The organism is Vibrio sp. 10N.261.46.A3, assembly GCF_041472995.1.
GTDB classification, from domain to species: Bacteria; Pseudomonadota; Gammaproteobacteria; order Enterobacterales; family Vibrionaceae; genus Vibrio; species Vibrio coralliirubri.
Genome location: NZ_JBFRRH010000101.1, coordinates 1 through 55,207 on the forward strand (window position 1 = coordinate 1; position 55,207 = coordinate 55,207).

Genomic DNA, 55,207 nt, shown 5'->3' on the forward strand with positions numbered 1-55,207 from the left:
CAATGATCACGGGTATAGATCGTGCTTGGTCTTATCAGGCAAGCAAACATTACATGCCGCAATGTGGAACGATGGGCAGTAAAGATAAAGAAACCTTTGAGACGCGTTTAGCGAATCTTCAAAAATCCTTCCAAAAGGCTGAGAATAAATTGGGTGACAGCGACTTCTTTAAAGGCGATTACATATCTAACGTCGACATCGCTTGGCTACCACTGTTGCACCGAGCGTCAGTAATCAAAGAGGGCTCAGGCTTTGATATGCTTGAAGGCTTCCCGAAAGTACAGAAGTGGCAAGCGGCGCTGATTGAATCTGGCTTGACCGATAAAACCGTTCCTGCGGACTTTATTGAGAAGTTCAGCGGTTTCTATTTAACGAATAACTACTTGGCTAGTCTTGCTGACGCTCGTTAATAACATGAATTAAATTGAAATATATTTTAATAGCAGACCGTTCTAAATAAGCACTCTCCAAAAATAAAACTCATTCTTCTCTTTATATCTTTTATTGGATAAATTGAGAAACAGGGTGAGTTTTTATATTTAGGCATGAAGATTCAGGTTGTTTTTGAGAGCGAATGAAAATTTAATTAGCTCGATAACAATCTGATTGTAATAAGTTTAATGTTGATGATGCTCCTGTTTACTATCAGGTTTATTCGTATTTTAGTGCTCGTTACGCCTCAGGAAATACAACTGTCTCATAAATAAGACTTGATTAAATATCTATGATTGTTCGTTTGATGACCTAAAAATCTTGTGGTACTTTCTCATTCGCTCCGTAAATGAACAGTGTTTTATTATTCATTTGGAGTTGCTTATTTAATTTATTTTAAACAGTAACGCAACAGGTGAAATAGTGTCGGAAACTATTGGCTGTTGGTCAACGTTGCTGTAGGACAGACAAAAAAAGGGTATTTTCATGCTTAAATCATCATTTCTATTGGGCCTAGTTGGCTTAGTTTCACTTCCTACACTTGCTGCTGGTATCGAGGGTGGCCCATACATTGGCGCAGGCCTTGGTGTGTATCAAGACTCAGACACTGACGGCGCAGGCAGTTTAGATGCTGAAAGCATGGGGTATAGCCTTTACGGTGGCTACCAGTTTAACCGTATTGTAGGTATCGAACTTGGTTACACAGATTATGCTGACTATGAATCATTTGGAACTAAGGTGTTTTCACCAACATCGCTTTCTGTTTCGGCAAACCTAGGCTACACCTTCGATAACTCAATTCGTCCCTTTGTACTAGCGGGCTTAAGCTATGTAGATTTGGACTCAAACAACGCTAGCTCTTTTGATGATGATTCTGGTGCCGGCTTTCATTTCGGTATTGGTGTTGAATACACGCCAGTAGAAAACCTAACCTTACGTTTGATCTCACAAGCAGACGCAGTAAACATCGAATTCTTCGATAGAGCGACGGGTAATCGATTAGAAAGCCGTGATGTAGCGTTTAGCACAGTAACACTGGGTGCTTCGTACAATTTCTAATGGCTTCTGTTAAATAGCTTAAAGCTAAAGCTATGGACACCTAAAACCGCTCTAACGTTGAGCGGTTTTTTTATGTCCAAAATAACGATTGGTCACGCTATGGGCGGAGTTGCTCCAAAGCCTGAAATTAGTTGGTTTTCACAAGCTTATAAAAGGGAATTATCTCGACTATTTTGGTAGATTAAAGGTATTACAGACTTCCAGTGAGCAGCAATGAAGATTCTTCACACGTCCGATTGGCACCTTGGCCAAAACTTCTACAATAAAAGCCGTAAGAATGAACATGAACGGTTTTTACAATGGTTACTTGAGCAAGTTACAGAGCACGACATCGACGCGATCATTGTTGCTGGCGACATTTTCGATACCAGTACACCGCCGAGTTACGCTCGTGAGATGTATAACAAGTTTGTGGTCGATTCGAACAAGATCGGTTGCCAATTGGTGTTATTAGGTGGAAATCACGATTCAGTCTCTGTGCTTAAAGAGACACAACAGTTGCTCAAATACATGGGTGCAGACGTGATTCCAAACACCAATGAAGATCATGCGACTCAGGTTGTCGAACTAAAAGGCAAGAACGGCGATGTAGAAGCGCTGGTTTGTGCCATTCCTTTTATTCGTCCTCGCGATGTGTTGATGAGCCAAGCCGGTGTCACCGGCGTTGAGCGCCAAAAACAACTCGGCGATGCAATCAAACAGCATTATCAAAGTGTTTATGATGCGGCGGTTGCTAAGCGCGCGACGTTTGCAAACAGCGAGCACATGCCGATCATCGCTACCGGCCACTTAACTGCGATGGGTGTTCAACAATCGGATTCGGTACGTGATATCTATGTCGGCAACCTTGATGGTTTTGCCGCTGATGGCTTCCCAGACGCAGACTATATTGCACTTGGTCATATCCACCGCCCACAAGTGGTGGCAAAGCGTGAATACATTCGTTATTCAGGCTCTCCAATCCCACTAAGCTTTGATGAACTTAAATCTCAGAAACAAGTGTGTGTTGTTGAATTTGTAGAAGGTGAGCGCACCATTTCTCAACTGCCTGTTCCCACATTCCAACCTCTAGCTGAAATCAAAGGCGACTTGAGCGAGATCGAATCTCAGCTGAATCAATACATAGGTTTAGATAGCGAACAAAGCGTGTGGTTATCGATAGAAGTGCAAGCGCAAGATTACTTGTCGGATCTACAAGAGCGCATGCGTTCATTAACTGACGGTTTGAATGTGGAAGTACTTCAACTGCGCCGAGCAAGAGAGCGTCGTAATCAAGCATTAGAGCAAGAGTCGGCAGAAACCTTATCTGAACTGAGCCCGATGGACGTGTTTACGAAGCGTATTGCCTTAGAAGAGTTTGAAACGGATTCTGAAAAAGCGCGTTTAGAGCGAATGACGGTGAAGTTTAAACAAGTGATGGTTGAAGTGTCCGAGAGCGCTCAAGCGCCAAACAAAGTAGAAGAGTAACCAGTATGAAGATTTTAAGCCTAGAATTTGAAAACCTGAACTCTTTGAAAGGGCGTTGGAAGCTCGATTTTACTCAATCACCATTTGCGGAAAATGGCCTGTTCGCGATTACTGGCCCAACAGGGGCGGGTAAAACCACCATTCTTGACGCGATTTGTTTGGCACTGTTCCACCGCACACCGCGTTTAAAGAGCATCGCTAAAGGCAACAACGAATTAATGACGCGTGGTACGGGTGAGTGTTTCGCTGAACTGGAATTTGAAGTGCAGGGCAAAACGTACCGTTCTAACTTCCATCAAAAGCGAGCGCGTGGAAAACACGATGGCGCATTACAAACACCAACGTGCGAATTTGCGGATGCGGACACCGACAAAGTCTTAGAAACCATGCTGACCAAGAAAACCAAGTTGGTGGAGCAGGTAACAGGTCTAGATTTTTCACGCTTCACTAAATCTATCATGTTGTCTCAGGGGGAGTTTGCGGCGTTCTTAAATGCCAATGCTAACGACCGTGCAGAGCTACTTGAAGAGCTGACGGGAACCGAAGTCTATAGCCTGATTTCAGAGCGTATCTACGATCATTTCAAGTCGAGTGAAGAGTCGCTTAATCACCTTAAAGCGAAAGCAGAAGGGGTGAGCTTACTGTCTGAAGAGCAAATCCAAGCGCTGACCGCAGAGCGTGAAACGTTAGAAGTCGAGCAGAAGCGTTTAGCCGAGCAGTTAAAAGAGTGGCAAGCGCATCTAAGCTGGTGGAAAGACGTCACTAAAGCTGAGCAAACTATCGCGACCAGTGAGCACGATCTGAAAACCGCTCAAGATGAACTAGACCGTAACCAACCGTCACTAGAGCGCTTGGCAAACAGTGAGCCGGCTGAAAAGCTGCGCCCAATGCACAAAGATTTAATGCGTTGCGAACAAGAGGTGGACACTACTCAAGCTCACCTAGATAACAGCACCAAGTTACTTGCCGTTCGTGATGCAGAGAAGCAAGACGCGCAAACTAAACTGACTCAAAGCAGTGCGATTGTCGAACAGGTAAAAAGTGAGCAACAAGATCAAGAGAAGATCATCGATCTTGTCCGTCCGCTCGATAACCAAATTGCCGTACTCAAAGATAAGCAAACTGCGGCCGTTAATGCAGCGAATACGCTAAACGAGCAACATACGCAGCAGCGCAATCAACAGATTGTTTTAGTCCAAAAAACAGATGCACTGAAGCAACAAGATCAACTCAGCACTGAGTACCTAAATACGCATCAAACTGACCAACATCTGGAAAAATACCTAGGTCAATGGCAAGCAAAGGTCGAGCAAGTTCGTACTCTAGAGCGTCAGCATTCAGAACAGTTGAACTCAGCGAAGCAAGCTTTGTCTGCGGTTGATGCTCAGCAAACGATCATCAAATCTGCGCAAGAAGCTAAAGCAACGCAAGATAAAACTTTAGCTGAGTTGGTTTTGGTAGAGAGTAGTGCAAAGCAACAGTGGGAAGCATTGCAAGGCAACACCAGCGAGCAAGTATTGAATGCGCAAAAAGATCTGTTGGAGTTTTGGAATCGCAATACCCACTCATTACTCGAGATCAATCGTGGTTTCCTAAATGCCCAGCAACAGCTGCACGCAAAAACTCAAACGCATCAAACCAACACTCAGTTGGTCGACAAGCTTTCGAAAGAGCGTGAAGTGCTGGTTGAGAGATATAAAGAGAAAGAGACTTCACTTGAGCGATTAACGCGTTTGATTGATCAAGAAGGCGAATTGGCGAAATACCGTGCAGCTCTAGAATCTGGATCTGAATGCCCACTATGTGGTTCAACAGACCATTCGATTGAACAGTCGCAAGACATTGCAAATTTGGTTGTTCAAAAAGATAGGGAAAACCTAGAGCTAACGGCTATCAAAAAAGAAGGCCAAGAGCATCGTCAGCAGTTAGATTCTCTTGCCCCTATGATTGCGGCGCTTAACGATGACATTCAACGTGCGCGAGCGGATATTCAGCAGGCTCAAATGAATTGGCAAGGCGTTGTCGGCAAGCTTCAACAGAACTTATCGGATTTCGTTGACACGGCTCCTGAACTGGCGCTGCTAACGATTAACGATTTAGGCAATGAACCTGCCGTCGCGACCTTTGCACAGCAGTGTGAACTTCTACTAAGTCTGAACGCGCAGCAACTCAAAGCGTTGGCTGATGCTAAAGCGCATTATGCCGAAGCTGAGAAACAACGCCTGTCTGTAAGTGTTATGGCTGACAAGGCGCAATCTAATCTCGAGTTAGCCGAGCAACGCTTAGCGGATCTGAATAAGCAAAACCAAGTCGCAAACGAGCAAGTGACTCAGATAACTCAAGCGAAAGAGCACCAATGGAGTGCTTTGAAAGAGAGCATTGTTCAAACGGCTATCGAAGCGCCTGAATTAGAACATATCGATGATTGGTTTACTGAGAAATCACAAGCATCAAGCATGTGGCAGCAAACTAAACAGCAACAGGCCGATATTGAGAAGCAACTGATCACTCAAAATGCCGAATTGAAAACCTTAGATGACAAGCTAAGCAGTGTTGAGAAAGAGCTTGCGACACTGACGCAACAGAGTGAGTCTTTAGTGTCAGAACTGACTCGTGTAACGGCTGAAAGAACAGAGTTATTTGGTGACAAAGACATTCAAGCCACCAGCAATGCGATGAAGCACAAAGTTACTGAAGCGGTAAGTGCATTTGATGTTGCGCAGTTAGTGCTTAACCGCAGCGAACTTGAACATCGAACCGAGCAAACCAAACACATTAGCTTCTCTGAAGAGTTGACCAGCAAGCAGTCAAGTTACACACAAGCGTCGAATGCTTGGTCAGAAGCGCTGAAAACTAGCCCGTTCGAAGATGAGGCTAATTTTGAAGCGGCGTTGTTGGATGAAGAGGTTAGAACTCAACTTCAAAGCCTCAAGAAGTCTTTAGACGAAGCGATTGTCAGTGCACAAGCAAAGTTGAACACCGCTAAAGCGGCGCAAGTGGATCTACAAAATCACGAAAATGCGAAAGCATGGCAAGAGCAAGACCAGCAGCAAGTTGAAGAAGCGACGACTGAGTGTCAAAACGCACAACAAAGCCATGCGACAAAGATCGGTGCGATTTCTGCCAATCTTGAAACGGATAGCCAGAACCGCAGCAATCAGCAAGATCTGTTCAAGCAAATCGACGAGCAACAAGTCGACTTTGATGATATTTCACGTCTGAATTCACTTATTGGTTCTAAGAACGGCGACAAGTTCCGTAAGTTTGCTCAAGGTCTAACACTGGAAAACTTGGTGTATTTGGCGAACAAGCAGCTACAACGTTTGCATGGTCGTTACGAGCTAAAACGTAAAGCCGATGATGGATTAGAACTGCAAGTGCTCGACACATGGCAGGGCGATGTGATGCGTGATACCAAGACGTTATCAGGTGGCGAAAGCTTCTTGGTGAGCTTGGCGTTGGCATTAGCGCTTTCTGATCTTGTGAGCTACAAAACCAGTATTGATTCTCTGTTCTTAGATGAAGGTTTCGGTACGCTGGATAGTGACACATTGGACATTGCACTTAACGCTCTCGATAACTTGAATGCATCAGGCAAGATGATTGGCGTGATTAGCCACGTTGAAGCTCTGAAAGAGCGAGTACCCGTTCAGCTTAAAGTGACAAAACACTCTGGCTTAGGTGTGAGTGAGATGGAGAAACAGTACAAGGTTGTCGCTTAGGTTCTAGCTATATTCCATCAGTGCAGAAATAGAAACAGAGCTAGATGAAGCAGATCCCCGACTCAGTCGTTCCTCCTTCTCGAGGATGAAGGAGTCGGGAGTTGTCATTTATCACTTCGCCATCACTCCTTAAAGTTTGGAACGATTAAAAAGCAGCCGCCATTCCCTAAAGTGAGGTACGAACGTAATAGGGAATCTAGATTTGTTCGCATTACCTTCGTCATTCCCTAAAGTGAGGCACGAGCGTAATAGGGAATCTCTAGTAAACGAACGAAGTGGACTCATCAAGAAGGAAACGGCCATGCACAAGAAGCCACATTTACCGACTAAGACATGTCCCGTTTGCCACAAGCCTTTCGCATGGCGTAAAAAGTGGCAGCGCTGTTGGGATGACGTGATCTACTGTTCTGAACGTTGTCGCCGTAATAAATCTGAGTCTTCATACTCTTGAACAGATCAGCTCATTCCTCATGACCTAAAGCCCTTAACTCTAATATTTCCTTCCTTTGTCATCATTTTGATGATCCTTTAATCGTTTCGTCATTCATTTCTCAAGTTAATATTTCTATCTGTAAGATAAGTGATGTATAAAGGCGGCATGAAGATACCTAAAAGAATACAGCCTTTAGTTGACGATGGTTTAGTCGACGAGGTGACAAGCCAACTCATGAGTGGCAAAGAAGCATCGGTGTACATTGTGCGCTGCGGAGATACGATCCGTTGTGCCAAGGTATATAAGGAAATAAGCCAACGCAGCTTCAAAAAAGCGACCGCGTATCGCGAAGGCCGAAAAGTCCGAAATAGCCGCCGTGCTCGAGCGATGGAAAAAGGCTCTGGCTTTGGTCGTGAACAACAAGAAAAGGTTTGGCAAAGTGCTGAAGTGGATGCCTTATATAAACTGGCAGAAGCGGGCGTACGTGTGCCTGTCCCTTACGGTTGCTTTGATGGCGTATTGCTTATGGAACTGGTCACTGACGATGATGGTTACGTTGCACCACGTTTGAACGATGTCGTGATGTCAGCAGAGCAAGCGATCGAAGACCACGCTGTGATGATGACCTACGTAGTTAAAATGCTGTGTGTTGGTTTGATCCATGGTGACTTGTCTGAGTTCAACGTATTGGTGGATGAGTACGGCCCAGTAATTATCGATCTACCGCAAGCGGTTGACGCTTCGGCGAACAACAACGCTGAGTGGATGCTGGCTCGTGACATCAATAACATCCGTGACTACTACGCTCAGTTTGCCCCTGAATTGGCGAAAACCGAGTATGCCAAGGAAATGTGGGCGCTGTACGAGAAAGGCGACTTGAAGCCAGACAGCAAGCTAACGGGTGAGTTTACGGAAACGGACGACTTGGCTGATATCGAAGCCATCATGCAAGAGATAGACGCTGCGCGAATTGAAGAGCAACACCGACGCGAGCGAGCGAAAGAAGAGAAAGAAGGTGTCGACGATACCAAGTTCAATTGGGCTGAGTAATCGTGATGATCAGTTTTGATCTTTAGCTAGATATCGACCATACGCCCTAAAAGACTCAGGCGTTCTTTCAAAAAACAACCCAATGGAGCCTCAACTCTGTTGGGTTTTCTTTTTTAGCACTAATGAAAGATGGCCACTGGTATTAACTACCAATTTAACTGCTCGCCATCGTAAGCATAGAAGTGCCCACTTTTGTCCGGTGTGGCAGTGCGAATGATATCGACCAACTGATGGGCGACATAGCTCGACTCAAACAACTTACCTTCAGGGACATTGGTCTGAAAAGGTTTCGATAGAGCCGTGTCTGTTGTGCCCGGATGCAGTGCTAACACAGTGCCTTTCTTAATGGTGCGTTGCCATTCTATCGACATGGTTTTGATGAACATGTTGAGGGCTGCTTTCGATGAACGATAGCTATACCAACCGCCTAATCGGTTGTCTGAAATACTGCCTACCTTTGCGGATACCACAGCAAATTTTGGATTGTCACTCGTTCTAAGAATTGGCGTGAAGTGCTTTGCCAATAACAAGCTGGGTAGGGTATTCACAGAGATGTTTTTCAGAAAAAACTCAGGGTCGATGGACGACAGGTTCTTTTCCGGCCCAAGGTCTGGAGTGTGGAGCATACCTACGCAGTTGATCAACCAATCAAGTTGGTCAAACTCACAACTCAAGCGCTTAATATCAGCTTCGTCGGTGGCGTCGACTTTGTGCCAGCTCAAGCGATTGTTTTCTAGTTCCGGCTGTTGAGAGTGGTAAGTCGCGTCTACATGCACATCAAGAAAATCAAACCGAGAGAGCTCAGATAATAGGTGTTTAACCACAGCGAAACCAATACCGCCGCTCCCACCGACCACCAATATGTGTAATCTGAGTTGCTCCACCATTATAAGTTCTCCAAGTTTGTGATTCGTTGTTCAGCGGTATCGAGAATCGCTTGTTGTGATTGTTCGTCCATGTTGTCCCAAGAGCGATATAACATGCCCATACGTGGGATGCGGTTTAACGCATCGCGGTGTTGGTTCATAAAGCGCCAATACAAGCTATTGAAAGGGCAAGATTGCTCGCCGCTGCGTTCTTTTATCTTGTAGTGACAACCTTTGCAGTAGTCGCTCATGCGGTTGATATAGGAACCGCTGGCAGAGTATGGTTTGGTTCCGACGATCCCGCCATCCGCAAACAGTGCCATACCTCGCGTATTTGGCATTTCAACCCACTCAATCGCGTCGACGTAAATACTGAGGTACCAACTGTCGACTTGGTCAGGGTCTATGCCTGTGATTAAACAGAAGTTGCCAGTGATCATTAACCTTTGGATATGGTGCGCGTAAGCAAACTCAAGAGACTGGTCAATCGCATGCTTCATGCAGTTCATCTTGGTTTGTCCGTCCCAAAAGTAATGGGGCAGGTTATTGTTTGCTGAGTAATGGTTTTTGCTGGCGTAAGCAGGCATGTTTGCCCAATAGACAGCGCGTATGTACTCTCGCCACCCCAGTATTTGGCGTACAAACCCTTCGACCTGTGCAATGTCAATGCTTGGTTTATTTGAAGAACTGTCTCGATGACTGGATGCTTGGTAGGCCGACAGCGCTGCATCAATCACTTCTTTAGGGCTCAGCAGTTTGCTGTTCAGAGAGAACGAAATGCGGCTATGATACAAGCTCCATTTAGAGTCGTGCTCTGTAGTCATCGCATCTTGAAACTGCCCAAATAACGGTAAGCAGACTTGGCAGAAATGAGCGAGCAAAGACAAACTTTGTGCTCGGTTCACCGGCCATAATAACTGGCTACCGACTTGACCAATGGTTTGCACTTGGTGGCGTTCGATACGCTGCAAAATGTCGGTTATGTCATTGGTAAACATCAGAGGCTGAGGCAGGTTTTCGATGTCTTGTTTCTTGAGTTTCTTTCGATTGTTCGCGTCGTAATTCCATTTGCCACCAACGGGCTTTCCGTCTTCTAGCAAAATGTCGAAACGCTTTCTCATTCGGCGATAGAAGTGCTCCATCATGATGTGTTTGTCTTTCGGGAACTGTTGTTCGATCTCTTCAAATGGAAAGAGGAAGTGCTCCGTATCACAACAACCTTTGGTTACATTGGTCAGCTTGAGCTTGTTCATCTGCTCTAAGAGGCGATATTCATCTGGCCTTTGATATTCAAACTTCTCTGCGCCGAATTCGTGTACATAGTGCTTTAGAAGTGTATCTAGGTTTTCAAATTGCGTGGTATCGTCCAAGGTGAGGTGAAGTACCTGATGACCTTGTTCTTTGAGTTCGTCAGCGAAGTAACCCATCGCACAGAAAAACGCGGCCACTTTTTGAATGTGAGAGGCAACATAATCTGTTTCTTGTTTGAGCTCAGCAATGATGTAAATAACGTCATCGTCAACTTGTTGAAACCATGAATGCTCAATGTTTAATTGGTCACCTAATATAAGTCGTACCGTTTTAAAGTTCATAATGCGTCCTGGTTTGTGAGGCTTGTTGTGACAGCGTTACCACCTGTCCATTGATTGATGAAGGCATGGTCTGGGTCGTACATTTCAGTCTGCTTAGTTAAATCAAAATGGCGTGATTTAGGTTGTGATTGGTTTTTCGTCTGGTTGTTGCGGGCGGGTTGATTGAGAGCCCCAGCGATATACGCCCAATTTCCCCAGTTAGATGCTACGTCATAGTCGACAAGCTGGCTTTCGAAATAGGCTGCACCGTGTCGCCAGTCGACGCCCAACTCGTAAATCAAACAGCTTGCGGCTAACTGCCTTCCACGATTGGACATGTAGCCAGTCGCATTAAGTTGGCGCATACATGCATCGACAATCGGGTAGTTGGTGTTACCGCTCTTCCACTTGGAAAACTTAAGGTTTGCCGATGGAGTGATATTTTCTGCTGTAACGGGATTTGTGGATGAGCCCGAAAATAGCGATGACTTCAACGACATGCACTTCCAATAAAAATACTCTCGCCATAACAGCTCGAAATAGATCCAGTAGGTTGAATCATTGGAACCATGATGCGACTCAAATCGCGTGAGGTGTCTGCAGATTGTTTTTGGTGAGACACAACCTGATGCGAGCCACGGTGAAAACTTGGTCGAGTTCTCGACGCCATCCAACGCATTCCGAGTCTGTTTATAGCGGCTCGCGTAATCGCGTGAGAAGTAGTGGTCGAGATGTACTAACCCCAATGTTTCACCGCCTTTGAAGCTCAGCTCGCTCGTCAAATCGTTCGTCATAAAAAGGGAGGCTTTTGAGTGACAGTGTGACGTTTCTGTTAGGTCTGGTGCTGGTGGTAACTTCGTTATGGTCAAACTTTGTGTATCGACAGACAAGTATTCGATGAGTTTTCTGAACTTGGTAAACGAGCGGGGTAACTTGTCTAACGTAAAAGGGAAGTCATCGAGCTCAAACAAAGTTGAGTTATGAGATTGAATCGCAGTTAAGTTCGGGCAGTCAGCCAACGTTGATTGCACTAGCTGTTGCTCGTCGTAGCCACAATGAACATTTGCAAACAAGTGAGTGACGTTTAGAGCAGAGATAATCTCGTTGAGCGAATCTTTGACGTTATCGCTTTTATCGTGGTCTTGTTTAAGGACGATGAGTGTTTGATCTAGGCCGCTCAGGTTAATCTTAAGATCGCTTATCGATTGTGAAATGAAAGCTGTGCGGTGAGCGCCATATTGTTGTTCTTGGGCGAACTGTGAAGAGTAGTGCGACAGAATCGGTTCAACGACGACACATACGAGCTCATCGACGATTTGGCTTGCTTGGTAAAGTAGCGCATTGTCGTTGATTCTTAAGTCGTTTGTAAAAAGATACAGGCCAATCTTTTTCATTACTTTCACTCGGCGATTTGTTAATTATTAGACGCTTACGAGTTGATAGGCTGACAAGATCACAAATGATTACTCTAAGTGGGAAATAGGAGATTTCGGTCAGGATGAGTGTGTTGAAGAGGATATCAAGCCAACCAATAATACCGATAGAGGTTGGCAATGCCGGTTATTTTTGAGTGTCGAACTGGAGCTTCTATTCCATAGGAACAACGAGAATATCGATAGGGGAAGTATCGATGATCTGTTTAGAATGGGAGATGAGCTTATGCCAAAAATCATGGTGATGGCCGCACAGCAATAGGTCAACGCCGTTTGCTTCGATGGCATTTTTGAGCTTATCGTTCAAATCACCCGTTCCCACGAAAATGTGCTTGATTGGGTGTTTGGCGTAGGCTTCAAACTCTTTCAAATGCTTAACGGCATCTTCATTGATGGGTAAATCACCGTCATTTCCCTGAATATCAACGAGCTCTGGATAAATTTCTCCATGCGTACCATCGATATAAACAAATGAAATGCCAGCCTCCAGTTTATCAGCGAAGAAGGTCGCTCTATCAATGAGAATCTTGGTGTCGTCAGACAGTTCAAGTGCGACCAGAATATGTCGGTAATCCATAATTAAAGCCTCTTGTTGTGAGTTATGTAACAAGCATAGTTTCTGTTGGCGCAAATGATATCGAAGAGATCTCATATTGCGTAAAATCATCATTCAATGTTCTTCTAAGCACTATCGTATTTATATCGCTTTGATTGATAAGAAATTTACAAAAGGTTGATATAGTGGTTGAAGCGCTAGCTTATGCTGTTAGATAGGCTTGATAGTTCAATGCGCCAATAACGAAGAGGCATCAATGACAGCACTACTAACCATTCCCACTCGAACATTAGGTTTCGACTACGATATTGAGATCCGAGACTGGTCTCAAAAGCTTGTCGGCTTTCATGTGTTTGAAGATTGTAGACGACCGCTTGATGGGGGCATTGGGCTGAGCCTCAACCTTGTTGAACAGTTTGACGTGAATGGTCGTTGGTTAGACTCATTGCCTGCGCGTTATCGTGAAATCACCGACGACTTTCCAGAATACCAATACCAGATGCTGTGGCTAGCAGCGAATACCTATGAAGCCGCGCAATTGCTTGAATTAAGGCCTGTTATTTTGGCTTTGATCTGCATGAAGCACAGCGTCGACAATCAGAAAGCATTGGCACTGAGTCGCTTAGGGCAGAAGAAGATCCTTGCTAAGTTGGGTTTAGACAGCAGCAAGGCGACGCTCAAATTCATCGACAAGCTAGAGCTTCATTACAATGTTGGTGATGAACTCGACCACATTGTTCGCATTCTCGAACCGCTGCAAAGACGAGTTCTTAAATTCAAACATTACTCAAAAGTTGGATACACAGCCCTGCGTTTGGACCAAGTTCATCCATTTTTAACCGGCAGTCGATTAGGGATTGCAATGGTGGAAGAGGGCAGACTTAATGCACCGTCGAAGATGGCGATGTTCCAAGATGCGATATTGCTAGGACAAGATTTGGAGATGGATGATCCACTGCGCGCGATTACCAGTCAGAACTCTTTCGCGATGTTTGAACAACTTCATGACCGCTGGACGGAACAGCGCCAATTACGTCGCTTGGAGGGTAATCGCCCAATGGATAAAGACATCCCTTATCCCGTTCCTTTGCTCGGTAATGACAACATTCATCCACTTACTGATTATTACGATCTTGAACACGAAGGCATAGAGCAGAAGCACTGCATTGGTGTGTATCACAACCGAATCATGAGCGATCGGTATGTGGTGTTCCGCATGCTTAAACCTCAGCGTTTAACCATAGGTTTACGTCGTGTCCCGAGCAAAGCATTTCCGTTTGAGATTGACCAAATCTGCGGAAAACGAAATGCACCGCCGTCGGAATCCGCTCGCCAAGTGATTCACGACTGGTTAGAAGCGAGTAAGCAGAAGTATCCTAAGCAATAACCATGAAGTAGAAGGAATACAGGATGTTTCAACAAGGCGATCTTTGCCCGCATTGTGGTTTGATGATTGTGATGCCTACGGATCTACAAGGTGAATGCCTAGGATGCGGCGAAGAAATTAATCAAGATCCAGCAGACGATTACGACGAAGAAGAGTAGCTTTACCTACACTTAGATTAAACAAGGCTAGGATAGCCGAATTACACCCTTTCAAAGGACGGACAAATGCAGAAAGTAATCTTTAGAAATTGCGATGAAAGCTCATCTTATTGGCGTGAGTTAGAGGGCTTATTTCAAAGCGAATGGTCTGACTTCAAGTTTAGAGATACCTATAAAGAAAATGTACAACTCCCTCCAGTAATAACCGTACTTCGCGATAATGTGGTCATTGGTGGCTTGGCGTATTCCTATTTTCAAGAACCTCACCAAGTTCGTGATGTGGTGTGGATCAACGCCGTGTTCGTCGACCCTCAATGGCGCGGTCAAGGTATTGCAAGTGAACTGATTAATCGTGGTGTCAGACAGGTTTCTTCTGCAGTGCAAACTCAACTCTACGCATACACCAATATCATGGGACTCTACCAAGGTCTAGGTTGGTCAGTTGTCGATATCGAATCAGAACCGAACCATAAAGTGATGAGTATTGAGCTTAATCGATAAGCTCGGAATAAAAGCCTGATATTAGGTTATCTGCCGCTCGAGTAATGAAGCTCTCCCTTTCATCCATAACGCATAAAACTGTTAAATTTTCGTTGGAACTCATGTCGATATCGCCTTTAAATCAAACAACTAGCTGTTGATTAAAACGATCAAGACGATTTATTGCAGCAGTTGTTGAGCACAAAGCCTATATTGACTAGAATGACGCACTTTTTTTATTTACGTACATACAGGTAATGAACATGAGCGATACTAATTCAAGACCAGCTTTACCAGATCATCTTGCAGGCAACCCACGCAGCCCACACCACGTTGCTGAGTGTTTCGAATACCCAATCGGCATTCGTCTAAATGGTAAAGAGCGTACTGATGTTGAAGAATACTGCATCAGCGAAGGTTGGGTTAAGATCCCTTCTCCAAAAGCGCTAGATCGTTTTGGTCAGCCAATGCTTATTACTCTAAAAGGCACTGTAGAAGCTTTTTACATCGACGCATAATCACGTCGTGTGGCTAGCGAATACTTCGAGTAATTAGCTATTGTTTGTCTAATTAGTCAACATAAAGCCACCAAGCGTTATTACCTAAAAGGGTCTAGAGAAATCTAGACCCTTTTTGTTTGCATTGATGTTGGCGAATTTCTTTAACCAATAGCCCAAACCACCTTCATAACTCCACAGATTTAACCAAATTGTCGTTATTCACTATGCATTCGCAGTAATAACAAAGTTGTTGTTGGTTGATTCATGTTCGCTCGCTCTTCTAGGATTTATCCATACTCGAAAGTTCTGATGTTTAATTAAGCAGATACAAACAAAAACATGAAGCGCAGTCTAATTAAATGAAACTAATATGCTGTATTTAAAGTTATTTTTTGTTAATGACTACCTCTATCACAGAAATTAATCCTGAAGCACATACAATTCCCTTGGTTTCGAATGAGCGCTAAATTTTTTCGTTCGAGCATTTTAATTCTTCCTTCGCCCAATAATTATGAGGTTCCTATGTTTGGAATATTCAAACCTATGGCGCATATCGATCGCTTGTCATCAGACAAAATCGATAGCACCTACACACGACTAAGATGGCAGCTGTTTCTCGGCATCTTCGTTGGCTATGCGGGGTACTACTTAGTCCGTAAAAACTTTAGTTTGGCGATGCCTTATCTCATTGAACAAGGTTTTAGCCGCGGAGAACTAGGGGTTGCATTAGCGGCGGTATCTATCGCTTACGGCTTATCTAAGTTCTTAATGGGCAGTGTTTCTGACCGTTCTAACCCTCGTTACTTCCTCAGCGGTGGCTTGTTAATGTCGGCACTGGTGATGTTCTGCTTTGGCTTTATGCCATGGGCAACAGGCAGCATCACTGCGATGTTTATTCTGCTGTTCTTGAATGGTTGGTTCCAAGGTATGGGTTGGCCAGCTTGTGGACGAACCATGGTTCACTGGTGGTCACGCAAAGAACGTGGTGAGATCGTATCGGTATGGAACGTTGCTCACAACGTGGGTGGCGGTTTGATTGGCCCGATGTTCTTGTTGGGGCTGTGGGCTTTTAACGACGATTGGCGAACCGCTTTTTATGTTCCTGCATTTTTTGCCACTCTCGTTGCTGTCTTTGTTTGGTTTACCGTAAGAGATACGCCTCAATCTTGTGGGTTACCACCGATTGAAGAACACAAAGACGATTACCCAGACGACTACGATACGTCTCATGAGAAAGAAATGACGGCGAAAGAGATCTTCTTCAAGTACGTTTTCTCTAACAAGCTGTTGTGGTCAATCGCGATTGCTAACGCGTTTGTTTACCTTATCCGTTATGGCGTACTCGATTGGGCTCCGGTTTATTTAAAAGAAGCAAAAGACTTCTCAGTAGATAAATCATCATGGGCTTACTTCCTGTATGAGTGGGCTGGTATTCCTGGCACGTTATTGTGTGGTTGGATTTCAGATAAGTTATTCAAAGGCCGACGCGCACCTGCAGGTATCTTGTTCATGGTTCTAGTGACAGTCGCTGTGTTGGTATATTGGTTAAATCCAGCGGGTAACCCAACGGTTGATATGTTGGCATTGGTTGCGATTGGTTTCCTTATCTATGGCCCTGTAATGCTGATCGGCTTGTATGCACTGGAACTTGCACCTAAGAAAGCGGCGGGTACAGCTGCTGGTCTAACTGGTTTGTTTGGTTACTTAGGTGGTGCGGTTGCTGCGAACGCAATACTCGGCTTTATGGTTGACCATTACGGTTGGGATGGCGGCTTCATTATTTTGGTCGGCGCTTGTGTGGCTTCAATCATCTGTCTGCTTTACGCCTTCTTAGGTGAGCGTGCGCACCATAAACAAAAAGATCTCGAACGAGAGAAAGAAGCGCTAGCTCAGTAGTGTATTTACTGAATCACATCTATAAATAACAACAGAGGCAGGTATATCCTGCTTCTGTTTTATCAAGGAAAACAATAATGAAAACAACGTCACTGTCTCTGACCTTATTAGCACTAAGCTTATCTGCAAATGCGTTCGCCGACCCTTTAGTGATTGCTCATCGCGGTGCTTCTGGTTATTTACCTGAACACACTTTACCCGCTAAAGCGCTCGCTTACGCGATGAAACCTGACTACATCGAACAAGATGTCGTGATGACCAAAGACGACCAATTGGTGGTTTTGCATGATCACTATCTAGACCGAGTCACCGATGTCGCGGATCGCTTTCCAACACGCGCTCGTGCAGATGGCCGTTACTACGCAATTGATTTTACGCTTGCTGAGATCAAATCCCTGAAAGTGACCGAAGGCTTTAACCTAGATGAACAAGGTAACAGAGTCGCAGGGTACCCAACACGCTTCCCAATGTGGCAGTCTGATTTCCGTGTCGCTACCTTTGCAGAAGAAATCGAGCTGATCCAAGGCTTAAATAAGACCTTAGGTTATGACGTGGGCATCTATCCTGAAATTAAAGCACCTTGGTTCCATCGCCACGAAGGCAAAGACATCTCCAAAGCTGTACTTGCGACCTTGCATCAATATGGTTACCTATCGAAAGACGACAAAGTGTATTTACAGTGTTTCGACGCCAATGAACTTCAACGCATTAACGATGAGCTCATGCCTGCTATGGAAATGGATCTTAAGCTCGTTCAGTTGATGGCCTATACAGATTGGAATGAAACCATGACGTACCAAGGTGACAAAGCAACGCCGTACAGTTACGACTGGATGTTTGAAGCTGGTGGCATGGAAAAAGTCGCGACTTACGCGGAAGGAGTAGGCCCTTGGAAGCCAATGTTGGTGGACGATGCATCGACCAAAGATAACATCATCATTAAACCGTTAATGAAGTCAGCAAAAGACGCGGGCTTAGACGTTCACCCGTACACGTTCCGTGCTGACCCAGGAAGAATCCCAGCTTATGCTGATAACTTTGATGGCATGTTGGATGTCTTCTACAACCAAGTCAAAGTCGATGGTGTGTTTACTGACTTCCCAGACAAAGCGGTCGACTTCTTGAACCGTTAATATCCTGCCAATTACAAGCGACTATTAACGAGATATTCAGAGCCAAAAGCACACACTAAAGGTGTTTTTGGCTCTTCTTTTACTTTTTGGATCTTCTTGTATTTGCCTCGAAATCCTAACGATATTCTTCTTTCTCAGCCCACATTTTGATATTCACTCGGTTTACAGCAATAACCTGACTTGATAGGTTACTCCCAATGCAGCCAGATGCTTAATCTATAAGTATTTATCGGCTCAACCTAATATTGAATTTGGAAAGATCATGGAAGAAAGAAGCAAAGCTTATCTTGATAGCTACCTCAACACATTACCAGCAGACGTTGCTTCGCAATACACCTCTTTCAGTGCCGATTATTACTGTGCTGATGAATACAACGCCAACCTCTGCGCTCAGTTAATTCTCAAGGGTGAAAAACAAGCGTCTTGCGGCCTTGAACATTGGTATACCCATGAAGGAGAGACGAGACCTATAGTTGGTCACTTACAAGTTGTCACCGATTGGGATGGCAAGCCCGTCTGCATTGTAGAGATTACCTCGGTGTCGTCGTGCAAATACAACGAAGTGACCGCTGAATTTGCTGCCGCAGAAGGTGAGGGCGACAAATCACTCGAATGGTGGAGAGAAGCTCACTGGAACTTCTTCTCACGTGAATGTGAAGAGCTCAAGATCTCACCAAGTGAAGACATGCTACTTATGTTGGAGCGTTTCAAAGTGGTTTATCAACAGTGAAGTCCCCGCGCGTGATGTGTTGAATCGGAAGGCATGGCACTTTAGCCTTCTTTTGACCAACGCCAGAAGATTAACAATCACAAGGAGAGTGATGTGAAAATAGCGATATTGGATGACTACCAGAACGTCGTTAAAGACCTCGATTGCTTCAACAAACTCGAACAACACGATGTAACTGTATTTACCGAAACTTACTCAGAGCAAGAGCTCGTCGCTAAGTTGGCCTCGTTTGAAGCCATTGTGCTCATTCGTGAAAGAACCGAGATCACCGAATCTTTGTTATCACAGCTCCCAAACCTCAAGCTTATTAGCCAGACGGGCAAAGTGAGTAACCATATAGACCCGCAAATGTGCGAACGATTTGGTGTTACCGTTTTAGAAGGCCGAGGCTCGCCAGTTGCACCCTCTGAATTATGCTGGGCGTTGATTATGGCTGCATCGCGCCACATTCCCACTTACGCTTCAAACCTTAAGCAAAACCAGTGGCAAGATTCTGGCTCGCTAGGGCTAGGTCGAACTTTGAAGGGCTTGAAGCTTGGTATTTGGGGTTACGGCAAGATCGGCAAATACATTGCACAATATGCCCAAGCATTTGGGATGTCTGTCATAGTGTGGGGCAGCCAAGCTTCACGCGATCAAGCACAAGCAGATGGCTTTGAAGCAGAAACAACCAAACAAGATTTCTTTCGAGAAGTAGATGTGCTTTCTTTGCATTTGCGTTTGAATGATGTCACCAGAGGATGTGTTACGGCACACGACCTTAGCTTGATGAAGGCGGACACACTGTTTGTGAACATCAGCCGTGCCGAGTTAGTCGAACCGATGGCCTTGTATCATGAACTACGCGAGATACCGACCAAAACAGCCGCTATTGATGTGTTCGATTGTGAGCCAGTAACAACAGACACCGAACCGCTATTGTCCTTACCAAACGTCACTGCGACTCCACATTTGGGCTATGTTGAACAAAATAGCTACGAACTCTACTTTGATATCGCCTTCGACAACATTCTGTCCTATCAAAAGGATGGCATATAGCGATAGAATCTGCCCAAAGCAATAAAAAGGCAGAGAAGTATGAGCTTAACAATCAGAGAAGTCGCGGAAGAAGACGCACAAGGCATTATTGATGTATTAAATCCAATCATTATCGAAGCGCGTTATACGATCTTGGATCAGACTTTTACTGTTGATGAAGAAAAGGCATTCATTGAGTCGTTCCCTGAGCGTGGTGTATTTAGCGTTGCAGTCACCGAGACGACAAGCCAGTTACTTGGTTTTCAGAATGTCGAACCATTTGCTACTTACACTAAGGCCTTTGACCATGTTGGTATTATTGGTACTTATGTTGATGCAAATAGCCGTGGGCAGGGCGTTGCAAAACAGTTGTTCGATTACACATTCAAATCAGCCAAAGCCAAAGGTTACGAAAAGCTGTTTGCCTATGTAAGAGCAGACAACGAGCGCGCGTTAGCGGTATACCTTAAGCAAGGTTTTGAAATCGTCGGAACGGCTAAAAAACACGGTAAGATTGGCGATCAGTACTTTGACGAGATCCTTATCGAGAAGTTTTTATAGGCTCGCTTAAACATTAGATAATTCATCGTATGCAGGAGGCAAGATGACAAAGCTAATCGAATTAACAGAAGTAGTCTTATTCGACTGGGGTAATACGCTTATGGTCGATTTCCCAGACGCACAAGGGAAGATGTGTGACTGGGAAACCGTACAAGAAGTGAGTGGTGCTCGTGCATTACTGGCTGAACTCTCCAAAAATAACCAAGTTTATGTTGCCACCAATGCTGGTGATTCCAGTAAAGACGACATCATTCGGGCCTTTGAGCGTGTTGGCCTGTCTCAATATATCTCGGGTTACTTTTGTAAGGCGAGCATTGGCTTTTCTAAGTTCGAGTCGGGGTTCTATCCTGCCATCATTTCTAAGCTCGGTGTTTCACCACAAGACATCACCATGGTAGGCGACACCTTAGAGAAAGACATTTACCCAGCACTTGAAGCGGGTTTGAATACGGTGTGGTTGAACACGGAAGGAGTTGAGCTTAAGTCACAGCATCCACGTATCGTGCAAGTTCAAAGCCTAAGTGAACTGTTGGAGAAGCGCGTTTAACTCTCTGATATTAAGTCCAGATAAAGCGCTTGTCCGTTTTGACGTCAACCTCTCATCTCTTTGCTGTCTAATCCTCTAAGCTAACTCTAGTTTCCACTATGAGGGCTAGATTATGAGTATCGAACGTCACGGAATATCGGTTGGAATTGAACGTGTTAACGGTGAAACCATCGTTGTGTTTAAAGCGAAAGGCAAACTCACACACGATGACTACCAAGCAATGATGCCAATTCTAAATACCACGCTAGAAGAACTCGATTCATCTAAACTAAAGATGCTGGTCGACATCTCTACCTTAACGGGTTGGGAGCTACGTGCTGCTTGGGATGATTTCAAACTGGGATTAGAGCTCAATTCGAAGATAGACAAAATCGCGATTTATGGTGATAAAAGCTGGCAAGAATTCGCTTCAAAAGTAGGGAGCTGGTTTGTGTCTGGTGAGATTAAGTCATTCGAAGACCACGACTCTGCGCTTAAGTGGTTGGTCGATTGATAATATTCGCGAACAGCTAACGAACAATCAGTAAACATTACCAATGACAGTTGACGAGCATTGTCTCGAACGCTGTCATTTTTCGTTTTGGTTATGATATTTCCCATTCGATTCAATAGAGTATATTCATTCGAGCGTGTAACATACCCAGGCTTTGTTTGGTCGTGACTAATAGAATAGCGCGGCCAGATTCAGTAATAACGAGAACTAAAACAGAAATAAGGTCTAACGACATGCATAAGGTAATTGATAAGCTGGCTTGGATATTCATCAAAGACGGCAAGCTGCTGATGGTCAGATCAAAAGGCAAAGAACTGTTCTACCTACCGGGTGGTAAGCGTGAAGCTGGTGAAAGTGATGAGCAAGCACTGGTTCGCGAAATCAAAGAAGAGATCTCAGTCGATTTAGTGCCTGATTCCATCAAATACGTTGAGACCTTTACAGGCCAAGCTGATGGAAAAGCGGAAGGCGTATCAGTGCAATTGACTTGCTATCTTGCTGATTATACCGGTGAACTGTCTCCAGATGCTGAAATCGAAGAGCTTAAGTTTGTTGATGGCAACGACAGAGCGGTATGCTCATTGGCAGCACTGGTTGCGCTTGATTGGTTAGAAGCGAACCAGTATTTGGCTTAAGGTTTTGGCTGATATTAGCTAATGCTGAAGATTGATCTTCAAAAGATCATCGCTTACGAATAGCTTGAAGGGCGGCTGTCTTTCATCAACAGGTCGAGTTTCCTTTGAGCTTTCTTCGTGTCTTGTAAATCCACCACCTCAATCATTTCACACTCATCTCGTACCATCTCATTAATTAGGCTTGGGTAATGTCGGCAATCTTCTGGTCGGTCTAAGTAAATACTGCATGTGTACTTGGCTTGAGCCTTGGTGTCTTTCGTCGGAACCAGCTCCAGAAAAGGGCAGCGAGTTAAACGTTCGCCAGATTCCGGGTCAAACCATATCTCGCTTCCTCGAACATATTCAAAGATATCTGGGTTGAACAGCTCCCACAAATCGATCTCTTCTTGAGTCGCGGCAAGGTCGCCATCTCCGTATTTGATACAGCATTTTCCGCATTGATTACAATCTTTCATTATCGACTTCATTGGTTGGTGAGCTTTTATCATTTTACCACTGATAGGCGTGGCACGTTGACTTTGTTGTCCATGGTTAAGCCGTTACGGCGCGGGAACTTGGAATAGCGGTACTTAAAATCAATTTATCTATGAACCACCACTCCAATCAAAGATGTAAACAGTGATACAATTTGCGCCTCTCACGTTATTTAAGCAAAGGCATCAAAATGAGAACCGTATACACCACCGAAGGCAACATTAACGCAAAGAAACAAAAAGAGGCTTACCCAAAGCTCGCTTTATGTGACAAGTGCGTTGGTGACTATGTGGTTATCGAGCAAGGTGAACGAACTTACAAGCCTTGTGCTAAATGTGGTGCCGACGATTAATGCGCCTTGATAAATACCTATGTAAAAGCACTGACCTAACCAAACCTGAAGCGATTGAACGCATCCATAATGGCGAGGTGAACGTAAACAGTGAGGCTGTGACCGATGAATCGACTCAGGTTCATGAAAGCAACAGCATCTTGTTAAATGGCACGCCTCTTAAATTGCGTGAATTTCAATACCTCTTAATGCACAAGCCTGCGGGTACTATCTGCTCCAATATCGATGAAGTTTATCCTTCACTGTTTAACTACATTGAGATAGACAAAGCATCAGAACTGCACATTGCAGGGCGCTTAGATGCCGACACCACAGGCTTAGTCTTGATTACCGATGATGGGCGATGGTCATTCAACATCACGCTGCCAACCAAGTCATGTAAGAAGGTGTACCGCGTGACATTGTCACGAGATATCAAAGACGATGTCGCTGACAAATTCAAAGCGGGTATTCAATTGCAAGGCGAGCAAAAACTGACGCGTCCGGCAGAGCTCGAAGTGATTACCAGTAAAGAAGTGCTGTTGACCATTACAGAAGGCAAGTTTCATCAAGTAAAACGAATGTTTGCTGCGGTAGGGAATCGAGTTGTTGGCCTACACCGTGAACAGATTGGTGACGTTCGTTTGGATGTTGAAGCAGGCCAGTGGCGTTATCTAACTAAAGCCGAAGTTGACTCATTTCAGCAAGACTCTGAATAAACGCTGTAACCACTTAAAGCGTTAAGCGTGTCAGCACAAGAATATCAGCACTATAAGGATGTAGGATGGAAAACCTCAAAGTCTCAGAAATTAAGTCTTTCGTACCCGCGAAAGACTTCGATTTATCTAAGCGTTTTTACCAGTCAATCTGTTTCGAAGTGATGTCTGAATTTCACGATATCGCCTATCTACGACACGGCAGTTGTGCCTTCCTTCTTCAAAACTTTTATGAACCTGCGCACTGTCACAATTACATGATGCACTTGCTGGTTGAAGACGTAAAAAGTTGGTATCAACACATCCAAAACTCTAATGTAGTGTCGGAATTTGAAGTTACCGTTTCCGAGGTTGTTGAACAGCCATGGGGAATGCTTGAGTTTTGTATCACTGACCCAAGTGGTGTGCTGTGGCGTGTGGCTGAAAACATTAGGCCGCGTTAATTCATCCAACTTGCATTAAGGCCAGTGAAAACTTCGAATTATCCATCTTTTTCTTTATTTATGCCGACATAAGGCAATGATCAAATAGGTTCAAACATGGATATAAAGGCTAAAATGCACAGCCAAGACGTTTACTACTGTGACGACGTTGATTTGGTTGCTGAGCAAACTCAATGCTTAGAAGTGCTATACGATTTCAATCACACTCGCCCGAGCGAAGGTGATAAACGACAGCAGATCATGAAGCAGTTGTTCGCCGAAGTCGGTGAGGGCTGCTACATTGAACCACCGTTACATGCGAACTGGGGGCGTCACACGCACCTAGGCAACAACGTATACGTGAACTTCAATCTAACTCTGGTCGACGACACAGACGTATTCATCGGCGACAACGTGATGATTGCGCCTAACGTGACCATCGCCACTGGCACACATCCCATCAGCCCAGATCTCAGGCTAAAAGCAGCGCAGTTCAATGTTCCCGTTCGAATTGGTAACAACGTATGGCTTGGCGCGCACACCGTCGTACTTCCCGGTGTCACCATTGGTGAAAACTCAGTAATAGGCGCAGGCAGCATCGTCACCAAAGACATCCCAGCTAATGTCGTCGCAGTCGGTAATCCATGCCGTGTGGTACGCGAAATCAACGAACGCGATCGAGAGTATTACCACAAAGATCGCCGCATTCCCGATGAATTAAAGTAAGCGACTTTTCGCAGTATTGTGAGGGTCTCACGGCACGTCATGCTATACAGAAAAATTCTACATTTTCCACATAGCTGAAATTAGCTGTGACATAAGCCATTGTTATGCAATGGCTTAGTTGCATATTGCTTGCCTATCTTAGAAACTAGACAAAATTATTCTGGAGTTAAGTGCAGAATTTTTCTGTCTGATAGCTGTTAGGCTACAAGGAAAAGTATATGAACGAAACAGTGGAAGTTTATCCAAAACAATATGGAGCAATATTGAAAGCTACGCATGCAATTGGTTTCCCTCAACTATCAGAGCTACCGATAGGTGCGTTTTTAGCAGCTTTAGCGGCAAGTAAGCAATCGGGGTGTTTGTTAGAACTAGGGACTGGTACTGGTCTATGTACGTCATGGATATTGCATGGAATGTCAGCAGATTCCAAATTAACAACGGTGGATAATTCATTAGAAAACATTGATATAGCTCGTCGTTATCTTGGGGCAGATCCGCGAATTGATATTGTTTTATCGAATGGTGAAGATGTTATCGATCGAACCCTTCCATTGTCGGTTGACTTGATATTTGCTGATACCTGGCCAGGTAAATACCACTACCTAGATGAGGCGCTAGCTTGTCTTAAAATTGGTGGCTTCTATATCATAGATGATATGCAAATTCGTTCGGATTGGTCAGAAGAGCATAATGAAAACGTACGTGAGTTGATAGAGAACTTATCACAGCGAGATGATCTTGTTGTTGCAAAGCTTTGTTGGTCAACAGGCATAGTTATGTGCGTGAAAGTTGCCTAACAAATTGTTCAAGCAGACAGCTAACAGTCGGCGGCTTTGGTTCGATTGCGTCTTGTGATTACGGTAATCTTGTTTGTGTGCTGTGATAGTTAGGTGCTACTTAACAATGCTTCATGTTCTTGGAGGGGATTTTGCTCGATTTGTTTAAAAAAGTGGTTCTAATTAACCTCTCTGCTGTACTTGTGGTTATAGCTCTAGCCCAGTTTGTTCCCTTCTTCGCGACTACTCAGTTGATCGACTTCTTGTTCTTTGTTGTCATCGTTATATGGGTTTTAGCGAAACTAATGTGGGAAGGCGGCATCCATAGTAAGACAACTCGGTTAGATGATCCGAGTACAGATAAGGTCTACAAAATGGTAGAAGGGCATGATTTCGAAAAAGAGCAACACGAGCACTATCGAATGAACTATCAGACAGGTTTGGTTTTCTTTATAGCTGGTCTACCTGCATTTATTACTTGTTTAGTTCTTCAATTTCTTTGAGTACGAACATAATAGTAATTTTAATAAGATTCTCAACACTTGGCATTTTTACTGTGCGTTGCGCTTAGTGTTTAAGGAGGTATTACGTTGCTCACCACATAAGCGGGCATCATACCCCTGTAATTCTTCCTGAATGAAAGTAACTACCCATATCGAGTCTTAATAGTTTGTTTAGGTTCACGGTGCCTTTCTTAACCATTTGCTAGAGTGGCATTTCAATGAGCATGGAGGTTTTATAATGGGTACTGTAATCGGTTTGGTGATTCTAGTTGCGATAGATTGGTATCTTGTTCGTAAAACAGGGCTTCATATTCATAAATGGATTTCTAAAAAGTATGCCGCGTATCTGTCGGAGAAGGGAAACAAAAAATAGCCTTTCTTATTAAGTCATCGGTATAAAAAGCGTTATCCGTTATTGATTTTACACACATTACAAAGATTGGAGGATTCATGAAAGGTAAAGGAAAGTGCCTATGTGGCTCGGTTGAGTTGGAAGTAGAGTACGCTAGTAATGAATTGGGGGCTTGTCATTGTAGTATGTGTAGAAATTGGTCTGGCGGTCCGATGTTAGTCATTGATTGCGCTGATTCCGTTAAAATATCAGGTGAATCGAATGTTGTGAGATATAAGTCATCAGATTGGGCAGAGAGGGGGTTCTGCGGTAAATGTGGCACTCACTTGTTTTACTTTTTGGTGCCAAATAATCAGTACCACCTTCCTGTTGGTTTATTGATGTCTGGAGATGATTACAAGTTAACTCATCAGATATTCATCGATGAAAAGCCCGAATACTACGAATTTAAAAATGAAACGCACAATATGACTGGCGCAGAAGTATTTGCCCACTTTGAAAGTGGAGAGTAAATATGAAGTCAGATTTTTCTAAATTAGCGACAACCGAGTATGGAAACATACTAAGTAACGACCACTTTATTAACTTTAGTATTGGTCCTCTTTGGCAAGGAATACCGCGAATTTGTGGAGAAGCGTTTACTGTCCAGTTAACGCCTGGTGATAATTTAATGCTTCATTCAGCGATATACGAAGCACCAGAAGGTTCCATCATTGTAGTAGATGGCGTTGATAGCGAATATGCTGTAGCCGGCGGTAATGTATGTGCAGTCGCTAAGAGTCGAGGTATCAAAGGCTTTATTATTGATGGTGTCATTCGAGATTTGGGTGAAATTTCAGATATGAAGTTTCCAGTTTTTGCGAAAGGTGTTCATCCTGTACCGGGAAAGAAAGAGGTCTATTCTAAACTGGGCGCTCCAATCACTTGCGGGGGAGCAAAGGTCTCTACGGGAGATATCATTGTTGCTGATGTAGAAGGTATTGTCGTTATTCCTAAATCCAGAAAAGACGAAGTGTTTTTAATGGCTTCACAGAAAGCGAGTAAAGAGGCGTCATTAACACTCGCTGAGTGGGAAATAAACCACAGGGCCAAAATAGCCCAAGCAATAACGTCTGCGAAACAAAAATCTGAAAGCACTTTAAGCTGATTCGCAATGCGAGGCATATTTATCTATTAACAAGCGTTAGACAATAACGAATAAATTCACCCGTGGAGAAGATAGTGATCGTACGGACTGCGACGAAAGAAGACTCAAGAGTCTTGTTAGAGTTTATTGAACAAAAAGCTGACTTTGACCGAAGTATGAAAGGGTTTAGCGGTGAAATCTCGACAACTATAGAGAAAATCGAACGCACATTATTCGGTGATTACGCATTTGCCCATGCATTAATATTGGAACGGAATTGTGAGCCTTTTGGCTTCGCACTGTATCACTATCGATATTCATCCTTCAGTGGAGAGCCATCAATCTGGCTTGACGACCTATTGGTTACAGGAAATCAAAGATCAAAAGGGTATGGCCGTGAACTTATGTTGGCTTTAAAGTCACAAGCGAAGTCATCGTCCGCCTCTCACATCTCATGGACCGCAAGTCCGCACAATAAGAAAGCGCATGATTTCTACAAAAGGTTGGGTGCAGAGGTTGAGCGAATGGATGGTCAAAGACCTTATTTCCGTTGGGCAATGTACGATTCGTGATCAGATAAAAAGAGAACTATGAAGATAACAACGCTGGTTGATAACTCTCGACTGGATAACGGGACAGACTTAACCTTTGAGCGCGATGTTCTGGCTTAGAAGTAATGCTAGGGCTTCATGTATGCAAAGTTCAGGGAAAGAATGAAAGTATTGATTGCAGGGGCTAGTGGGTACATTGGCCGTCACGTTACATCGCTATTCGCAAAAAGTGACTTTGAAGTTTTTACATACGGTAGAGACAAAATCGTCACACCTCTTACAGTCGGGTTGATAGAAAATAGGTACGATTTTGAAGGCTACTTTGACGTGGTTGTGAATTGCGCGCGCCCACATTGGTCACAATTCTCAGCAGATGAAATTGCAGATGTGGAGCAAAGGTTGCTATCTGAGTTAGACCTACTTGCCGCTAGAGATGTAACAAAGATACATACATCGGGTGTTTGGCTCTTTGGTAACGCCTCTAGCGCTGATTTGAGTCATTTTAGGCTGAAACCCTTGGAAGCCGTTAGATTAGATGTAGAAACAATACAGAGCGCTATTAGAAACAGGTGGCACGTCGTTTACTGTCCTAGTTTGGTTTATGGCGGTGAGAACTGTCAGTTAAAGCGAATTGTAGAATCTTTCGCTAGCCAAACGATCCAAGTAGGTATGCCGTCTATAGGATTTAACCAATATGTTCATGTCTATGACATTGCACGGTTCTATTTACTTTTGGCGCAAGGCCGAACCTTAGAAAAGCAGCATTTTATTGCAGAGACTCAAGGTTATAGTCCTGCAGAATTCGCTCAACTCTTATTGGCCGCCAAAGCTGTAACAAAAGTGAGAAAGATCAGTTGGGAAGAGTTTGAGTCAGAAAATGGCTCTATGGCCGTTGGTATTGAACAACTGAAGTTAAAACTACCAATTAGTTCTTCGTTTGAGCCTGTCGAGTTAGTTGAAGACTACATAAAACGAAGTATCCAAATGTGATTCTCAACATTTGGTATTTAACTCGGCTTGACGTTAGTGGTAAGTTTGAACGCAATCTCAGCATTGTTAGTCACTTAGCTGTTCGTTTGTCTTTTGATAAGAATTAAGGAGTTTTAAGTGAGTCAGGAAGTAAGAGTAGGTGTCGCTGCGGTTATTCTACGTGAAGGGCGAGTGTTACTTGGAGAACGAATTGGTTCTCATGGGGCTCATACGTGGGCAACGCCGGGCGGACACCTTGAATGGGGTGAGAGCATTGAAGAGTGTGCCAAACGTGAAACACTCGAAGAGACGGGCTTGGTTGTTAGTGCTTTTGAGAAGCTCTCTTTTACCAATGATATTTTTGAGAAAGAGAACAAGCACTATATAACGCTGTTTGTTGTTGCTTCTGACGTTAGCGGCGAACCACAGGTGACAGAGCCTGATAAATGCAAGCAATGGAAATGGTTTAAGCTCGATGAGTTACCTGAGCCATTGTTTCTTCCTCTGACCAATCTGTTGAACGATCCGGTCATCCTTAGGAAGTTAGCTCCGTAAACGTGAACGATTGGAGGGCACATCAATGAGAGCACCTTTTCAGGTTTTGGTCTTTCCCTATCAAATAGTCGACACTAAACCTCGGTTTTTAATCGCACGCAGAAGGGACAATGGTGTATGGCAGGCAATATCCGGTGGTGGCGAAGACAATGAATCATTACTTGAAGCAGCAAAACGAGAGCTCTCTGAAGAGAGTCAGTTAGTCGGTGATAACTGGCAGTTGCTCGATTCAATGTGCATGCTTCCAAAAGTCTTTTATGCTGGGAATCACAATTGGACTGAGCATCCATTCGTCATTCCTGAGCATTCCTTCTCAGTTAAAGTCACAGAAGATCCTGAACTATCAAGTGAACACACTGATTACCGTTGGTGTGATTACCGAGAAGCCAGTGAACTTCTAACATATGACTCAAACAGAAACGCGCTTTGGGAGATCAACGAAAGACTTCGCTGATAGCGCCCTTGTATTAAAAGAAGATTCTTAACCTTTGGTACTTTGGAGCTAAGTCTGAGTTTATGCATCAAGATTTATGGTTTTAGGTTGGTGTCTTGTTTCCCATGACATAATACGGCGTAAGTTTTTATAGTAGGGGGCTTTATGAGTGATTCGATTTTTAGAAAAGACGGCACTGCCCAAGGTGTGGCAAAACAGCGTTATATCGAAACCTTGGCTAAACCTAATCGGCGCGTGATTAACGACCCTTATGCAAAACGGTTTGTTTTAGGCGCAAGTCTGATCAAACTCATGGGGCATAAGCTTAGCGTTTGGATAACTCAAAAGTTTGCCCCTGGTTTTCATGAGCACCTAATCTCTCGCACCCGCTTCATTGATGATCTTGTCGAAAAGAATGCAGCGAGTGGTTCAGAGCAATACATCATATTAGGGGCTGGGTACGACTTGAGAGCTCATCGCCTTGAACTGCCTTCTTCGTTGAAGGTTTTTGAAGTGGACCAGCCCGAAGTTCAAGTTAGAAAGCGCTCTAAGCTGCCTAAAGATTTGCCTAACGCGAGCAATGTTACTTATGTCGGCGTCGATTTTAATCGCCAGTCACTCACCGAACAGCTCTTGGCGGCGGGGTTCGATCAATCGAAGCGCACGATCATTACCCTAGAAGGTGTTTCGCAATACATAAGCAAAGAAGCGACAGCCTCGACCATTAAAGAGCTATCTGAGCTTACGAAACATTCTGGTTCTACTTTCTTTATATCGTATGTCGATGAATCGCTAAAAAATGATCCTGAAGTTTGTTTTGGTAAAGGATATCCCAAGGCGGCGCAGCGAGCGGAAACCATTAAAAACTTATCCGCAAAGGTAGGTGAACCTTGGGTATCGTTCTTCAACGCTGAAGAGATCGAAACATTGTTGTCTGAAAATGGTTTTGCATTAACACAAAACAAGACATTGGCTGATCTGAATGATGAGTACTTTACCCCTGTCGGTAGAAGAATTCCTGAGCATCACATCTTCAAGCTAGAACACTTTGTCGTGGCAGAATCCAATACAACAGCGACCTAAATTGGAGAGTCGATTGAAGCCTGACAACGGTTGGTTACTTTCTTTGTGCTACACGTTGAGCCTATGGCTTTACGTTTTAGTGGGTTGATATGTTTGGTTTTGCTTCAAAGAATAAGGGCGTTGAGATAATCTTTCTGCTCATCGAATCTTAAGGTAAAAATATGATTGACCACGTGACCGTCTCCGTAAGTGACTTAGAAAAAAGCCGCACATTCTATGAAGAGGCGTTTCGCCCACTGGGGTATAAAGTCGCCTTTGGAGAAAAGGGAAAGTTCTGGGCTTTTGATTTAGGAAAAGGCTTTTTATTTGAGATATGCAGTTCGAACGTAGAGGGGCCTTTAACGAGTTTCCACATTGCCTTTCGGGTCGCCAACCAACAACAAGTCCATGAGTTTTATGATGCTGCGCTGTTGGCCGGAGCTAAAGACAATGGTGCTCCAGGGCCCCGTCCACATTACACCGAAAATTATTACGCATGTTTTATTCATGACCCAGACGGACATAATATTGAAGCTGTTTTTGATAAGTGGGCATCCTGAACAGTTTTTCCATATTTCTAAGTGCACGTGCAAAGGATAAATCATGACGTTACGAGTAGTTCCGGAGCTTTATTGTTTCGATATTAATGTGAGCAAATCCTTTTTTGTCGATGTGTTAGGGTTTGAAGTGAAATACGAGCGGCCAGATGAGGAGTTTGCTTATCTAACGCTTGATGGTGTTGATGTGATGCTTGAAGGGATTGCGGGCAAAAGTCGAAAATGGCTTTCAGGTGATCTGGAGTTACCTTTAGGGCGTGGCGTTAACTTTCAATGGGATGTTATCGACATCGAATCTCTATATCAGAGACTTAACGAAAGCTCCGCTGATTCTATTTACTTAGCGTTAGAGTCAAAGTCTTATCAATGTGGGGGTTCGATTGCGACTCAGAAGCAGTTCATAGTTCAAACTCCAGACGGTTATCTGTTTAGGTTCTGCCAAGATATTCATTAAGTCATGACCTTTTGGTTGGATACCAAATGCTGATCTTTGCGCGAAATTATTGGATGGACTAAACGTATTAACTGAGTACTAAGGTTGCATTGCTCACGCCCCAGTAATGCGTTATACAAATAGTGCAATTAAGAATGAATGAGGATATGTAGTGAGCAATTTACCAGACGAAAGCCAAAAACGATTCATAGCGATTTTAAGCAAAAAGATGGATTTGGGAAGAACATTGAACGTGCTAGGGCACTTGAGCGTTGGCCTCTCTAATCGATTAGAAAGTGAAGAGGCTTGCTACGTTGATTATCAAGATTTGGATGGCAATGTTCACCCTAATTTATCTCACTATCCTTTCATCGTGCTGAAAGCAGACAACTCAAATAAGCTTAGAAAAGTGCGCGAAGAAGCGTTCAGTCGTGGTATTAAATTTACTGATTTTACGAGCTCAATGATCGAAGGTGGTTCTGCTGAGCAGCAGCAACGAACCAAAGAAATCAAAGAAGAAGACCTTGAGTATCTTGGTGTATGCCTGTTTGGTGACACGGAGATTCTACGTGAGTTTACAAAGAAGTTTAGCTTGTATAAGTAACTCACTTTAGTGGTTTAGCTATCTGCTAGTAAGTGCATCGAACATGTTACATAAGCCGTTAATCCAGAGATAGGAAGTCAATGGAATACCAATTAGATATCGAGCCCTCTGATGACGACATTAATGAAGTTAGAGGCGGGTTAATCAAACACAACACACCGTTTCTGGAAGGGATCCCCAAGTCTCAAGTTGCGTACTACGCGATTGTGGAAGGTAACAAAGTCGGTGGCATTATTGCTGACCTTTGGGGAAACTGGTTACTGATTAAGTTTCTCTGGGTCGACGATTCGATGAGAGGAAAGCAAGTCGGCAGTGAGCTACTTGAGCGTATTGAAGAGTATGCACAGTCTCAAGGTTGTACGTCATCATTGGTGGATACATTAAGTTTCCAAGCGAAGCCTTTCTATGAGAAACGAGGGTATGAATGCCAAATGGTGTTAGATAATTACCCTGTAGATTCCTCGCTATCGTTTCTCACCAAGTCGCTCGTCAAAAAGTAGCGTATTAAGCGCCCGTTTATACAAGGAGAGTTTAGTGGTCAACATTCGGGAAATGGCAATTTTAGACTACGACTCAGTGATCGCGTTGTGGTGCCAGACAGAAGGCATGAGTATTCGCGATGCCGATTCGAAAGAAAGTATTGGGACCTATTTAGATCGTAACCCCGGTCTGAGTTTTGTGGCTGAAAATAACAACGAGATCATTGGCGCTGTGTTGGTCGGAACGGATGGACGTCGTGGGTATTTACAGCACTTAGCTGTCTCGGCCAACTTTAGAGGGCAAAAGTTAGGTTGTAAGCTTGTCGCAGAGGCGGTCAACGCACTTGCAGGGTTAGGCATCCCGAAGACCCACTTGTTTGTCTATAACGACAACATCAACGCTCAACAGTTTTACGAAAAGTTGGGCTGGTTTCCTCGAGATGAAGTTCGAATGTACTCGTTTAATAGCTCGGATAATAGTAACGTTTAGCCTTAAAAGTTCGTGCGGGCTGAGATTGAATTTGTAACAGATTCGCGGGCATCCGCCCAATATCAAAACAATCCTGGAGTATTTAGAAATGTTGTTTTCTAGTCTGTCTAAACCATTGGTTCATGGCTCCGAGTTATGTTCTGAACTGCTCAATTTCTTAACCGAGCATAAGAGTAATTTCGAAGAAAAGTTAATTCCTGATTTGTCATACATCGATGATATGGCACACGTGGTGAACGGCATTAACATCAAAGACGTTCTACACATCAATGCGAATCAATACCGACTTCAATATTCGTTTGATTGGGAGTTGTTTCTAGGTTGTTCAGATAGGAACGAAACCGGTGTAGAGAATGGAAGTGTTCTATTCACGCTTGAGGACAATAACGTTCTTAATATCAAGTTCCCAAATTACGGTTCTCGAGATACTAGCGATGAGCTTTAGTCGGTTTCGACTAACTTGTTTTATTCTGAATAATCGGTAACAGCGAAGAAGAGGTAAATTTGAGTCCAATCGCTATCCTTGTCCATGTCCCAAATATTGAAGAAGGGCTGAACTGGTACCAGAAAGCATTTCCACATGCCGTTGCCATTTATCATCAAGATTCTGATTTTACAGTTTTGGATCTTAATGGATTCTCTATTGAAGTTGTGCAAGCTGACAATAAAGTTAATGCAGGTAAAAAAGGAACAGTACTGTATTGGTCAGTCGACAGCGTTGAAGAATCTCTTGTTTATTTTCAGTCAATTGGGGCAACGTTATATCGTGGTCCAATGGCCATAGAAGGTGGGCTAATCATGTGCCAGGTGGAGGATCCGTTTGGTAACCTAATTGGCTTACGAGGTTAGAACCTCTCCCGCCTCTCAATAAGGGACTATGTGGTTTGTATAAAAAGGAACAACAATGATAACTATCGAAAGGCTTGAAGAATCCCATGTGGCGTCAGTTCAGGCCATCCAACTCGCCGATGAACAGGTTAAGTTCGCTGGCACAGCCGCGGAGTTTTTATTAGACGGCAGTGACACCACACACTTGCACGTGATTAAGTCTGATAACGAAGTTGTTGGTTTCTTTAAGCTGGATATCGCTTACGCAGAACACTACGAATTCTGCCCTGAAGGAAGCATTGGGCTAAGAGCTTTTGTGCTTGATAAAAACCAGCAAGGTAAAGGTTTAGGAACTGGCACGGTCAAAGCTTTGTTCCCATATTTAAAAGCGAATTACTCAGCGTATCAGTCGATTTACTTAACTGTGAATTGCAAAAATCCGGCAGCATTCAACTGTTATAAGAAAGGCGGCTTCGAAGATACCAGTGAGCAGTATTTAGGTGGCGCAGCAGGCCCGCAATTTATCATGCGTGGTCAAATTGCTTAGTAATATGAAACCGACTAATTGTTGATGAGAAACACCTGCACAACTGTATGCAGATTGAGAGTCTTAAATAGCACGAGAAGGAAATTTGATGAAGGTTCAATATCTTGAAGTGGTTACCCCAGAAGTCGATGTTGTTTGTGCAACATACGCTCAGCTCTACAACGTGAAGTTCAGTGGTGCAGATGTGAACCTTGGTGGGGCGCGCACTGCAAAGCTATCTAATGGTGGGGTAATAGGCATTCGAGCACCGCTTCGTGAAACTGAAGAACCAACTGTTCGTCATTACACGCTGGTTGATGATATCCAGTCTGCAGTAACTGCAGCCGAGAAACTAGGCGCCGAAGTTGCGGTGCCGCCAATGGAGTTACCACGTCACGGCATGTGTGCCATTGTTATTCAAGGTGGCGTCGAGCTCGGATTCTGGGAGTTATAGGTGATGCGTAGCTTTCAGAATACGTAAAATAACGATAGTAATTTTACGTTTGAACGAAAAACGATCTAGGGAGGGATCATGTCAATTACATCAGGAATAGCTCTATTTGTTGCGATGTTACTATCTGCAGCCATACCGGGCCCCAGCGTTCTCGCAGTTCTGTCGAGGTCTCTAAGCTATGGTTGGAAACAAGGCTTGTTAGTGGTGCTTGGCGTACTAATCGCGGATTACATTTTTATATTCTTAGCTTTATCTGGTTTAACGGCTTTAGCTAGCGCAATGGGTGAATTTGCTACGGTAATTAAATATGTAGGCGTTGCCTATTTGTTTTGGTTGGCTTACACAACATGGACGTCAGATGTTAGTGAATCATCGAGTACATCTTCGGAGCAAGGAACGAAAGCTTCAAGCGTGATTATCGGCTTATTGATGACAGTTTCAAACCCAAAGGCGATTTTGTTTTACATGGGTTTCTTTCCCGCATTCATAGACCTAAAAACATTTACCACAACAGATGTGATGATGATTTTGGTGATTTCAACTATAGCTGTAGGTGGAGTATTGAGTCTCTATGCATGCACTGCCTCTAAAACTCGTTTTGTATTTCAAGGGCGCTCAGCAAAGACGCTATTGAACAGATTATCAGGTGGCTTTTTGGCGACTTGCGGTGCTTTGTTAGCAACTAAAACATGAATGCTCTTTGGACTGATTTAGCCATAACACCAAACTAAGCGTAACACCTAGTGTCTTTCCCAGCTTCATGGCATCATTCCACGCAGCTAAAACCCCAACAAGGTATGTTATGAAACAGAATATTGTCCACATTGCACTCGTGGTAAAAGACTACGATGAAGCGCTTGATTTTTATGTAAACAAGCTTAAGTTTGATCTCATCGAAGACACGTATCTACCAGAAGAAGATAAGCGCTGGGTTGTTGTTGCTCCACCAAATTCAACAGGTGTGAGCCTATTACTTGCTAGAGCTTCCAAGCCAGAGCAACTTGATTTCATCGGCAACCAAGCTGGTGGACGCGTATTCCTATTCTTAAACACCGATGACTTCTGGCGTGATTACGAACGCATGACGTCTTTGGGCATTAACTTTGTCCGAGAGCCTAAAGAGCAAGGCTACGGCACCGTTGCTGTGTTTGAAGATCTTTACGGTAACTTGTGGGATCTGCTTCAGTTAAATCCTGAACACCCTATGGCTAACAGGTAGAAAAGCTTAGCCCACAACCTTAATTCTAGTCATACGGATTGGCAGGAGCGACATGGAAGTCACAAGGTATCAACCCAAGTATTTAACCGCTTTACAGGCGCTCTATCTAGAATCAAGACAGGACACCTTTCATTGGGCTGATACCGACGCTTTTAAGTTATCCGATTTCGAATTAGATTCAGAAGGTGAAGAAATATGGGTCGCCGTTTCGGGCAATAAGGTTTTAGGTTTTGCCTCTATTTGGAAACCTGAAAGCTTCATCCATCACCTCTATGCTTGCCCGCGAACGCTACGTTCTGGAGTCGGCTCTGCTTTACTCAATACCTGTAAACAACATTACTCTGATCTGTCATTGAAGTGTTTGACTGCTAATGAAAATGCGATTGGCTTTTATCAGTCGCAAGGCTTTGTTATCTCATCCACAAAAGGAGAGGGATTAGAGCGTTATCACTTAATGACTTACCAAGTTTAGTAATAATAAGCTTAACAATCACAAGCCCTGCAATTACAACAAGGGTAATCAAGTCGGGAGCTAAACAGAGAATATGGAAATAAAACAGCTTTCAGCGACGGAGGTACTTCCGGTTAGGCATCAAGTGCTTTGGCCTGATAAACCGATGTCGTTTTGTATGGTGCCAGATGACGAACACGCAACGCATTACGGTGCGTTTATTGGTGAGCAGTTGGTTTGTGTCGCGTCTATCTATATCCAAGGCCATGAAGCGAGGCTGAGAAAGTTTGCCACGCTGCCTGATTTCCAAGGGCAGGGAATAGGTTCAAACGTGATTGAGCATGTAATCTCTAGCCTCAAAGATTTAAACATCCAATATTTTTGGTGCGATGCGCGTACAACGGCTTTAGGTTTTTATCAAAAGTTTGGTATGGCTATAGGAGGCTCTGAATTTGAAAAATCGGGCGTTGCGTATTACAAAATGTCGGTTCATTGGGAGTAACGCTTCTCTGTCGCTAAGTTAACCCTCCGCACCGCTAAATCATCAACTTAAGTTAAGGAAGGTCATCGTGGAAGAAATCAAAGGCATTCTCCAATTCATGGTCGAAATTGAACAATTAAAGGATGTTCATCGACAAACAAAACCGGTTGGATTGGACCGATATGAAAACTCGGCAGAGCACAGTTGGCACGTCTGTTTGAGCGCTCTTATGTTAAAAGACTATGCCAATGAAGAAATCGATATTACCCGAGTAATGAAGATGTTGCTGATTCATGACCTTGGGGAAATCGATGCAGGAGACACTATCATTTATGCCAGTGAAACCGAAGAAAACAAGATCAAAGAGAGAAACTGTGTCGAGCGCTTGCTGAAATCATTGCCGAGCCATTTAAGAACCGAGTATGTGGAGTTATGGCTTGAGTTCGAAGCGGGTGAGTCACCAGAAGCTCGATTTGGTAAGGCGATCGATAGAGTGCCGCCTTTGCTTCATAACATCCATGGTGGTGGTCACAGCTGGAAGAAGCACAACATATCCAAAGACAAAGTCCTGACCTTCAATGGCGAGCGTATTTCTAAAGGCAGTCGTGCTCTCTGGAAAGAACTAGAAGTGCAACTTGAAGGTGCTGCGGACAAAGGGCTATTAAAGTAAAAGTTAATTTCATATCTTAGCGTAACAATAGCTTTAGCTGTTCAATGAGGTAAGTCTCGATGGTAACTGATTCAAGATACATGGCACTTACCTTGTGTCTCATTTCCTTCTAATAAAACTCTAGTGGACAACAATAAGTTAGAGAACCGAGTGATAAGTTGTTAGTATGTATCAACTTTATAAATGTTAGTTGGCTTATGTAAATGCTTGATAATGCGTATATTAGACACCCTTATCACTGTGAGCAGTGCAACGCACTTACCCCGCACCTTGCTGTTAACGCTTCCGATACTGAATCTAAAGCGGACGCTGAATCTGAAAAGAAACAATGGAAGTTAGGCGTGTTGATGGAGTACCTGATGACATTATTGTTTAGAGGTGACCATAATGTTCCCGGTTTTTATGTCGACAGTGATTACGAATACCAGTGTGAGAAATGTGGGACTAAATCGTGGCATTAATTGGGTATGAAAATTTGATTCAACCTTAATTTTTGAGCGCTAATCCCGAAATCAACTCGCTTTAAGAATTAGTGAGTTTCAATCAGGCGTATTATTCCAACTTTGTTATGGAGGACAAACGAGTGATATACCCAAAAGCTTTAAATATCGGTGACAAAATCGGATTTTTCTCACCGTCATCGCCCGCAACTGTCTTTGCACCTAATCGATTTGCTCGTGCTAAACGTTATTTGGAAAAGCAGGGCTTCATTCTGGTTGAAGGTTCGTTAACTGGAGAATCAGAAGAGTATCGTTCTGGTTCCATTCAAGCGCGAACCGAAGAACTCAATCAGCTCATTCGAGATCCTGACGTGCGCTGCATTATGTCGACCATTGGTGGTAACAACAGCAACTCACTGTTGCCATACATCGATTATGACGCCCTTAGAAACGACCCTAAGATCATCGTCGGCTATTCAGATGCCACAGCATTACTGTTAGGCATCTACGCCAAAACTGGATTGGTGACTTTTTATGGCCCTGCACTTGTTGCGTCATTTGGTGAGTTCCCTCTGTTAGTCGACGAAACCTTCCAATCGTTTACTGACATCTTATGTTCGGATTCAAACCAACATCAGTACACGATGCCTGAGAGTTGGACGGACATTAAACACGATTGGGAAACTCAAGATTCGGCAAAGCCAGTTTACAATAACGAATGGCATTTCATGGGAAGAGGTCAAGTCAGTGGTCGCGTGATTGGTGGTAATCTGAGTACGATGGCCGGGATTTGGGGCAGCGAATACATGCCAGAAATTCAGTCTGGCGATATTCTGCTTATTGAAGATTCACTAAAAGGCATTGAAGCGGTCGAGCGTTCATTCGCGCACTTATTGGCTTGCGGAGTATTCGATAAAGTAGGCGCTATTATACTCGGCAAACATGAGCTGTTTGATGACAAAGGGACAGGGCGAACACCACTCGATGTACTTCTTGAAGTGCTGAACGGTAAAAATGTCCCGATACTATATGGTTTCGACAGTTGCCACACCCATCCTATGCTAGTCACGCCACTAGGTGTGCAAGGAACTATTGATTTTGATGACCAAACATTCAAGCTTCGAAGCCAATGGTTAGCGTCGAGTTAGCCTAAACTGATGATAATAAGACGCATTAGAAAAGTGATCCTCTCTGCAAACTGAGTATGGAATCGCGTCTATACTGACATTGGTTACGTCGCTGATTTTAGAAGTGGCGCTATGAATGTAAGTTTGATTAGGTTAAATCTCTGAGGTGACGATGAAAAAATTACTACCACTATGCGCCATTTTACTCTCGGCATCATTTTCAGCTGCGGCTTCTGATGGTTTGATTAAATACCAAAGTAATTACTCAGTGAAAGAGACCGCTGACCGCTTTGAAGAAATCGCCAAGAGCAAAGGTTTGACCTTGTTTGCGCGAATCGACCATCAGAAAAATGCGAGTAAGGTCGATCTTGAATTGAGACCAACGGAAGTCATCATCTTTGGTAACCCAAAAGTAGGGACACCATTAATGCAATGCACTCAAGATGTCGCGATAGATTTACCGCAGAAGGTATTAGTCACTGAGGATTCTAATAAAGAAGTATGGCTATCTTACAACGATCCTAATTACTTGGTAGAGCGTCACGCAATCAATGGCTGTGACGAAGTGGTTAAGAAGATATCGGGTGTACTAAGCAAGCTATCAGAAGCGACAGTGGCGAAAAAGAAAGCGAAATAACCAAGACCAATTAGCACTCATTAAGACTATTAATGGGTGCGACTTGACGAGGATATAGCTTCCCAATCAACGTTTGGCTGCATTGACAACTAAGCAACAATATATAAAAGTAGTTTTATGAAACTGAATTTAGCGCCATCTAACCAACGAATTATCATCATTCCATAAGAATGGTGGGATTGTTGATGCGCTTTGTTTATCGAACCCACCCGTAAGGTGGGTTTTTTGTCGCTGTCTTATGGGTTTTATCTGAATAGAGGAAGTCATATGAAAAAGATCGCGGTTTTTGGTAAGCCTGGGAGTGGAAAGTCCACAGTCAGCAAGGCGTTAGCACTAGCTACAGGGATAGAGCTTCACCAGTTGGACTCTATTGTTTATAAGGCCAACGGAGAGTTTGTTGAACGTGAAGTATTTGAGGAGGCTCATGAGAGCATACTTAAGTCAGAAAGCTGGATCATCGATGGCTTTGGCCCTCTAGGCTCGTTCAACACACGTTTAGATGCAGCTGATACCTTGGTTTATATCGACCTTCCTTATTCAATTAGCTACTGGTTTGTAACCAAGAGAATGCTCAAAGGTCTATTCGTTAAACCTGAAGGCTGGCCTGATGGAAGTTCAGTTATAAAAGGGACGATACAAAGTTATAAGACACTAAAACTGTGTCCTAAATTTTGGAATGACGACTTTAGAGCGCAGTTAGAGTTGCGGGCTAAAGAGAAAGAGGTTTACATCATCAGAAGCGTGACTGAATTGAATAACTTTGTTCACCAACACTTCACTTAACAGTCGAGAGTTTACTTTTCTTTAAAACGCTCTTACTTACTCATAACTTCATGAAAATATTTAGATTTAACTCTACGTGTGGCATATTTGTCATATGTTTAGTTTGTGCTTTGAGTTGAGGAGATAGATATTATGTATGGAAGTGAGAAGACGAGAGCGTTCTGCAGTAACTGTAAGGAACTGACACTGCACAAGTACACTATGTTCAGTAACCAAGCCGAAAAAGCGCCACAACATGAAAAGAAGCCTGGGTTGCTTGGAATGATTTTATCGTCGCCACCTTCGAGTGGCGGAAACGGTGACTATAAATGTACAAAGTGTGGAACCAATTTACATACGCCAGACAACCTTGATTAGCCTTTAATCTACTTAATACTTCAACATTCTTCTGTTTCCATTATCCGTTTTTGTTTGATAATAATTCAAATTGTACCGTGTTTTTCATTGAATGAACTTCCAGTAGCCTATGCGAATAGTTAATTATTGGGTATTCAAATGACACAGTATCAGTTCCAACAAGGGCCTATTCGTCCACCTTCAGAAGCGGATAGCTTATTGATTCGTACCACCCAAGGTTGTCCTTGGAACAAATGTAAATTCTGTACACTGTTTGAGGGGATGGAGTTTGCAATTCGTCCCGTTGAAGAGATTAAGAAAGACATTTGGGCTGCGAAAGCGTTCTATAAGAACCGTAAGTTTGAGACCTGTTTTCTGCAAGACGGTGATTCATTCACTATGGATACCGAAGACTTGCTGGATGTGTTGAATACACTCAAACAAGCCTTCCCAGAGTTAAAGCAGATCAGCTCTTATGGACGAGCGCAAAGCATGACTAAGAAGTCGCCTGAAGAGATGAAAGCCATCTGTGATGCAGGACTCAACATGCTTTATTGCGGTATGGAGTCGGGGTCTATTGATGTTTTGAAGCTGATGAAAAAAGGCATTACACCGAAGTCTATTTTGAAATCGACCGAATATGCGAAGCAAGCGGGTATGAAGATGATGACCTTCATTATCCTAGGCTTGGGTGGTAAAGAATATTCGGCGCAGCATGTTGAAGAAACGGCGGCCTTACTTAACCAAATCAACCCAGATGAAATACGCATTCTGTCGCTTGCTGTGAAGTCTGGAACCGAATTGGATGAACTGGTGCAGAATGGAGAGTTCACGCCGCTTAGCGAACGTGAAATGCTTGAAGAACAATATCAACTGATCAGTAAACTAAACAGCGTGACGGGCAACTATGGTAACTATCACGGTATTAATTTGTTGATGGAACTGAACGGACAGTTGCCACAGGATAAAGCGAAGTTCTTAGCGACAATAGACCGTTTCAATATGATGAGTGAGAATGACCAGAATAACTTTATCTTGGGACGTCGCATTCATTACTACGCGGCATTGAAAGACATGGATAACCAACTTATGTACGATTCTGTACAAAGAGAGCTTAATCGTATTCAAAAGCAAAACGCCGATGAACTCGACAATGTGTTTTATCAACTCCGTCAACGCATGATCTAGCAGCAAGGACTAATAACATGATTAACCTCGTTAACTGGCAAATCAGAAATGAAAACCCTGAACATTGGTCTTTGGAAAACGGCGTGCTGACGTTGCAAGTGCAAGAGGGCAATATCTTTGGTGCGGGTTCAGCTGATGTTGATAATATCTTCGTTCATCCAGTATCTAGCTCGGATTACAGCACAGAAGTGACGGTTCAATTAGATCCAAACCGTGCATTTGAACAAGCCGGCTTAGGTATTTACTGGGATAACGACAACGACATTAAAGTGAGCAAAGAGATGTTCATGGGCGAGCGTTCATTGGTGTTCGTTGTAGAACAAAATGGTCAGCCACAGATCAAGGAACGTCTGTTGTTTAGTGAATCTAGTGTGTCGGTTAAGCTTCTCAAGCAAGGCGGAAAAGTCAGCGCTCATTTCCGTCCGTTAGAAAAACAACAGTGGCAGGAAGTGATCACGTTTGATTCGTTAGTAGGCAGTGAACAGGGTGTGATGCTTTATACGTTCAGTGGCAGTAAGGCGACGCCTAATTTCGCCAAGTTTAGTGGCTTTAGTTTGTCTTACGCTTAATAAGCTTCCTTAGAGTATAAAAAAACGGACCGATATTGCTACCGGTCCGTTTTTAAATTCTTCAAGTCAAAGCGCTTATGCACAGCACTTCTTGTATTTCTTACCGCTGCCGCAAGAACATGGGTCGTTACGGTTAGGGGCCTTTTCAAACGTCATCGTCTTTGGCTTGTTCAGTAGAGTATCAAGCTCGATGGTGTTCTCTTCTTTGTCTGCGTCGACTGTAACAGTAACGAAGATAGTATTTTCAGCGGCTAGTGCTTCAACTTCTGCTTTGCGCGCTTCAGTTTGAACCATTACAGCGATTGGAGATTCTTCAGTACCCGCTTTTACATCGCGGTTTACGTTGTAGCCAGCAAGAACGTGGTTCTGTCTTGTTTCGATACGGCCTTTGAAAAATAGTTTCGACATTGGGTACTCATTAAAAATGTTGAATGGCGCTATTTTTAACGGCGATAGCGCAATGGAGCGGGGATTATACGCATATATTGCAATTGATAAAGCAGTGATGTGAACAAAGGCTGTTTGGTTATTGTTTGCTAGTAACGGTTTGTTCTCTAGCTTTGCTCCTATTCGACAAATTTCGAAATTCAAGACAATAAGATTTCCCTCAATAGGCTTATGAATGATAAATTAAAATTATTAATTGAAACAAAGAGATAGTGTATGAAGTTAGATGCCATCCTGTGGGATTACGATGGAACCTTAGTTAATTCCGTTCCAAAGAATATCGCTATCACAAAAGACATTATCTCGTTAGTCGCGCCACACTTGTCAGGTGACAACTTACCTAAATATTTGCTCAGCGAAGCGCTTTATCATGAAGCCAACCACGGCGCTAAAAACTGGCAAGCCTTATATGTCGACTATTACGGCTTATCCCATGACGAAATGTTGATCGCTGGTGGAATGTGGGCAGAGCATCAAGAGAAAAACCAAACAGCCGTTGCCTTGTTTGAAGGAATGGAAACCATGGTTAATCAGTTTGCTCATCTTCCACATGGGATCTGCTCTCAAAACTCTCAATTGAATATTCGTGGTGTGCTCGACAGTTATGGCATTGGCGATTTGTTTAAATCGGTAGTGGGCTATGACGATGTCTCGAACGGCAACCAAAAACCCCATCCATTTGGTGGTGTGAAATGTGTCGAGAACATATTTGGCGTTGTTCATACCAACGAGCTTTGTTTGATGTACATCGGTGACCACGAAGCGGACACACAATTTGCTCGCAATATTGAAGCCGCGCTGGGTAACAACGCAAAAGTGATTGCCGTAGCCGCAGGTTATAGCCGATCGAAACCTGAAAATTGGCAAACCAAGCCCGATTACATTGCTAACAGCGTCGATGATCTTTTAACGATCATTAGCAAGTACGCATAACGAAGCAGACGTTTAAAAACCACCACACCTGAATGACTTTAAGGAAGAATAATGACACCAAAACAAGTGGTATTAGGATTTTGGGATGCAATGCGCAGTAACGATTTTGCAAAGGCGAGTGAATGGCTAGCCACAGATTTTGAAGGCTATTGGCCTCAGTCGTCTGAATTGACTGTAGGGCGCGACAACTTCACGGCAATCAACTTTGAATACCCAGCCAATGGTGTTTGGGAGTTCACGCTCAATTCGATAATCTGTGAAGGTGATACGGTAGTAACGGACGTTTCGGTTACAGACAGTGTATTGAAAGACCGAGTGATCACCTTTCACACGGTCGTTGATGGTTTAATTCAAAAGCAAACTGAGTTTTGGCCAGACCCATTTGAAGCGCCGGCGTGGCGATCGCAGTGGGTTCAGGTTGTATCAAATAATCATATTGCGTCGAAAAAGTAAGTATTAGGAGGTTTCATTGAACAAGGTAGTGATTGTAACCGGCGGAAGCCGAGGCATTGGCGCAGCGACATCTAAATTGTTGGCCAGCAAAGGCTATGCTGTATGCGTTAACTTCATACACAATGAGTCGCGAGCTGAAGAGCTTGTTAATGATATTCGTGAACAAGGCGGAACCGCCATAAGCGTGCGTGCGGATGTGTCTGTTGAATCGGACGTGAAATCCTTATTTGAGATTGCACGTAACAAACTGGGCCCAGTGACTCACTTGGTCAATAATGCCGGGATCTTGTTTACTCAGTCACCATTGGTTGATATTGAATTGGATCGCTTTGAAAAGGTGATGAAGTCCAACGTATCAAGCTGCTTTCTGTGCAGTAAAGCCTTTATCAAACAAGCTGATGGCGCGGGTTCGATCGTCAATGTATCGTCTGCCGCTTCTCGCACAGGCGCACCGTTTGAGTATGTGGATTATGCTGCATCGAAAGGTGCGATGGATTCACTGACCAAAGGCTTATCGCTTGAATTGGCTTCACGCAATATCCGAGTAAATGGCGTAAGGCCGGGTTGTATTTATACTGAGATGCACGCAGACGGCGGAGAGCCTGATCGCGTAGACAGACTCGCTTCGCAGTTACCGTTACAACGAGGTGGTACACCAGAAGAAGTCGCTAACTCTATCGCATGGTTATTGTCAGACGAAGCGTCGTATGTCACCGGCTCGTTTATTGATATTGCGGGCGGTCGATAGGGCGCGTTGCCCTTTACACTAAGATAAACCAGTTAAAACCATAAACACGCAACAAAAGTACCTAACTAAAAGAACGAAACTAAGAGTACAAAAATGAAAAACTATTTTGAGAGCCCGTTTGTTGGAAAGTCACTTAAAGAGCAAGTGACCAACCCAAACATCATCGTGGGCGAGCACAGCTATTACTCGGGTTACTACCATAACCACAGCTTTGATGACTGTGCGCGTTACCTATTACCGGATAGAACCGACATCGATAAGCTGATCATTGGCAGCTACTGCTCGATTGGTTCTGGCGCAGTCTTCATGATGGCGGGCAACCAAGGCCACCAAAACCAGTGGGTGAGTACCTTCCCGTTTTTCTATCAAGACGATGAGAAGTTTGAAGGTGCGATAGACGGCTTTGAACGCTCGGGTGATACCGTGATTGGTAACGATGTGTGGATTGGCACAGAAGCCATGATCATGAGTGGTGTTAAGGTCGGTGACGGCGCCATCATCGCAAGTCGAGCTGTTGTGACTAAAGACGTTGCACCATACTCGATTGTGGGTTCAAACCCTGCGCGTCACATCCGTTTTCGTTTCAATGAAACTGAAGTCGCTCAGTTGCTAGAAATGAAATGGTGGGAGTGGAGCGAAGAACAGATCAAAGGCGCAATGTCGTTGATGTGTTCTTCAGATATCGATGGGCTTTATCAATACTGGAAAGCGCTCAAGTAATTACTGTTCCCAGAGCGCTTAGTCTCATCGTTGCCGCGTTTAGTTTATCGCTTTGGTTTATCGGGTAAGCACAGCGTAATGAATTAGATGCCTGCACCGACTTGGAAGTAGAGGGCGGTATCTTCTTCACTGAACGCAATATCAATCCCTGAAATCAAACCATAGCGTCTTGCGATAAGGTAACGGAAACCGACGCCGTAAGCCGTGTGCGAGCTTTGATCAAACATGTCTTTATCGCTGTCGCCCGCATAACCAATCCCCGTAAACACCGCGGTTGACCAACGTGGTGTCCATTGTTTGCTTACTTGAACTTCTGCCGCGACCGTGTGCTCACCTTGATAGCGATTACGTGCGATACCTCTGAGTTCAATGTCTGGGTAATATTGAGGGGAAAGCACGCGTTCATTGGTCGACAATGATTTGTATTGTCCTCGCAATGCTAAATTCCACTCCTTGTTTAACTCCCAATAGTTCAGCCCTTCTAAATTAAACGTTTGGTAGGTGTAGTCACTGCCAATTGCATCACCAAACCAAAGGTATTCTGCGACATAGTTGTAGCCTTGCGTCGGATTCAAGAAGCTGTTCTTGCTGTCGTATTCGGCGATCAAACCTAAACCGGAAGAGGTCGGTGACGTGTTGCCGATGTTGTTTAAGATCTCTTGCGCTTTAGGGTGATTATTGAGTGAAAGAGTGGGCGCGAAGAATTGTTGAGAAAACCCAAGTAACCATTGGGTGTCGGGCACTCTAAATTGGAGTTTCTGTATCCCGCCCATGCCTTTGAGCCCTAGCTCAACACCTTCGTTTGGTTCAAGTGGAGCCAAGGCGTTCGGAGAGCTTTGTCGATAGAAGGTCATGTTGATATCGCCATAACCCAAGCCACCAAGGTAGCGTATTGAATCTTCCTTCCAGCTGCGCTTGTGACCAACAAACGCCATCCAAGTGCCATTCTCTGTCGCAAAGCCGCCAACCGCAGTGATTGCAGGAGTAAGAAGTTGCGCGCCGCCATCGATGGATTTTTCGGCGAGTTGTTTACGCGTGTTTTTTTGCTCTTCAGATTCGTGCATGAAGATGCCGGTGAAGCCGCCACCGTATCCTACCGCAGGCTCCGTAATAAGAATTGGGACAGGAAGAAAACCGTAGGCATTTTCTGCGAGGTATTCTCCCATATCGAGTTGGCCATCAATTTCATCGATAAAGCTGACGGCGTGTGTCGTCGTAGAAATCAGTATCAGGCTACTTAGTGCTAGGGGTTTAAAGGTCATAACATTCCGTATTATTCACTATCCATTAAATTGAGTGTAATCAATCAAATAGATAGCGCAATAGAACGGGGAGTATTAACCGAGATATCTGTTCAAAAGGCGATTGGAACAGCGTTTACTATTGGATCAGTTCTACGTACGTCAGAATATCCAGAGCATCTTGCTTAGTGATCACACCTTGCCACGCTGGCATACCTTGTTCTACATCGCCCTCTAAAATGTCATCTGCTAAAGAACTTGGACTGGCAAAAAAGCCGCTCAGTTTATTCGCGATGTTAGCGGGCTTGTGTGGTAATGAAGCTGCAGTAGGCCCGTCTCCGTGACCTTTGTCGCCATGACACACCTGACAAAGCTGTCGATACTTGGTTTTGCCATTGGCGAAGTGACTCGCATCGACTTCTGAGGCTGCACTCGCATTAAACGCCATCATTGAAGCGACTAAACCTAAGAAAGCTAACACGTGTAAATGGTTGATGTTTTTCATTGTTTTGTTCTCGATTATTATTTAACAATGAAAGAATAATCAGGTGTGAGTAAAAGAAACGTGAATGAGAAAGCTTGATTAATCCGAATTCGAACGTAGGTTTAGTTACGGACGACCGTCAATGTGATTTAGGTAAATGATTGATTATATGCATATTGCATAGTATGGCGTGTCGCATTAGCGTGGTGGATGAATTGGAGGGGTATTATGATTAGTTGCAACGATTACGATTATATTGAGATTGTGTGTATGCACCGATACCCAATCAAGTTAACGCTGAAGTCTGGCGAACAGATTGAATGTGTCGGGTTAGATACCCAGCGCAATGACAGCCGTGAAGAGTGCATTAAAGTCAGTATTCAAGGCGAACAACAACTTGTCGTATTAACTCAAATAGCGAGACTAGATGTCTGTGTCGACAACCCTCACTTTCAGCATGTTTCATTTAAAGCGTCATAGGTTGTCAAATGAATAACACGATAGAGCAACGCTATTGCACGGCGTGCCGAGAAGAGACACAACATGTCGTTATATTGGTTCGCAAGAAGAGTGCGTTTGCAGACAAACCTAACCAAAAGCGAAGTGAGTTTTGGGCAGGCGTGATAAAAGGTTGGTTCCTTGGCCCGTTTATCGCGTCAATGGATGAGTTTTCTCGTCACCTTGTCTGTGAAAAGTGTGGCCATAAAGAGATACAAGATTAGTCGCGTTATTTTACAAAACATTGGATTCAATACAGTTAGATCGTCAATTGGCTTAGGAATAAAACGAATGAAAGTAGAAACGATTGAAGCCGTCAAGGCGTATGGTTTTTCAGTAAGAACCACCAATACGGATGAGATGGACCCAGCAACAGCCAAGATAGGCCAATTGTGGCAGGGCTTTTTTGACCAAGCATTTCCAAAATTAACCCCGGATTCAAAAGTGTATGGTGTCTACACCAACTACGAGTCTGACTTTACGGGTGAGTTTGATGTTATTGCGTGTACTAATGCACTTACGGATCAGGATTTAGATGCGCTTGTAGAAACCGAAATACAAGCAGGTAAATACTTAACGTTTTCTGCTGAAGGTGAATTACCACAAGCTGTGATCGACTTATGGGGTGAAGTATGGGCGTATTTCAACGCTGCAGACTGTCCACATGTGAGAACTTACACGACAGATTTTGAACTCTACAAAGGTGAAACTGAAGTCGAGATTTCGATTGCGATTCAGTGACCAGTTTGAAATGAACAAAAGGCTTAGCTTAGACTGTGGTCGCTAGTTAAGAGACAGTAGTTAGCGGTAAATAGACAGCTAAGCCTTTGAATATATGATTATTACAAAGAAGATACAGTGTCACGTAATTATTTTATTACCCACGCTTTATCTATTCCAGAATTCCCCTAGATCACCCCAGATACCCTTAAGCCCCCCAAATTCTCTTAAGTCATCCAAAAAGACAATCTTGCTTGGTTTCATTCCACAGAGGGTATTGCTTCATTACTTGGGTGTAGAGCTTACTTTCAAGGTGCGCTCTTAACCAACGTCCAACGTTTTGGTATTCCGATTTCACAAACCACTTCTTTTCGACTTGTACAAACTGGCTGACAAAAGGCATTACCGCAAAATCGGCCAAGCTTGGGGTTTCTCCAAAAAAGTAGGGCCGATCGGTAAGTCGTGCTTCTAACTGACTAATGAAGGTTTCGCAGGCTTGTCGGCGTTGTTCAACATCGATGTTTCGGTAACGAACCGATGCGCGATACTTTTCTAAGTGACCAATAAATTCTTCGTCGTTGGTTTTAATGAGCTGCTGAACTTGTTCGCTAAGCGTTGGATTGCTTGAACGTAGAAGATCTTGAGGATCATTTTGTTGAAGTGCCCAGTTCATCACATCCAAGCTCTGTTCAATGACTTGTCCATTGGGTAACACCAATACAGGGACTGTTCCTTTTGGCGAACTGGCCAATAGTTCGCTAGGCTTGTCTTTGGTAACGATTTCTCGAAGTAACACTTTTTGTTGTGATAGTGCGATGCCCATTCGTCCGCGCATTGCATAAGGGCAACGGCGCAAAGAATAAAGGATAGGTAGATCGGATTCGTTCGGCATTATTGAGGTCATTTAGTTTGAAAAGTGTTGTACGGTGGTAAAGAGATCGTGATGTGGGTAGAATACGCGGCTTAAAAATTATAAGTAAGTGAGCGACTTCAAAAATGAGCAGAAAAATTGAGTTATTAGCCCCAGGTGGCGATGTAGAAGCGATAAAAGCCGCCATCGTAGCGGGTGCTAATGCAGTTTATTGTGGTTTAGACACATTCAACGCTCGTAACAGAGCCTCTAACCTATCGTTAGACGAATTGAATGGTGTGATTCGCCTTGCTCATGAATACGGCTGTGAAGTGTTCCTGACTCTTAACGTTGTGCTACTGGAGCATGAGACTAAGAGCATCACCAAACTGCTGAACCAGCTTGTGAACACCAAAGTGGATGGCATCATTGTTCAAGACTTGGGTTTATTCAACCTAGTTAAGAAGCATTTCCCATCATTAGACGTTCACGCGTCGACTCAGTTAACCACGCACAACGAAGGCCAGATTAAGTTCTTGTCTAAGATTGGCGCGACACGCGTTAACTTGTCTCGTGAATTGAACCTGCCTGAAATCAAGATGCTGACGGAAGTGGCACACGATCACGACGTATTAACCGAAGTGTTCGTACACGGCGCTCTGTGTATTGCATTCTCTGGTCAATGTTACTCAAGCTCAGTAAGTGTGGGTAACTCAGGTAACCGTGGTCGTTGTAGCCAAGCGTGTCGTGATGAATACGAAATCACCAACGCGGGCAACAAGTTCCCACTTAACCTGAAAGATAACTCAGCTTATTACGACCTACCTGAATTGGTTGATGCGAAAGTCGACTCACTGAAAGTAGAAGGCCGTATTAAAGGCGCACACTACGTTTACACTGTGGTAGACACATGGCGTAAACAGATTGATAGCTTTGTAGAAAGTGGTTTATTGATCGAAGACGATTCGAACCTACACAAAGTATTCAACCGTGATTTCACCAACTCTTTCCTAAAGGGCAACCTAACGAAAGACATGTTCATCGATAACCCGCGCGACAACAGCATGAACTACGCTGTTGAGAAAGCGACGGAGCAGAACAACGAAATCTCAGTGGTACAGATTCAAGAAGTGACCAACGAACTTCACCAAGCGAAAGACGTTCTTGGTAATGAAATGCGTGACAAGATCGAGTTCCTCGATATTCGCAAGACACCAGTAGCCCTGTCGTTCAGCGCAAAAGTGGGTCAACCATTTACGGTGACTGTGAATACGCCAAAAGAGAACTTTACCCTTCAATCTAAATCGCTATTGAAAGCGGTTGAAGAGAAAGCGATCACTCAAGAGCTACTTGAGAAGCGATTCAAAAACGTGAAGAGTGCGGTCCACACGTTAGAAAGCCACAACTTCAGTGAAGTGGATGCAGGCTTGCTGATTCCTCTAAAAGAAGTTTCGGACCTGAAAGACGAGATCGACTTCATTCTGAACGGCTCTGTGGAAGTGATTAAGCACGTTGAAGTGCCAGCACTGCCTCAGCACCCTAAAGTGAACGAGAAGCCGACTATGTCGATGCTTATCGCGGATGTGGAAGACTTACACCTGTGTGATGTGACTGACGCGGATGTTTACTTCAAACTTCCAGAAAGCTTCAAGAAGCGTTGTAACAAGTACATCGACATCTTGGCAGCAAACCCACGTTTGATTCCTTGGTTCCCAGCGGTATTGATCGGTAAAGATTACGACGAAGCGGTTCGTATTCTTGAAGAGATCAAGCCAGCTCGCATCGTGACCAACAACACGGGTATTGCTTACAAAGCTTACGAGATGGGTATTGAGTGGGTTGCAGGCCCGTTCATGAACACAACCAACTCTCACGCATTGGTTACTCTGAAAGAAGAGCTTAACTGTGCTGGCGCATTCATTTCGAACGAGATCAACAAAGGTCAGATTCGTCATATTCGTCGCCCAGAGAACTTCAAGCTGTTCTACAGCATTTACCACCCAATCTTGATGATGACCAGCCGTCAGTGTTTCTTCCAAAGAACGGTAGGTTGTAACAAGCCAAGCATCGAAGCGGGTTGTATGTTGAAGTGTGAGAAAGCGACCACGATTACCAACGTGAAAGGCATCTCTTTTGCGGTTGATAAACAGAAGGGTGGCTACCCAAGCATTTATAACCACGAGCAGTTCTTGAACCATGATGCAGTAACTGACTTCTCTGGTTTGTTCGACGAGTTCTTCATTGACCTAACCAACATCGGTGCGGGTTCGAAAGAAGTACAAGATAAAGTTGAGCTTATCAAGCACTTCGAAGCGCTACTCAACGGCGTCGAAGGTTCACAACAGAACCTAGAGCAGATGGTTGAAGTTCGCACTAATGCTCAATACGTGCAAGGTTTATAACGCTTAACCGCTCAAAGCACTCTAAACCAATAAACAAAAGGCCACTCAATCGAATGGCCTTTTTAATGTCTGAAACTTTCTGAGTCTTTATCAATCAGCGAATACGTTATTCCGTCACTGTTTCTTGTTTGAAGCATGGGCTCTTCAACGTGTTCATCTTTTCGATTTCATTGGTTAAGCGCAGCGAGAGCAGGGCTTTTTGGTTCGAAGCAAAATCAAACATCACGATGGTCGCAGTGCCAACGGTCGTTAGTTTCTGTTGAGCCTTACTGACAATCGCGTATTCCATGGTGAATCGGTCATCTTGAATGTCGGTAACACGTGAGCCGACCATCAAGGTATCTGGATACGTGACTGGGCGGAAATACTTACAGTAAGTGTCACCAAGAACAGGGCCAACTTTGGTAATCGCCATCTCTTCCATCAGCTCAACGTGCTTGAAAAAATCTAAGCGAGCGGTTTCGAAATAGCGAAAATATACAGCGTTGTTAACGTGATTGAGTGCGTCCATTTCTCCCCAAGCGACAGGGATTTCTGTTACTACCGGGTAGTCAGATAATAGTGCTTCCATGCGAACTCTCTTATTCTTATCTGTGTAATTAACGTTATCGACTTATCCTTCATCGGAATAAGTTGTTATTGGAATAAAAACCCTACCGCTAAATTAACAAAACTGCAACACGTGTGATTTAAGTTTTTGAAGCTTGAAACCACACTATGTCAGTGACTTAGTTGCACATCCACTCAATGATTACGCACTAAGGTGTTTGAATTGCAGCTCAACCAAGCGTTGGTACAATTCGCAGCTATTGATGAGAGACTGGTGGTCGCCGATGTCTACTAGCTGTCCTTTATCGAGCACCGCAATCTGGTCGGCGTGTTTAATTGTTGATAATCGATGGGCGATAATGATCGTCGTTCTGCCACGCATTAACTCTTCTAACGCTTGTTGTACGTGATGCTCACTTTCGCTGTCTAGTGCGCTGGTTGCTTCATCCAACAATAGAATATTTGGATCTTTCAAGATGGCACGAGCAATCGCAATACGTTGTCTCTGTCCACCAGAAAGCCTTACACCACGCTCACCAAGAAAGCTGTTGTAGCCATCAGGTAGGTTTTGAATAAACTCATGCGCGTGTGCTTTCTTCGCCGCTTCGATAACTTGTTCGTCTGTTGCCTGCGGGTTGCCGTAACGAATGTTATGGAACACATCGTTGCTGAACAGAGCAGGTTGCTGCGGCACCAATGCCATCTGCTTTCTCAGCTCGTTAGGATCAAACTGATTCAGTTCAACGCCGCCTAACGTCACTTTACCCACTTGTGGGTCGTAGAAACGTTGCAGCAGTTCGAACAGGGTAGTTTTACCTGCGCCAGACGGGCCAACCAGTGCCAATACTTTACCTTCATGGGCAGTGAGCGTGAGGTTGCTTGTTGCGGGCTGGTCCGGTCTTGATGGGTAACAGAAGGTCACATCATCAAATGCGACTTCTGGTGTAACGTTAGCAAGCGAAGTTGGATTCGCAACTGGCGCAACAATATGGCTTTCAACTTGTAGGATCTCGATTAAGCGCTCGGTCGCACCTGCCGCGCGTTGCAGTTCGCCCATGACTTCTGAAATCGTACCTAATGACGAGGCAACCATGATTGCGTAGAACACAAACGCGGCTAAATCACCCGCCGACATGGTGCCGTTGATGACATCACTACCACCAACCCATAGCATGCCTGCGATAGCACTGAATACAATCACGATAACGCCAGAGATAAGAATCGCACGCTGTTTTACACGCTGGCGACCAATCTCATACGCCTTTTCAACTTCTACCGCGAATGACGCTTTCTCTTGCTCTTCACGGCTGTAGCTTTGCACGGTTTTAATGTGCTCAATCGCTTCACCTGCATAAGAACCCACATCAGACATCGAATCTTGGCTTTGGCGAGATAGGGCTCTTACACGACGCCCGTACACAAGAATCGGAATCAGGATAAACGGCACCGAGGCCAATACAATCAACGTCAGCTTAATATTGGTCGCAAACAGCATGATGATCGCACCAATACACATCAACGCGCTGCGCATCGCCATAGAGAACGATGAACCAATGATGCTTTGAAGCAGAGTAGTATCCGTTGTAATGCGCGACATGATGTCGCCACTGCCATTGGTTTCGAAGTAACTCGGGTGCAGTGTGACGACATGATTGAAAACCGATAAGCGAATGTCCGCACTCACACGTTCCCCAACAGAAGAAACCAAATAGAAGCGGAAGAAAGTACCAATCGAGATCAACACGACTACGACCATGATGAACTGAAT

Annotated in this window: 72 protein-coding genes (1 of these 72 cut by a window edge); 61 read left to right on the forward strand and 11 right to left on the reverse strand. The window is 44.0% G+C overall.

Annotated features, from left to right (window positions below; translation table 11 throughout):
• The 6 genes from AB4484_RS20840 to AB4484_RS20865 form a co-directional block, all read left to right on the forward strand.
• Positions 1–410: glutathione S-transferase domain-containing protein (locus tag AB4484_RS20840; RefSeq protein ID WP_372080189.1), on the forward strand; the 410-nt coding region annotated here is incomplete at its 5' end.
• 508 nt (positions 411–918) lie between these two features.
• Entirely contained in the window at positions 919–1,491 is a 573-nt protein-coding gene (locus tag AB4484_RS20845; RefSeq protein ID WP_372080191.1) for a porin family protein, read from the forward strand.
• 213 nt (positions 1,492–1,704) lie between these two features.
• The gene (gene sbcD, locus AB4484_RS20850) at positions 1,705–2,958 is read left to right on the forward strand and encodes an exonuclease subunit SbcD (RefSeq protein ID WP_372080193.1); all 1,254 of its coding nucleotides are present in this window, start codon (positions 1,705–1,707) and stop codon (positions 2,956–2,958) included.
• A 5-nt stretch (positions 2,959–2,963) separates the two neighbouring features.
• Entirely contained in the window at positions 2,964–6,680 is a 3,717-nt protein-coding gene (locus AB4484_RS20855; protein ID WP_372080195.1) for an AAA family ATPase, read from the forward strand.
• Positions 6,681–6,981: 301 nt separating this feature from the next.
• A complete protein-coding gene (locus tag AB4484_RS20860) occupies positions 6,982–7,131 on the forward strand; it encodes a DUF2256 domain-containing protein (protein ID WP_082242266.1) in 150 nt (49 codons plus the stop codon).
• A 147-nt stretch (positions 7,132–7,278) separates the two neighbouring features.
• On the forward strand, positions 7,279–8,163 hold the full coding sequence (locus AB4484_RS20865; RefSeq protein WP_029236383.1) for a PA4780 family RIO1-like protein kinase: 885 nt from the start codon (positions 7,279–7,281) through the stop codon (positions 8,161–8,163).
• 146 nt (positions 8,164–8,309) lie between these two features.
• Here AB4484_RS20865 and AB4484_RS20870 read toward each other — a convergent pair whose 3' ends face one another.
• The 4 genes from AB4484_RS20870 to AB4484_RS20885 all read right to left on the reverse strand — a co-directional run bounded on the left by AB4484_RS20870 (position 8,310) and on the right by AB4484_RS20885 (position 12,610).
• Entirely contained in the window at positions 8,310–9,050 is a 741-nt protein-coding gene (locus AB4484_RS20870) for an SDR family oxidoreductase (protein ID WP_333009459.1), read from the reverse strand.
• Complete coding sequence (locus AB4484_RS20875) at positions 9,050–10,621, reverse strand: cryptochrome/photolyase family protein (protein WP_372080198.1); 1,572 nt, start codon at positions 10,619–10,621, stop codon at positions 9,050–9,052. The genes AB4484_RS20870 and AB4484_RS20875 overlap by 1 nt, the downstream gene beginning before the upstream one ends.
• A complete protein-coding gene (locus AB4484_RS20880; RefSeq protein WP_372080200.1) occupies positions 10,618–11,994 on the reverse strand; it encodes a DASH family cryptochrome in 1,377 nt (458 codons plus the stop codon). Before AB4484_RS20880 ends, AB4484_RS20875 begins: the two co-directional genes overlap by 4 nt.
• A 193-nt stretch (positions 11,995–12,187) precedes the next feature.
• Positions 12,188–12,610, reverse strand: a complete 423-nt coding sequence (locus AB4484_RS20885) for a universal stress protein (RefSeq protein WP_017063967.1) — start codon at positions 12,608–12,610, stop codon at positions 12,188–12,190.
• A gap of 235 nt (positions 12,611–12,845) precedes the next feature.
• Between AB4484_RS20885 and AB4484_RS20890 the strand changes: the two genes are divergently transcribed.
• The 12 genes from AB4484_RS20890 (at position 12,846) to AB4484_RS20945 (ending at position 22,126) form a co-directional block, all read left to right on the forward strand.
• A complete protein-coding gene (locus AB4484_RS20890; RefSeq protein WP_122081488.1) occupies positions 12,846–13,976 on the forward strand; it encodes a PcfJ domain-containing protein in 1,131 nt (376 codons plus the stop codon).
• A gap of 23 nt (positions 13,977–13,999) precedes the next feature.
• Positions 14,000–14,134 carry a hypothetical protein gene (locus AB4484_RS20895; protein ID WP_269146807.1) on the forward strand — a complete coding sequence of 45 codons (135 nt, stop codon included), beginning with the start codon at positions 14,000–14,002 and terminating at the stop codon, positions 14,132–14,134.
• Between the two features lie 66 nt (positions 14,135–14,200).
• Entirely contained in the window at positions 14,201–14,635 is a 435-nt protein-coding gene (locus AB4484_RS20900; RefSeq protein WP_050645207.1) for a GNAT family N-acetyltransferase, read from the forward strand.
• Positions 14,636–14,877: 242 nt separating this feature from the next.
• Positions 14,878–15,132 (forward strand): DUF3297 family protein, encoded by a 255-nt coding sequence (locus tag AB4484_RS20905; protein ID WP_017059204.1) that lies wholly within the window; start codon positions 14,878–14,880, stop codon positions 15,130–15,132.
• 504 nt (positions 15,133–15,636) lie between these two features.
• Positions 15,637–17,010: a glycerol-3-phosphate transporter gene (gene glpT, locus AB4484_RS20910; protein ID WP_029235560.1), complete on the forward strand. Its 1,374-nt coding sequence runs from the start codon at positions 15,637–15,639 to the stop codon at positions 17,008–17,010.
• A gap of 77 nt (positions 17,011–17,087) precedes the next feature.
• On the forward strand, positions 17,088–18,143 hold the full coding sequence (glpQ, locus tag AB4484_RS20915; protein WP_372080202.1) for a glycerophosphodiester phosphodiesterase: 1,056 nt from the start codon (positions 17,088–17,090) through the stop codon (positions 18,141–18,143).
• Positions 18,144–18,405: 262 nt separating this feature from the next.
• Positions 18,406–18,873: an ASCH domain-containing protein gene (locus tag AB4484_RS20920; RefSeq protein ID WP_372080203.1), complete on the forward strand. Its 468-nt coding sequence runs from the start codon at positions 18,406–18,408 to the stop codon at positions 18,871–18,873.
• A 93-nt stretch (positions 18,874–18,966) separates the two neighbouring features.
• The gene (locus AB4484_RS20925; protein ID WP_372080204.1) at positions 18,967–19,911 is read left to right on the forward strand and encodes a D-2-hydroxyacid dehydrogenase family protein; all 945 of its coding nucleotides are present in this window, start codon (positions 18,967–18,969) and stop codon (positions 19,909–19,911) included.
• Between the two features lie 39 nt (positions 19,912–19,950).
• On the forward strand, positions 19,951–20,451 hold the full coding sequence (locus tag AB4484_RS20930; RefSeq protein ID WP_372080206.1) for an N-acetyltransferase family protein: 501 nt from the start codon (positions 19,951–19,953) through the stop codon (positions 20,449–20,451).
• 43 nt (positions 20,452–20,494) lie between these two features.
• Positions 20,495–20,998 (forward strand): HAD family hydrolase, encoded by a 504-nt coding sequence (locus tag AB4484_RS20935; RefSeq protein WP_372080208.1) that lies wholly within the window; start codon positions 20,495–20,497, stop codon positions 20,996–20,998.
• Between the two features lie 112 nt (positions 20,999–21,110).
• Positions 21,111–21,491 (forward strand): STAS/SEC14 domain-containing protein, encoded by a 381-nt coding sequence (locus tag AB4484_RS20940; protein WP_122081495.1) that lies wholly within the window; start codon positions 21,111–21,113, stop codon positions 21,489–21,491.
• A gap of 233 nt (positions 21,492–21,724) precedes the next feature.
• On the forward strand, positions 21,725–22,126 hold the full coding sequence (locus AB4484_RS20945; protein WP_017059210.1) for an NUDIX domain-containing protein: 402 nt from the start codon (positions 21,725–21,727) through the stop codon (positions 22,124–22,126).
• A gap of 53 nt (positions 22,127–22,179) precedes the next feature.
• On the opposite strand, the gene AB4484_RS20950 is transcribed toward AB4484_RS20945, so the two are convergent.
• Positions 22,180–22,581, reverse strand: a complete 402-nt coding sequence (locus AB4484_RS20950) for a YkgJ family cysteine cluster protein (RefSeq protein WP_017065706.1) — start codon at positions 22,579–22,581, stop codon at positions 22,180–22,182.
• A gap of 209 nt (positions 22,582–22,790) precedes the next feature.
• Between AB4484_RS20950 and AB4484_RS20955 the strand changes: the two genes are divergently transcribed.
• The 35 genes from AB4484_RS20955 to AB4484_RS21125 all read left to right on the forward strand — a co-directional run bounded on the left by AB4484_RS20955 (position 22,791) and on the right by AB4484_RS21125 (position 43,394).
• The gene (locus tag AB4484_RS20955; RefSeq protein WP_017059212.1) at positions 22,791–22,952 is read left to right on the forward strand and encodes a hypothetical protein; all 162 of its coding nucleotides are present in this window, start codon (positions 22,791–22,793) and stop codon (positions 22,950–22,952) included.
• Positions 22,952–23,650 carry a pseudouridine synthase gene (locus tag AB4484_RS20960; protein ID WP_248367919.1) on the forward strand — a complete coding sequence of 233 codons (699 nt, stop codon included), beginning with the start codon at positions 22,952–22,954 and terminating at the stop codon, positions 23,648–23,650. The genes AB4484_RS20955 and AB4484_RS20960 overlap by 1 nt, the downstream gene beginning before the upstream one ends.
• Before the next feature lie 65 nt (positions 23,651–23,715).
• Complete coding sequence (locus AB4484_RS20965) at positions 23,716–24,090, forward strand: VOC family protein (RefSeq protein ID WP_372080211.1); 375 nt, start codon at positions 23,716–23,718, stop codon at positions 24,088–24,090.
• 96 nt (positions 24,091–24,186) lie between these two features.
• On the forward strand, positions 24,187–24,795 hold the full coding sequence (locus AB4484_RS20970; RefSeq protein WP_248367916.1) for a sugar O-acetyltransferase: 609 nt from the start codon (positions 24,187–24,189) through the stop codon (positions 24,793–24,795).
• 218 nt (positions 24,796–25,013) lie between these two features.
• Positions 25,014–25,592: an O-methyltransferase gene (locus tag AB4484_RS20975; protein ID WP_122081498.1), complete on the forward strand. Its 579-nt coding sequence runs from the start codon at positions 25,014–25,016 to the stop codon at positions 25,590–25,592.
• 131 nt (positions 25,593–25,723) lie between these two features.
• Positions 25,724–26,074 carry a hypothetical protein gene (locus AB4484_RS20980; RefSeq protein ID WP_122081855.1) on the forward strand — a complete coding sequence of 117 codons (351 nt, stop codon included), beginning with the start codon at positions 25,724–25,726 and terminating at the stop codon, positions 26,072–26,074.
• 238 nt (positions 26,075–26,312) lie between these two features.
• Complete coding sequence (locus AB4484_RS20985) at positions 26,313–26,447, forward strand: hypothetical protein (protein WP_086049349.1); 135 nt, start codon at positions 26,313–26,315, stop codon at positions 26,445–26,447.
• A gap of 77 nt (positions 26,448–26,524) precedes the next feature.
• Positions 26,525–26,938, forward strand: a complete 414-nt coding sequence (locus tag AB4484_RS20990) for a GFA family protein (RefSeq protein ID WP_017057358.1) — start codon at positions 26,525–26,527, stop codon at positions 26,936–26,938.
• A gap of 2 nt (positions 26,939–26,940) precedes the next feature.
• Positions 26,941–27,573: an RraA family protein gene (locus tag AB4484_RS20995; protein WP_122081499.1), complete on the forward strand. Its 633-nt coding sequence runs from the start codon at positions 26,941–26,943 to the stop codon at positions 27,571–27,573.
• A gap of 62 nt (positions 27,574–27,635) precedes the next feature.
• Complete coding sequence (locus tag AB4484_RS21000; RefSeq protein ID WP_372080214.1) at positions 27,636–28,124, forward strand: N-acetyltransferase family protein; 489 nt, start codon at positions 27,636–27,638, stop codon at positions 28,122–28,124.
• A gap of 141 nt (positions 28,125–28,265) precedes the next feature.
• Entirely contained in the window at positions 28,266–29,093 is an 828-nt protein-coding gene (locus AB4484_RS21005) for an NAD-dependent epimerase/dehydratase family protein (protein WP_372080215.1), read from the forward strand.
• A 117-nt stretch (positions 29,094–29,210) separates the two neighbouring features.
• Entirely contained in the window at positions 29,211–29,627 is a 417-nt protein-coding gene (locus AB4484_RS21010) for an NUDIX hydrolase (protein ID WP_372080217.1), read from the forward strand.
• 25 nt (positions 29,628–29,652) lie between these two features.
• Complete coding sequence (locus AB4484_RS21015; protein WP_372080219.1) at positions 29,653–30,081, forward strand: NUDIX pyrophosphatase; 429 nt, start codon at positions 29,653–29,655, stop codon at positions 30,079–30,081.
• 144 nt (positions 30,082–30,225) lie between these two features.
• Positions 30,226–31,143 (forward strand): class I SAM-dependent methyltransferase, encoded by a 918-nt coding sequence (locus AB4484_RS21020; RefSeq protein WP_372080220.1) that lies wholly within the window; start codon positions 30,226–30,228, stop codon positions 31,141–31,143.
• A 161-nt stretch (positions 31,144–31,304) separates the two neighbouring features.
• A complete protein-coding gene (locus tag AB4484_RS21025) occupies positions 31,305–31,682 on the forward strand; it encodes a VOC family protein (protein WP_048611186.1) in 378 nt (125 codons plus the stop codon).
• Positions 31,683–31,725: 43 nt separating this feature from the next.
• The gene (locus AB4484_RS21030) at positions 31,726–32,133 is read left to right on the forward strand and encodes a bleomycin resistance protein (protein ID WP_372080222.1); all 408 of its coding nucleotides are present in this window, start codon (positions 31,726–31,728) and stop codon (positions 32,131–32,133) included.
• A gap of 151 nt (positions 32,134–32,284) precedes the next feature.
• On the forward strand, positions 32,285–32,716 hold the full coding sequence (locus tag AB4484_RS21035) for a DUF2000 domain-containing protein (protein WP_050648970.1): 432 nt from the start codon (positions 32,285–32,287) through the stop codon (positions 32,714–32,716).
• Positions 32,717–32,796: 80 nt separating this feature from the next.
• Entirely contained in the window at positions 32,797–33,216 is a 420-nt protein-coding gene (locus AB4484_RS21040; RefSeq protein WP_372080224.1) for a GNAT family N-acetyltransferase, read from the forward strand.
• A gap of 34 nt (positions 33,217–33,250) precedes the next feature.
• Positions 33,251–33,685, forward strand: a complete 435-nt coding sequence (locus AB4484_RS21045; protein ID WP_059019701.1) for a GNAT family N-acetyltransferase — start codon at positions 33,251–33,253, stop codon at positions 33,683–33,685.
• 88 nt (positions 33,686–33,773) lie between these two features.
• Complete coding sequence (locus AB4484_RS21050; protein ID WP_372080226.1) at positions 33,774–34,130, forward strand: hypothetical protein; 357 nt, start codon at positions 33,774–33,776, stop codon at positions 34,128–34,130.
• Between the two features lie 59 nt (positions 34,131–34,189).
• The gene (locus AB4484_RS21055; protein WP_050634390.1) at positions 34,190–34,534 is read left to right on the forward strand and encodes a glyoxalase/bleomycin resistance/dioxygenase family protein; all 345 of its coding nucleotides are present in this window, start codon (positions 34,190–34,192) and stop codon (positions 34,532–34,534) included.
• A 55-nt stretch (positions 34,535–34,589) separates the two neighbouring features.
• Entirely contained in the window at positions 34,590–35,060 is a 471-nt protein-coding gene (locus tag AB4484_RS21060; RefSeq protein ID WP_372080228.1) for a GNAT family N-acetyltransferase, read from the forward strand.
• Between the two features lie 88 nt (positions 35,061–35,148).
• The gene (locus AB4484_RS21065; protein WP_048611172.1) at positions 35,149–35,493 is read left to right on the forward strand and encodes a VOC family protein; all 345 of its coding nucleotides are present in this window, start codon (positions 35,149–35,151) and stop codon (positions 35,491–35,493) included.
• Between the two features lie 78 nt (positions 35,494–35,571).
• Positions 35,572–36,186: a LysE family translocator gene (locus AB4484_RS21070; RefSeq protein ID WP_372080230.1), complete on the forward strand. Its 615-nt coding sequence runs from the start codon at positions 35,572–35,574 to the stop codon at positions 36,184–36,186.
• A 109-nt stretch (positions 36,187–36,295) separates the two neighbouring features.
• Positions 36,296–36,712, forward strand: a complete 417-nt coding sequence (locus tag AB4484_RS21075) for a VOC family protein (RefSeq protein WP_017061801.1) — start codon at positions 36,296–36,298, stop codon at positions 36,710–36,712.
• A 52-nt stretch (positions 36,713–36,764) separates the two neighbouring features.
• Entirely contained in the window at positions 36,765–37,184 is a 420-nt protein-coding gene (locus AB4484_RS21080) for a GNAT family N-acetyltransferase (protein ID WP_372080232.1), read from the forward strand.
• Positions 37,185–37,257: 73 nt separating this feature from the next.
• The gene (locus tag AB4484_RS21085) at positions 37,258–37,665 is read left to right on the forward strand and encodes a GNAT family N-acetyltransferase (RefSeq protein WP_372080234.1); all 408 of its coding nucleotides are present in this window, start codon (positions 37,258–37,260) and stop codon (positions 37,663–37,665) included.
• A 67-nt stretch (positions 37,666–37,732) separates the two neighbouring features.
• Positions 37,733–38,314, forward strand: coding sequence for an HD domain-containing protein (locus tag AB4484_RS21090; protein WP_372080236.1), 582 nt, complete (start codon positions 37,733–37,735; stop codon positions 38,312–38,314).
• Between the two features lie 203 nt (positions 38,315–38,517).
• On the forward strand, positions 38,518–38,775 hold the full coding sequence (locus AB4484_RS21095; protein ID WP_248338002.1) for a hypothetical protein: 258 nt from the start codon (positions 38,518–38,520) through the stop codon (positions 38,773–38,775).
• A 122-nt stretch (positions 38,776–38,897) separates the two neighbouring features.
• Positions 38,898–39,902 carry a S66 peptidase family protein gene (locus AB4484_RS21100; RefSeq protein ID WP_372080238.1) on the forward strand — a complete coding sequence of 335 codons (1,005 nt, stop codon included), beginning with the start codon at positions 38,898–38,900 and terminating at the stop codon, positions 39,900–39,902.
• Between the two features lie 151 nt (positions 39,903–40,053).
• Positions 40,054–40,518, forward strand: a complete 465-nt coding sequence (locus AB4484_RS21105) for a DUF302 domain-containing protein (protein WP_372080240.1) — start codon at positions 40,054–40,056, stop codon at positions 40,516–40,518.
• 267 nt (positions 40,519–40,785) lie between these two features.
• Entirely contained in the window at positions 40,786–41,301 is a 516-nt protein-coding gene (locus AB4484_RS21110; RefSeq protein ID WP_372080241.1) for an adenylate kinase, read from the forward strand.
• A 132-nt stretch (positions 41,302–41,433) separates the two neighbouring features.
• Complete coding sequence (locus tag AB4484_RS21115; protein WP_372080243.1) at positions 41,434–41,658, forward strand: hypothetical protein; 225 nt, start codon at positions 41,434–41,436, stop codon at positions 41,656–41,658.
• A gap of 138 nt (positions 41,659–41,796) precedes the next feature.
• A complete protein-coding gene (locus tag AB4484_RS21120) occupies positions 41,797–42,825 on the forward strand; it encodes a radical SAM protein (protein ID WP_372080245.1) in 1,029 nt (342 codons plus the stop codon).
• A 17-nt stretch (positions 42,826–42,842) separates the two neighbouring features.
• Positions 42,843–43,394, forward strand: a complete 552-nt coding sequence (locus AB4484_RS21125) for a DUF1349 domain-containing protein (RefSeq protein WP_372080247.1) — start codon at positions 42,843–42,845, stop codon at positions 43,392–43,394.
• Between the two features lie 75 nt (positions 43,395–43,469).
• Here the strand turns inward: AB4484_RS21125 and AB4484_RS21130 are convergent, their stop codons facing one another.
• Positions 43,470–43,802 (reverse strand): PBPRA1643 family SWIM/SEC-C metal-binding motif protein, encoded by a 333-nt coding sequence (locus AB4484_RS21130; RefSeq protein WP_372080249.1) that lies wholly within the window; start codon positions 43,800–43,802, stop codon positions 43,470–43,472.
• Positions 43,803–44,057: 255 nt separating this feature from the next.
• Here AB4484_RS21130 and AB4484_RS21135 point away from each other — a divergent pair, with 255 nt between their 5' ends.
• The 4 genes from AB4484_RS21135 (at position 44,058) to catB (ending at position 46,695) form a co-directional block, all read left to right on the forward strand.
• Positions 44,058–44,774: an HAD family hydrolase gene (locus tag AB4484_RS21135; protein ID WP_372080250.1), complete on the forward strand. Its 717-nt coding sequence runs from the start codon at positions 44,058–44,060 to the stop codon at positions 44,772–44,774.
• A gap of 51 nt (positions 44,775–44,825) precedes the next feature.
• Positions 44,826–45,227, forward strand: coding sequence for a nuclear transport factor 2 family protein (locus AB4484_RS21140; protein WP_372080252.1), 402 nt, complete (start codon positions 44,826–44,828; stop codon positions 45,225–45,227).
• 16 nt (positions 45,228–45,243) lie between these two features.
• Entirely contained in the window at positions 45,244–45,975 is a 732-nt protein-coding gene (locus AB4484_RS21145; RefSeq protein WP_012604011.1) for a glucose 1-dehydrogenase, read from the forward strand.
• Positions 45,976–46,068: 93 nt separating this feature from the next.
• Positions 46,069–46,695: a type B chloramphenicol O-acetyltransferase gene (gene catB, locus AB4484_RS21150; RefSeq protein ID WP_372080254.1), complete on the forward strand. Its 627-nt coding sequence runs from the start codon at positions 46,069–46,071 to the stop codon at positions 46,693–46,695.
• 83 nt (positions 46,696–46,778) lie between these two features.
• Here catB and AB4484_RS21155 read toward each other — a convergent pair whose 3' ends face one another.
• The gene (locus tag AB4484_RS21155; RefSeq protein WP_372080256.1) at positions 46,779–47,957 is read right to left on the reverse strand and encodes a glyceraldehyde-3-phosphate dehydrogenase; all 1,179 of its coding nucleotides are present in this window, start codon (positions 47,955–47,957) and stop codon (positions 46,779–46,781) included.
• Between the two features lie 118 nt (positions 47,958–48,075).
• Entirely contained in the window at positions 48,076–48,441 is a 366-nt protein-coding gene (locus AB4484_RS21160) for a cytochrome c (protein WP_052878388.1), read from the reverse strand.
• 207 nt (positions 48,442–48,648) lie between these two features.
• Here AB4484_RS21160 and AB4484_RS21165 point away from each other — a divergent pair, with 207 nt between their 5' ends.
• The 3 genes from AB4484_RS21165 (at position 48,649) to AB4484_RS21175 (ending at position 49,659) form a co-directional block, all read left to right on the forward strand.
• Positions 48,649–48,900 carry a Rho-binding antiterminator gene (locus AB4484_RS21165; RefSeq protein WP_372080258.1) on the forward strand — a complete coding sequence of 84 codons (252 nt, stop codon included), beginning with the start codon at positions 48,649–48,651 and terminating at the stop codon, positions 48,898–48,900.
• A gap of 8 nt (positions 48,901–48,908) precedes the next feature.
• On the forward strand, positions 48,909–49,142 hold the full coding sequence (locus tag AB4484_RS21170; protein WP_050052510.1) for a hypothetical protein: 234 nt from the start codon (positions 48,909–48,911) through the stop codon (positions 49,140–49,142).
• Between the two features lie 67 nt (positions 49,143–49,209).
• Positions 49,210–49,659, forward strand: a complete 450-nt coding sequence (locus AB4484_RS21175; RefSeq protein ID WP_372080260.1) for a GyrI-like domain-containing protein — start codon at positions 49,210–49,212, stop codon at positions 49,657–49,659.
• A gap of 211 nt (positions 49,660–49,870) precedes the next feature.
• Here AB4484_RS21175 and AB4484_RS21180 read toward each other — a convergent pair whose 3' ends face one another.
• On the reverse strand, positions 49,871–50,461 hold the full coding sequence (locus AB4484_RS21180) for a glutathione S-transferase (protein ID WP_372080270.1): 591 nt from the start codon (positions 50,459–50,461) through the stop codon (positions 49,871–49,873).
• A 173-nt stretch (positions 50,462–50,634) separates the two neighbouring features.
• On the opposite strand from AB4484_RS21180, the gene AB4484_RS21185 reads away from it, so the two are divergent.
• Positions 50,635–52,890, forward strand: coding sequence for a peptidase U32 family protein (locus AB4484_RS21185; protein WP_372080262.1), 2,256 nt, complete (start codon positions 50,635–50,637; stop codon positions 52,888–52,890).
• Positions 52,891–52,996: 106 nt separating this feature from the next.
• On the opposite strand, the gene AB4484_RS21190 is transcribed toward AB4484_RS21185, so the two are convergent.
• Together AB4484_RS21190 and AB4484_RS21195 are read right to left on the reverse strand one after the other, a co-directional pair.
• Positions 52,997–53,461 (reverse strand): thioesterase family protein, encoded by a 465-nt coding sequence (locus tag AB4484_RS21190; protein ID WP_017063915.1) that lies wholly within the window; start codon positions 53,459–53,461, stop codon positions 52,997–52,999.
• A gap of 180 nt (positions 53,462–53,641) precedes the next feature.
• A protein-coding gene (locus AB4484_RS21195; protein WP_048611124.1) for an ABC transporter ATP-binding protein/permease crosses the window boundary here: on the reverse strand, positions 53,642–55,207 show its 3' portion. The gene runs 258 nt beyond the window's last position; only the last 1,566 of its 1,824 coding nucleotides appear in the window; its start codon lies beyond the right edge, outside the window — the gene reads right to left on this strand; it ends in the stop codon at positions 53,642–53,644.

Excerpts from the sequence above, each read along its gene's own strand:
- AB4484_RS20845 (WP_372080191.1), top strand. The coding sequence starts at position 919 with ATGCTTAAATCATCATTTCTATTGGGCCTAGTTGGCTTAGTTTCACTT.
- sbcD (WP_372080193.1), top strand. The coding sequence starts at position 1,705 with ATGAAGATTCTTCACACGTCCGATTGGCACCTTGGCCAAAACTTCTAC.
- AB4484_RS20855 (WP_372080195.1), top strand. The coding sequence starts at position 2,964 with ATGAAGATTTTAAGCCTAGAATTTGAAAACCTGAACTCTTTGAAAGGG.
- AB4484_RS20860 (WP_082242266.1), top strand. The coding sequence starts at position 6,982 with ATGCACAAGAAGCCACATTTACCGACTAAGACATGTCCCGTTTGCCAC.
- AB4484_RS20865 (WP_029236383.1), top strand. The coding sequence starts at position 7,279 with ATGAAGATACCTAAAAGAATACAGCCTTTAGTTGACGATGGTTTAGTC.
- AB4484_RS20870 (WP_333009459.1), bottom strand. The coding sequence starts at position 9,050 with ATGGTGGAGCAACTCAGATTACACATATTGGTGGTCGGTGGGAGCGGC.
- AB4484_RS20875 (WP_372080198.1), bottom strand. The coding sequence starts at position 10,621 with ATGAACTTTAAAACGGTACGACTTATATTAGGTGACCAATTAAACATT.
- AB4484_RS20880 (WP_372080200.1), bottom strand. The coding sequence starts at position 11,994 with ATGAAAAAGATTGGCCTGTATCTTTTTACAAACGACTTAAGAATCAAC.
- AB4484_RS20885 (WP_017063967.1), bottom strand. The coding sequence starts at position 12,610 with ATGGATTACCGACATATTCTGGTCGCACTTGAACTGTCTGACGACACC.
- AB4484_RS20890 (WP_122081488.1), top strand. The coding sequence starts at position 12,846 with ATGACAGCACTACTAACCATTCCCACTCGAACATTAGGTTTCGACTAC.
- AB4484_RS20895 (WP_269146807.1), top strand. The coding sequence starts at position 14,000 with ATGTTTCAACAAGGCGATCTTTGCCCGCATTGTGGTTTGATGATTGTG.
- AB4484_RS20900 (WP_050645207.1), top strand. The coding sequence starts at position 14,201 with ATGCAGAAAGTAATCTTTAGAAATTGCGATGAAAGCTCATCTTATTGG.
- AB4484_RS20905 (WP_017059204.1), top strand. The coding sequence starts at position 14,878 with ATGAGCGATACTAATTCAAGACCAGCTTTACCAGATCATCTTGCAGGC.
- glpT (WP_029235560.1), top strand. The coding sequence starts at position 15,637 with ATGTTTGGAATATTCAAACCTATGGCGCATATCGATCGCTTGTCATCA.
- glpQ (WP_372080202.1), top strand. The coding sequence starts at position 17,088 with ATGAAAACAACGTCACTGTCTCTGACCTTATTAGCACTAAGCTTATCT.
- AB4484_RS20920 (WP_372080203.1), top strand. The coding sequence starts at position 18,406 with ATGGAAGAAAGAAGCAAAGCTTATCTTGATAGCTACCTCAACACATTA.
- AB4484_RS20930 (WP_372080206.1), top strand. The coding sequence starts at position 19,951 with ATGAGCTTAACAATCAGAGAAGTCGCGGAAGAAGACGCACAAGGCATT.
- AB4484_RS20935 (WP_372080208.1), top strand. The coding sequence starts at position 20,495 with ATGACAAAGCTAATCGAATTAACAGAAGTAGTCTTATTCGACTGGGGT.
- AB4484_RS20940 (WP_122081495.1), top strand. The coding sequence starts at position 21,111 with ATGAGTATCGAACGTCACGGAATATCGGTTGGAATTGAACGTGTTAAC.
- AB4484_RS20945 (WP_017059210.1), top strand. The coding sequence starts at position 21,725 with ATGCATAAGGTAATTGATAAGCTGGCTTGGATATTCATCAAAGACGGC.
- AB4484_RS20950 (WP_017065706.1), bottom strand. The coding sequence starts at position 22,581 with ATGAAAGATTGTAATCAATGCGGAAAATGCTGTATCAAATACGGAGAT.
- AB4484_RS20955 (WP_017059212.1), top strand. The coding sequence starts at position 22,791 with ATGAGAACCGTATACACCACCGAAGGCAACATTAACGCAAAGAAACAA.
- AB4484_RS20960 (WP_248367919.1), top strand. The coding sequence starts at position 22,952 with ATGCGCCTTGATAAATACCTATGTAAAAGCACTGACCTAACCAAACCT.
- AB4484_RS20965 (WP_372080211.1), top strand. The coding sequence starts at position 23,716 with ATGGAAAACCTCAAAGTCTCAGAAATTAAGTCTTTCGTACCCGCGAAA.
- AB4484_RS20970 (WP_248367916.1), top strand. The coding sequence starts at position 24,187 with ATGGATATAAAGGCTAAAATGCACAGCCAAGACGTTTACTACTGTGAC.
- AB4484_RS20975 (WP_122081498.1), top strand. The coding sequence starts at position 25,014 with ATGAACGAAACAGTGGAAGTTTATCCAAAACAATATGGAGCAATATTG.
- AB4484_RS20985 (WP_086049349.1), top strand. The coding sequence starts at position 26,313 with ATGGGTACTGTAATCGGTTTGGTGATTCTAGTTGCGATAGATTGGTAT.
- AB4484_RS20990 (WP_017057358.1), top strand. The coding sequence starts at position 26,525 with ATGAAAGGTAAAGGAAAGTGCCTATGTGGCTCGGTTGAGTTGGAAGTA.
- AB4484_RS20995 (WP_122081499.1), top strand. The coding sequence starts at position 26,941 with ATGAAGTCAGATTTTTCTAAATTAGCGACAACCGAGTATGGAAACATA.
- AB4484_RS21005 (WP_372080215.1), top strand. The coding sequence starts at position 28,266 with ATGAAAGTATTGATTGCAGGGGCTAGTGGGTACATTGGCCGTCACGTT.
- AB4484_RS21015 (WP_372080219.1), top strand. The coding sequence starts at position 29,653 with ATGAGAGCACCTTTTCAGGTTTTGGTCTTTCCCTATCAAATAGTCGAC.
- AB4484_RS21020 (WP_372080220.1), top strand. The coding sequence starts at position 30,226 with ATGAGTGATTCGATTTTTAGAAAAGACGGCACTGCCCAAGGTGTGGCA.
- AB4484_RS21025 (WP_048611186.1), top strand. The coding sequence starts at position 31,305 with ATGATTGACCACGTGACCGTCTCCGTAAGTGACTTAGAAAAAAGCCGC.
- AB4484_RS21030 (WP_372080222.1), top strand. The coding sequence starts at position 31,726 with ATGACGTTACGAGTAGTTCCGGAGCTTTATTGTTTCGATATTAATGTG.
- AB4484_RS21040 (WP_372080224.1), top strand. The coding sequence starts at position 32,797 with ATGGAATACCAATTAGATATCGAGCCCTCTGATGACGACATTAATGAA.
- AB4484_RS21050 (WP_372080226.1), top strand. The coding sequence starts at position 33,774 with ATGTTGTTTTCTAGTCTGTCTAAACCATTGGTTCATGGCTCCGAGTTA.
- AB4484_RS21060 (WP_372080228.1), top strand. The coding sequence starts at position 34,590 with ATGATAACTATCGAAAGGCTTGAAGAATCCCATGTGGCGTCAGTTCAG.
- AB4484_RS21065 (WP_048611172.1), top strand. The coding sequence starts at position 35,149 with ATGAAGGTTCAATATCTTGAAGTGGTTACCCCAGAAGTCGATGTTGTT.
- AB4484_RS21070 (WP_372080230.1), top strand. The coding sequence starts at position 35,572 with ATGTCAATTACATCAGGAATAGCTCTATTTGTTGCGATGTTACTATCT.
- AB4484_RS21075 (WP_017061801.1), top strand. The coding sequence starts at position 36,296 with ATGAAACAGAATATTGTCCACATTGCACTCGTGGTAAAAGACTACGAT.
- AB4484_RS21080 (WP_372080232.1), top strand. The coding sequence starts at position 36,765 with ATGGAAGTCACAAGGTATCAACCCAAGTATTTAACCGCTTTACAGGCG.
- AB4484_RS21085 (WP_372080234.1), top strand. The coding sequence starts at position 37,258 with ATGGAAATAAAACAGCTTTCAGCGACGGAGGTACTTCCGGTTAGGCAT.
- AB4484_RS21095 (WP_248338002.1), top strand. The coding sequence starts at position 38,518 with ATGCTTGATAATGCGTATATTAGACACCCTTATCACTGTGAGCAGTGC.
- AB4484_RS21105 (WP_372080240.1), top strand. The coding sequence starts at position 40,054 with ATGAAAAAATTACTACCACTATGCGCCATTTTACTCTCGGCATCATTT.
- AB4484_RS21110 (WP_372080241.1), top strand. The coding sequence starts at position 40,786 with ATGAAAAAGATCGCGGTTTTTGGTAAGCCTGGGAGTGGAAAGTCCACA.
- AB4484_RS21115 (WP_372080243.1), top strand. The coding sequence starts at position 41,434 with ATGTATGGAAGTGAGAAGACGAGAGCGTTCTGCAGTAACTGTAAGGAA.
- AB4484_RS21120 (WP_372080245.1), top strand. The coding sequence starts at position 41,797 with ATGACACAGTATCAGTTCCAACAAGGGCCTATTCGTCCACCTTCAGAA.
- AB4484_RS21125 (WP_372080247.1), top strand. The coding sequence starts at position 42,843 with ATGATTAACCTCGTTAACTGGCAAATCAGAAATGAAAACCCTGAACAT.
- AB4484_RS21130 (WP_372080249.1), bottom strand. The coding sequence starts at position 43,802 with ATGTCGAAACTATTTTTCAAAGGCCGTATCGAAACAAGACAGAACCAC.
- AB4484_RS21135 (WP_372080250.1), top strand. The coding sequence starts at position 44,058 with ATGAAGTTAGATGCCATCCTGTGGGATTACGATGGAACCTTAGTTAAT.
- AB4484_RS21140 (WP_372080252.1), top strand. The coding sequence starts at position 44,826 with ATGACACCAAAACAAGTGGTATTAGGATTTTGGGATGCAATGCGCAGT.
- catB (WP_372080254.1), top strand. The coding sequence starts at position 46,069 with ATGAAAAACTATTTTGAGAGCCCGTTTGTTGGAAAGTCACTTAAAGAG.
- AB4484_RS21155 (WP_372080256.1), bottom strand. The coding sequence starts at position 47,957 with ATGACCTTTAAACCCCTAGCACTAAGTAGCCTGATACTGATTTCTACG.
- AB4484_RS21160 (WP_052878388.1), bottom strand. The coding sequence starts at position 48,441 with ATGAAAAACATCAACCATTTACACGTGTTAGCTTTCTTAGGTTTAGTC.
- AB4484_RS21165 (WP_372080258.1), top strand. The coding sequence starts at position 48,649 with ATGATTAGTTGCAACGATTACGATTATATTGAGATTGTGTGTATGCAC.
- AB4484_RS21170 (WP_050052510.1), top strand. The coding sequence starts at position 48,909 with ATGAATAACACGATAGAGCAACGCTATTGCACGGCGTGCCGAGAAGAG.
- AB4484_RS21175 (WP_372080260.1), top strand. The coding sequence starts at position 49,210 with ATGAAAGTAGAAACGATTGAAGCCGTCAAGGCGTATGGTTTTTCAGTA.
- AB4484_RS21180 (WP_372080270.1), bottom strand. The coding sequence starts at position 50,461 with ATGGGCATCGCACTATCACAACAAAAAGTGTTACTTCGAGAAATCGTT.
- AB4484_RS21185 (WP_372080262.1), top strand. The coding sequence starts at position 50,635 with ATGAGCAGAAAAATTGAGTTATTAGCCCCAGGTGGCGATGTAGAAGCG.
- AB4484_RS21190 (WP_017063915.1), bottom strand. The coding sequence starts at position 53,461 with ATGGAAGCACTATTATCTGACTACCCGGTAGTAACAGAAATCCCTGTC.